The sequence below is a fragment of the Acinetobacter sp. YH12135 genome (genome assembly GCF_013418565.1).
Taxonomy (GTDB): domain Bacteria; phylum Pseudomonadota; class Gammaproteobacteria; order Pseudomonadales; family Moraxellaceae; genus Acinetobacter; species Acinetobacter towneri.
This window is the reverse complement of sequence record NZ_VPBU01000016.1, coordinates 1-57,671: the sequence shown is the minus strand read 5'-3', so window position 1 is coordinate 57,671 and position 57,671 is coordinate 1. Positions and strand designations below refer to the sequence as shown.

General features: G+C 40.5%; 46 protein-coding genes, 1 tRNA gene and 2 pseudogenes (1 of these 49 running past the window's edge). 26 read left to right on the top strand and 23 right to left on the bottom strand.

The genetic code is table 11. The annotated features are described in order from the left end of the window. Nucleotides 1–967: the 5' portion of a phospholipase D family protein gene (locus tag FTU70_RS10185; RefSeq protein WP_180060543.1), read on the bottom strand. The gene continues 497 nt to the left of window position 1, outside the view; only the first 967 of its 1,464 coding nucleotides appear in the window; the start codon lies at nucleotides 965–967; its stop codon lies off the left edge, out of view. Between the two features lie 105 nt (nucleotides 968–1,072). Further along, nucleotides 1,073–3,220, bottom strand: a complete 2,148-nt coding sequence (gene znuD / locus FTU70_RS10180) for a zinc piracy TonB-dependent receptor ZnuD (protein WP_180060542.1) — start codon at nucleotides 3,218–3,220, stop codon at nucleotides 1,073–1,075. A 148-nt stretch (nucleotides 3,221–3,368) separates the two neighbouring features. On the opposite strand from znuD, the gene FTU70_RS10175 reads away from it, so the two are divergent. From FTU70_RS10175 to FTU70_RS10150, 6 genes are all read left to right on the top strand, one after another. Next, on the top strand, nucleotides 3,369–4,118 hold the full coding sequence (locus tag FTU70_RS10175) for a DUF4184 family protein (protein WP_180060541.1): 750 nt from the start codon (nucleotides 3,369–3,371) through the stop codon (nucleotides 4,116–4,118). Nucleotides 4,119–4,327: 209 nt separating this feature from the next. Further along, nucleotides 4,328–6,112: an aspartate--tRNA ligase gene (aspS, locus tag FTU70_RS10170; RefSeq protein ID WP_004975017.1), complete on the top strand. Its 1,785-nt coding sequence runs from the start codon at nucleotides 4,328–4,330 to the stop codon at nucleotides 6,110–6,112. Nucleotides 6,113–6,409: 297 nt separating this feature from the next. Beyond that, nucleotides 6,410–7,279: a lysophospholipid acyltransferase family protein gene (locus FTU70_RS10165; protein ID WP_180060549.1), complete on the top strand. Its 870-nt coding sequence runs from the start codon at nucleotides 6,410–6,412 to the stop codon at nucleotides 7,277–7,279. Between the two features lie 123 nt (nucleotides 7,280–7,402). Next, nucleotides 7,403–7,621 carry a hypothetical protein gene (locus tag FTU70_RS10160; protein ID WP_104852495.1) on the top strand — a complete coding sequence of 73 codons (219 nt, stop codon included), beginning with the start codon at nucleotides 7,403–7,405 and terminating at the stop codon, nucleotides 7,619–7,621. Nucleotides 7,622–7,685: 64 nt separating this feature from the next. Further along, on the top strand, nucleotides 7,686–8,741 hold the full coding sequence (locus FTU70_RS10155; protein ID WP_180060548.1) for a glycosyltransferase: 1,056 nt from the start codon (nucleotides 7,686–7,688) through the stop codon (nucleotides 8,739–8,741). A 183-nt stretch (nucleotides 8,742–8,924) separates the two neighbouring features. Further along, nucleotides 8,925–10,211 carry a glycosyltransferase family 4 protein gene (locus FTU70_RS10150; RefSeq protein ID WP_104852497.1) on the top strand — a complete coding sequence of 429 codons (1,287 nt, stop codon included), beginning with the start codon at nucleotides 8,925–8,927 and terminating at the stop codon, nucleotides 10,209–10,211. A gap of 575 nt (nucleotides 10,212–10,786) precedes the next feature. On the opposite strand, the gene FTU70_RS10145 is transcribed toward FTU70_RS10150, so the two are convergent. The 6 genes from FTU70_RS10145 to FTU70_RS10120 are packed head-to-tail and all read right to left on the bottom strand — an operon-like array spanning nucleotide 10,787 to nucleotide 16,405. Further along, nucleotides 10,787–11,701 (bottom strand): glycosyltransferase family 2 protein, encoded by a 915-nt coding sequence (locus FTU70_RS10145; protein WP_180004582.1) that lies wholly within the window; start codon nucleotides 11,699–11,701, stop codon nucleotides 10,787–10,789. Nucleotide 11,702: 1 nt separating this feature from the next. Continuing rightward, nucleotides 11,703–12,272, bottom strand: coding sequence for an acyltransferase (locus FTU70_RS10140; protein ID WP_180060540.1), 570 nt, complete (start codon nucleotides 12,270–12,272; stop codon nucleotides 11,703–11,705). 1 nt (nucleotide 12,273) lies between these two features. Continuing rightward, nucleotides 12,274–13,374, bottom strand: a complete 1,101-nt coding sequence (locus tag FTU70_RS10135) for a DegT/DnrJ/EryC1/StrS aminotransferase family protein (protein WP_180060539.1) — start codon at nucleotides 13,372–13,374, stop codon at nucleotides 12,274–12,276. Further along, on the bottom strand, nucleotides 13,371–14,252 hold the full coding sequence (gene rfbA / locus FTU70_RS10130) for a glucose-1-phosphate thymidylyltransferase RfbA (protein WP_180060538.1): 882 nt from the start codon (nucleotides 14,250–14,252) through the stop codon (nucleotides 13,371–13,373). The genes FTU70_RS10135 and rfbA overlap by 4 nt, the downstream gene beginning before the upstream one ends. Further along, nucleotides 14,252–15,310: a dTDP-glucose 4,6-dehydratase gene (gene rfbB / locus FTU70_RS10125; RefSeq protein ID WP_180060537.1), complete on the bottom strand. Its 1,059-nt coding sequence runs from the start codon at nucleotides 15,308–15,310 to the stop codon at nucleotides 14,252–14,254. The genes rfbA and rfbB overlap by 1 nt, the downstream gene beginning before the upstream one ends. Nucleotides 15,311–15,340: 30 nt before the next feature. Continuing rightward, a complete protein-coding gene (locus FTU70_RS10120) occupies nucleotides 15,341–16,405 on the bottom strand; it encodes a glycosyltransferase family 4 protein (RefSeq protein WP_167846278.1) in 1,065 nt (354 codons plus the stop codon). 181 nt (nucleotides 16,406–16,586) lie between these two features. Between FTU70_RS10120 and FTU70_RS10115 the strand changes: the two genes are divergently transcribed. Next, nucleotides 16,587–17,555, top strand: coding sequence for an ELM1/GtrOC1 family putative glycosyltransferase (locus FTU70_RS10115; RefSeq protein ID WP_180060536.1), 969 nt, complete (start codon nucleotides 16,587–16,589; stop codon nucleotides 17,553–17,555). Nucleotide 17,556: 1 nt separating this feature from the next. Then, complete coding sequence (locus FTU70_RS10110; protein WP_136143930.1) at nucleotides 17,557–18,495, top strand: glycosyltransferase family 2 protein; 939 nt, start codon at nucleotides 17,557–17,559, stop codon at nucleotides 18,493–18,495. Here FTU70_RS10110 and FTU70_RS10105 read toward each other — a convergent pair. After that, nucleotides 18,492–19,298, bottom strand: coding sequence for a polysaccharide deacetylase family protein (locus FTU70_RS10105; protein WP_136143931.1), 807 nt, complete (start codon nucleotides 19,296–19,298; stop codon nucleotides 18,492–18,494). The two genes, FTU70_RS10110 and FTU70_RS10105, sit on opposite strands and share 4 nt — an antisense overlap. A 13-nt stretch (nucleotides 19,299–19,311) precedes the next feature. Continuing rightward, on the bottom strand, nucleotides 19,312–20,202 hold the full coding sequence (locus tag FTU70_RS10100) for a mitochondrial fission ELM1 family protein (protein ID WP_180060535.1): 891 nt from the start codon (nucleotides 20,200–20,202) through the stop codon (nucleotides 19,312–19,314). 400 nt (nucleotides 20,203–20,602) lie between these two features. On the opposite strand from FTU70_RS10100, the pseudogene FTU70_RS10095 reads away from it, so the two are divergent. Then, nucleotides 20,603–21,150 (top strand): annotated as a pseudogene (locus tag FTU70_RS10095) (IS66 family transposase); the annotation flags it as partial. Nucleotides 21,151–21,297: 147 nt separating this feature from the next. Here FTU70_RS10095 and ilvC read toward each other — a convergent pair. The 3 genes from ilvC to FTU70_RS10080 all read right to left on the bottom strand — a co-directional run bounded on the left by ilvC (nucleotide 21,298) and on the right by FTU70_RS10080 (nucleotide 24,657). Further along, a complete protein-coding gene (ilvC, locus tag FTU70_RS10090) occupies nucleotides 21,298–22,314 on the bottom strand; it encodes a ketol-acid reductoisomerase (RefSeq protein WP_004974988.1) in 1,017 nt (338 codons plus the stop codon). 127 nt (nucleotides 22,315–22,441) lie between these two features. After that, nucleotides 22,442–22,933: an acetolactate synthase small subunit gene (gene ilvN / locus FTU70_RS10085; RefSeq protein WP_004974986.1), complete on the bottom strand. Its 492-nt coding sequence runs from the start codon at nucleotides 22,931–22,933 to the stop codon at nucleotides 22,442–22,444. After that, entirely contained in the window at nucleotides 22,930–24,657 is a 1,728-nt protein-coding gene (locus FTU70_RS10080) for an acetolactate synthase 3 large subunit (RefSeq protein WP_096902629.1), read from the bottom strand. The genes ilvN and FTU70_RS10080 overlap by 4 nt, the downstream gene beginning before the upstream one ends. Before the next feature lie 729 nt (nucleotides 24,658–25,386). On the opposite strand from FTU70_RS10080, the pseudogene FTU70_RS10075 reads away from it, so the two are divergent. From FTU70_RS10075 to holA, 4 genes and pseudogenes are all read left to right on the top strand, one after another. After that, nucleotides 25,387–25,757 (top strand): annotated as a pseudogene (locus FTU70_RS10075) (DUF4124 domain-containing protein). A gap of 130 nt (nucleotides 25,758–25,887) precedes the next feature. Then, nucleotides 25,888–28,509 carry a leucine--tRNA ligase gene (gene leuS / locus FTU70_RS10070; RefSeq protein WP_179995043.1) on the top strand — a complete coding sequence of 874 codons (2,622 nt, stop codon included), beginning with the start codon at nucleotides 25,888–25,890 and terminating at the stop codon, nucleotides 28,507–28,509. 196 nt (nucleotides 28,510–28,705) lie between these two features. After that, nucleotides 28,706–29,236 carry an LPS assembly lipoprotein LptE gene (gene lptE, locus FTU70_RS10065; RefSeq protein ID WP_180043942.1) on the top strand — a complete coding sequence of 177 codons (531 nt, stop codon included), beginning with the start codon at nucleotides 28,706–28,708 and terminating at the stop codon, nucleotides 29,234–29,236. 21 nt (nucleotides 29,237–29,257) lie between these two features. Beyond that, nucleotides 29,258–30,256 (top strand): DNA polymerase III subunit delta, encoded by a 999-nt coding sequence (gene holA, locus FTU70_RS10060; RefSeq protein WP_179994377.1) that lies wholly within the window; start codon nucleotides 29,258–29,260, stop codon nucleotides 30,254–30,256. 50 nt (nucleotides 30,257–30,306) lie between these two features. On the opposite strand, the gene FTU70_RS10055 is transcribed toward holA, so the two are convergent. Then, the gene (locus FTU70_RS10055; RefSeq protein WP_004974971.1) at nucleotides 30,307–30,756 is read right to left on the bottom strand and encodes a bacteriohemerythrin; all 450 of its coding nucleotides are present in this window, start codon (nucleotides 30,754–30,756) and stop codon (nucleotides 30,307–30,309) included. A 414-nt stretch (nucleotides 30,757–31,170) separates the two neighbouring features. Here FTU70_RS10055 and FTU70_RS10050 point away from each other — a divergent pair, with 414 nt between their 5' ends. The 3 genes from FTU70_RS10050 to FTU70_RS10040 are packed head-to-tail and all read left to right on the top strand — an operon-like array spanning nucleotide 31,171 to nucleotide 35,939. After that, complete coding sequence (locus FTU70_RS10050; RefSeq protein ID WP_180060534.1) at nucleotides 31,171–32,505, top strand: efflux RND transporter periplasmic adaptor subunit; 1,335 nt, start codon at nucleotides 31,171–31,173, stop codon at nucleotides 32,503–32,505. A gap of 1 nt (nucleotide 32,506) precedes the next feature. After that, nucleotides 32,507–34,480, top strand: coding sequence for a MacB family efflux pump subunit (locus FTU70_RS10045; RefSeq protein ID WP_096902623.1), 1,974 nt, complete (start codon nucleotides 32,507–32,509; stop codon nucleotides 34,478–34,480). Nucleotides 34,481–34,502: 22 nt separating this feature from the next. Beyond that, nucleotides 34,503–35,939, top strand: coding sequence for an efflux transporter outer membrane subunit (locus FTU70_RS10040; protein WP_004974963.1), 1,437 nt, complete (start codon nucleotides 34,503–34,505; stop codon nucleotides 35,937–35,939). A 96-nt stretch (nucleotides 35,940–36,035) separates the two neighbouring features. Here FTU70_RS10040 and FTU70_RS10035 read toward each other — a convergent pair whose 3' ends face one another. Further along, complete coding sequence (locus FTU70_RS10035; RefSeq protein ID WP_004974961.1) at nucleotides 36,036–37,304, bottom strand: sensor histidine kinase KdpD; 1,269 nt, start codon at nucleotides 37,302–37,304, stop codon at nucleotides 36,036–36,038. Between the two features lie 815 nt (nucleotides 37,305–38,119). Here FTU70_RS10035 and FTU70_RS10030 point away from each other — a divergent pair. Further along, entirely contained in the window at nucleotides 38,120–40,354 is a 2,235-nt protein-coding gene (locus FTU70_RS10030) for an NADP-dependent isocitrate dehydrogenase (protein WP_178867555.1), read from the top strand. Between the two features lie 191 nt (nucleotides 40,355–40,545). Further along, the gene (locus tag FTU70_RS10025; RefSeq protein WP_167846288.1) at nucleotides 40,546–40,848 is read left to right on the top strand and encodes an HNH endonuclease; all 303 of its coding nucleotides are present in this window, start codon (nucleotides 40,546–40,548) and stop codon (nucleotides 40,846–40,848) included. A gap of 270 nt (nucleotides 40,849–41,118) precedes the next feature. Here FTU70_RS10025 and FTU70_RS10020 read toward each other — a convergent pair. Beyond that, nucleotides 41,119–41,205 (bottom strand) — tRNA-Leu (locus FTU70_RS10020). Nucleotides 41,206–41,382: 177 nt separating this feature from the next. Between FTU70_RS10020 and queA the strand changes: the two genes are divergently transcribed. Genes queA through FTU70_RS10005 form a run of 3 tightly spaced genes read left to right on the top strand, consistent with a single transcriptional unit; the run spans nucleotide 41,383 to nucleotide 44,063 of the window. Then, nucleotides 41,383–42,420: a tRNA preQ1(34) S-adenosylmethionine ribosyltransferase-isomerase QueA gene (gene queA, locus FTU70_RS10015; RefSeq protein ID WP_180060533.1), complete on the top strand. Its 1,038-nt coding sequence runs from the start codon at nucleotides 41,383–41,385 to the stop codon at nucleotides 42,418–42,420. Nucleotides 42,421–42,445: 25 nt separating this feature from the next. Beyond that, entirely contained in the window at nucleotides 42,446–43,474 is a 1,029-nt protein-coding gene (locus FTU70_RS10010) for a hypothetical protein (protein WP_178867885.1), read from the top strand. A gap of 22 nt (nucleotides 43,475–43,496) precedes the next feature. Then, the gene (locus tag FTU70_RS10005; RefSeq protein ID WP_104852521.1) at nucleotides 43,497–44,063 is read left to right on the top strand and encodes a LemA family protein; all 567 of its coding nucleotides are present in this window, start codon (nucleotides 43,497–43,499) and stop codon (nucleotides 44,061–44,063) included. Between the two features lie 80 nt (nucleotides 44,064–44,143). Here the strand turns inward: FTU70_RS10005 and FTU70_RS10000 are convergent, their stop codons facing one another. Continuing rightward, nucleotides 44,144–45,094 (bottom strand): sensor domain-containing diguanylate cyclase, encoded by a 951-nt coding sequence (locus tag FTU70_RS10000; protein ID WP_167846296.1) that lies wholly within the window; start codon nucleotides 45,092–45,094, stop codon nucleotides 44,144–44,146. 176 nt (nucleotides 45,095–45,270) lie between these two features. On the opposite strand from FTU70_RS10000, the gene FTU70_RS09995 reads away from it, so the two are divergent. The 5 genes from FTU70_RS09995 (at nucleotide 45,271) to secF (ending at nucleotide 50,744) form a co-directional block, all read left to right on the top strand. Then, nucleotides 45,271–46,098 carry a DUF4303 domain-containing protein gene (locus tag FTU70_RS09995; protein ID WP_180060532.1) on the top strand — a complete coding sequence of 276 codons (828 nt, stop codon included), beginning with the start codon at nucleotides 45,271–45,273 and terminating at the stop codon, nucleotides 46,096–46,098. A gap of 149 nt (nucleotides 46,099–46,247) precedes the next feature. Continuing rightward, nucleotides 46,248–47,378 carry a tRNA guanosine(34) transglycosylase Tgt gene (gene tgt, locus FTU70_RS09990; protein ID WP_004974942.1) on the top strand — a complete coding sequence of 377 codons (1,131 nt, stop codon included), beginning with the start codon at nucleotides 46,248–46,250 and terminating at the stop codon, nucleotides 47,376–47,378. Between the two features lie 103 nt (nucleotides 47,379–47,481). Next, nucleotides 47,482–47,811: a preprotein translocase subunit YajC gene (yajC, locus tag FTU70_RS09985; protein ID WP_004974939.1), complete on the top strand. Its 330-nt coding sequence runs from the start codon at nucleotides 47,482–47,484 to the stop codon at nucleotides 47,809–47,811. Nucleotides 47,812–47,862: 51 nt separating this feature from the next. Further along, complete coding sequence (gene secD, locus FTU70_RS09980) at nucleotides 47,863–49,758, top strand: protein translocase subunit SecD (RefSeq protein WP_180060531.1); 1,896 nt, start codon at nucleotides 47,863–47,865, stop codon at nucleotides 49,756–49,758. Nucleotides 49,759–49,766: 8 nt separating this feature from the next. Continuing rightward, the gene (secF, locus tag FTU70_RS09975; RefSeq protein ID WP_171525035.1) at nucleotides 49,767–50,744 is read left to right on the top strand and encodes a protein translocase subunit SecF; all 978 of its coding nucleotides are present in this window, start codon (nucleotides 49,767–49,769) and stop codon (nucleotides 50,742–50,744) included. 90 nt (nucleotides 50,745–50,834) lie between these two features. Here secF and FTU70_RS09965 read toward each other — a convergent pair whose 3' ends face one another. The 6 genes from FTU70_RS09965 to FTU70_RS09940 all read right to left on the bottom strand — a co-directional run. Next, nucleotides 50,835–51,488, bottom strand: a complete 654-nt coding sequence (locus tag FTU70_RS09965; RefSeq protein ID WP_096902676.1) for a 4'-phosphopantetheinyl transferase superfamily protein — start codon at nucleotides 51,486–51,488, stop codon at nucleotides 50,835–50,837. A gap of 75 nt (nucleotides 51,489–51,563) precedes the next feature. Continuing rightward, nucleotides 51,564–53,870 carry a bifunctional (p)ppGpp synthetase/guanosine-3',5'-bis(diphosphate) 3'-pyrophosphohydrolase gene (locus FTU70_RS09960; protein ID WP_004974935.1) on the bottom strand — a complete coding sequence of 769 codons (2,307 nt, stop codon included), beginning with the start codon at nucleotides 53,868–53,870 and terminating at the stop codon, nucleotides 51,564–51,566. 29 nt (nucleotides 53,871–53,899) lie between these two features. Beyond that, nucleotides 53,900–55,291, bottom strand: coding sequence for a 23S rRNA (uracil(1939)-C(5))-methyltransferase RlmD (gene rlmD / locus FTU70_RS09955; protein WP_104852528.1), 1,392 nt, complete (start codon nucleotides 55,289–55,291; stop codon nucleotides 53,900–53,902). Between the two features lie 6 nt (nucleotides 55,292–55,297). After that, entirely contained in the window at nucleotides 55,298–56,173 is an 876-nt protein-coding gene (locus tag FTU70_RS09950) for a 3'-5' exonuclease (protein WP_180060530.1), read from the bottom strand. A gap of 35 nt (nucleotides 56,174–56,208) precedes the next feature. After that, nucleotides 56,209–57,141: a cysteine synthase CysM gene (gene cysM, locus FTU70_RS09945; RefSeq protein WP_179988696.1), complete on the bottom strand. Its 933-nt coding sequence runs from the start codon at nucleotides 57,139–57,141 to the stop codon at nucleotides 56,209–56,211. Nucleotides 57,142–57,414: 273 nt separating this feature from the next. Further along, the coding region (locus FTU70_RS09940) for a zinc ribbon domain-containing protein (protein WP_180043925.1) at nucleotides 57,415–57,671 on the bottom strand (257 nt) is incomplete at its 5' end.

The window sequence follows — 57,671 nt, the reverse complement described above, 5'->3', positions numbered from 1 at the left end:
CCAGATGTTCTTGCGCTTTGGTCTGCCGAATCAGTGTCAAACTGGCCTCTAAAATGGCTTGTTCAGTGAGGACTTGCACTTGAGGATAGGACGAATCTGCCTCAAACTCTCCCACAATCACCCCAGACACATTGCCTTGCGACATACGTGCTACGGCTTGTTCAGTCTGCAAAATATCAACCGCTGTATTGCCTGTGACCACTAAGGCAATATTAGAATGACGCGAACTACCATCATGCGGATTCAATGAGGTCACCAACGCTTTCCAACCTTCGGTGGTATCAACCACCATGGTTTTACGATGATTGGCTTTAAAATTGAACAGACTAAAATAACTGCGCAAGGTAATTTTATCTTGCCCGAAAGGACTTGGTAGCCAACCTTTTTCTGCATTATTTGGAATACCCTGACAGCAGAGATACCAAAAACCTGACCACAATGGATTCGATGCCCGTAAAGGCGTTAAATCGGTTTCAATCACATCAATGCCTGCTTGACGCAATTGACGATAATGCTCAGGTGCAATACCGCCATATACTGAGTTAATTGGGTCTGTAATGACCTTAATTTCAATATTTGGCTGCAGCTGACGTTTATGAATTAAAGCATCGGTGAGTTGCTGTGTCAGTGGCTGATGCTGCTGTTTAGATGTTCCCACTTCAGGATTAAACAAGAACATATCCAATACAATGGTGCTTTGTGCTGCATCAACCAGCTCTAAAATTTCATTAAAAATTTGATGCTGTTGTTGCTGAACACCTTGCGCGTCGATATAGGTCTGATCGGCAATAAATTTAATAGGCGCATGACGTAATTTTCCAGTGTAATTCAGCCCTTCGGGTAATGGTTTTAAGCTGTGGTAGGTCGCAGACGCCAAATAACCTAAAGCCAGAAAACTTATAATAAGTCCCACATACGCCCGAGGCGACCAATTCAATTTTTGATGAATTCGCTGAAAGATACGCATAACAAAAAACCTAGTCCGATGCGCTCAGACTAGGTTTAATTGTTTGGATTTTCAAGAGGATTTCTGTGTTTTCACGCAGACATCCTGCTCAAAGCAAATTGAATTTTAGAAGCCAAATTCCACGCCTACTGTAAAGTTACGACCCACTTGTGGAATATTCGACAAGAATGAGGTATGTGAATACACTTCATCATCGAGCAAGTTGTTGGCTTTAAAATACACACGGTAATCTTGTTTGTTGGCATAGTTGCCTGCATAAGCCACACCAACATTGACCATATTATAGCCTGCTGTTTCTTGCTCTAAATAAGCAACCTTGTCTTGTTTGAAGACACGATAATATTCCGCCATACCCGACCAACCATCGGCAAAGTTGGCATCCACTTTAGTCCCCAAACGCCCTGCAGGTACACGTGATGCATTTTGATTGTCAATCTCACCACGGACATAATCACCAAATACACTGAGTTTATAATCTGGGCTGATCTGATAACCTAGCTTGGCTTCTGTGCCATAAAACTTGGCTTTGTCTTGTTGATAATCAATTAAACGGAAAGTTTCCTTATGGTCAGTAGTTGCACCATAAATATAATTATCAAACCAGTTATGATACACATGTAATGAATAATCGAGTTTGTCAGCTTCATAGTGCAAACCAAGTTCTAAATTATTCGACTTTTCCACATCTAAATTCGCATTCCCACGCTCATAGGTGTTGGTTGCAAAGTGGATTCCATTGGCATAAAGCTCTTGCGCCAATGGTAAACGCTGCTGATGTGAACCTGTAAGGGATAATTTATAGTTCGGTGCAAACTGCCAGTTGGCTGCGGCAGAAGCAGATACACCTGTATCTGAATAATCTTTTTTCTGAGCATCGACATCAATTTTTTGATGTTCAACCCGTGCACCGAGTTCAACATGTACATCACCAAATTGTTTATGCTCTAAACCAAATAAGCTGTATTTTTGTGTTTTCGTATCTGGCATAGGTACTGCTTCATGATAATGATCACCATGTTTTTCCTTCTGACCAGTCAAATCAATTTCATGCTGGCTAAACTGTGTACCAAACACACCTTCCCAACCTGCAAGGGGTTTGTGCACCAATTCTAAACGTGCATCATAGCCTTTGCTTTTAAAGTTACTGATGACTTTATTTTCTTCTAATTCATCATGCTCATAATCTGTAAAACTGGCATGCGCACGAAGTTTATCAAAGCCTGCAAAGGGCTGATCAAGTTCGGTACGCAAATCATAACGGTGTGATTCTAAGTCCACCCATGGGCCACCATGTGCATGTTCTTCAACAGTATTTGAATTAGGTGTCGGGCAACCATGAAAGTGATCATCGTGCAATACACAACCATGATATTCATGGCTATGCCCTGGCAACCCATATTTATCCTGACGATTACTATATGACACGCCCACAAAACCACGATCATGAATCCATGAGCCACCAATATTCACCGTTTGCCCTTCAGCAAAGGTATTCTCTACACGACGTGCTTTATCTAAATGTGTGCCTTCATCATCATGATCATGACCTGGATCATTATGTCCGTGATCATGGTCGTCATGTCCTGCTTCATCATTATGATGTTCTACCCAATAGTTTGGGGTAATGTAATCATTAGCCTTACGCTTAGAACCTTCTATACGCAGCGCAAACTGATCACCAATTGCTGCGGTCACACCTGCGCTGGCCAGTTTTTCATCACTGCCTGTGTTATAACGCAGACCGACTTGTCCTTCTAAACCATTATTTGGCATTTGCGTTGGAATTTTTTGGTCAGTGACATTGACCAAACCACCTACGGTACCCGCACTATAAAGTAAGGTTGATGGCCCACGAATAATTTCAACTTGCTTGGCTAAAATTGGATCTACCGTTACCGCATGGTCGGGTGAAAGTGTAGAAACATCTGCCGTTTCTGAAGCATGTTGCAGCACTTTAACACGTGGGCCATCTTGCCCACGAATGACAGGTCGGCTAGAGCCTGAACCATATTGGTTAGAATAAACACCTAGCTCATCTGCCATTGCATCACCTATAGTGGTGCTGCGCTCTGCCAACGTTTTCTGATCAAGCACATGATCTGCCACTGCAAAGTCTGCAGCAGTTTGCACCAAAGGATGTGCTTGTAACTGAATGGTTTCCAATTGTGTACTACTGCTTTCAGTATTGGCGAATGCTGCAGGTGCCAGCACTGAAAAAATGGAAAGTGTTATTAAATTTTTATGGAACGACATGACCCATGCTCAAATTAGCAAAAATAATTAATGTTATAATATAACATTTCATTAACATTGCAATAAAAAACATTGTTATTCTGTATTCTCAATTAAGCTATTCACCACAATTTATTTTGATTTTTTATATTCTTTACTTTGAATTGGTATGCCCTTTACGCTCTCACATGCGGTACTTGCCCCACCACTCGCCAAGCTTTCAGGACAACGTCTGCCCATCGCTGCACTCGCTATAGGTACGATGTTGCCAGATTTACACCGTCTGTTTACTTTGCGTCATGATCCCACTCCACATTTATGGTCAGCATTGCTGTATCCAAATTTATTATTGGGTCTTGTCTTTTGTGCGCTGTGGTATTTACTCTATCGCCCTGCATTGTATCGCTTTGTGGGCGTGCATCACCCGTTAAATCTAAACACGATAAAATCTGTACTTGGGTTTGTATGTGGCTTGATTCTGGCCTTACTGATTGGCAATGCCACCCATTTAATTTGGGATGGTTTAACCCATCACGACTTTCGTAGTTTTGCCTTTCAGGATTTTTTAGCGCAATCGGTACAATTAGGCACAGGTATTTATCCGATGCATCGCATACTGCAAATTGGCAGTTCTATTTTGGCGCTGCCTTTTTTGTTATGTATGAGCCTGCATTATTATCGCAAGCATCGACAGCTCAGTTCTGTAAGCACTAAAATTCGCGTTTATGCCATCGGCCTAATTATCTTGTCGATTGTATGTGGTGGTTTTTCACTTTGGGATTATGCGCGTTATATCCCCGATGCGACTTGGCAAGCCGAACTATATTATTTTACGGGACGCGCCATCAATGAGTTTAGCCAAGGGGCATTACTCATGTTCAGTTTAGGTTGTCTGTTATTTTTGTTTTTGGATCGGTAAGGGTAGATAAAATAAAGTCAAAGCTCATCACTTTATCCTGAATCTTGCTGCATTATCCTATTTCAGACACATTCCTTGTAAAAACCCACTGTTTTTGCAGCAGGTTCTTGTAGCCACATGCCCAAAGAGGCATAATCCTACCTTTGCTAAAGGCGGTGCGCTGTTTACGTATTCGCTTCCTTAACCCATATAGTTGGATTTTTAACGCTATGATGCGAACTCATTATTGCGGTTCTTTAACCGAAGCTCAAATTGATCAAACCGTGACCCTGTGTGGCTGGGTACACCGTCGTCGTGACCACGGTGGTGTAATTTTCCTAGACATGCGTGACCGTGATGGTCTTGTGCAAGTCGTAATTGACCCAGATACCCCAGAAGCATTTGCAACTGCAGATAAAGCACGTTCAGAATTTGTATTAAAAATCACAGGTCGTGTACGTCGTCGCTATGCAGGCACAGAAAATGCCAATATGGTCAGTGGACAAATTGAAGTTTTAGGCAAGGAAATTGAAGTTCTTGCAGCATCTGAAACGCCTCCGTTCCCATTGAACGATGAAAATACCAACATTTCAGAAGAAATTCGTTTGAAATACCGTTTCTTGGACATCCGTCGTCCAGAAATGTTAGATCGCTTACGTTTCCGTTCTAAAGTCACCAACCTAATTCGTAACTATTTAGACGATCATGGTTTCTTGGATGTTGAAACACCAATTTTAACACGTGCAACGCCTGAAGGTGCGCGTGACTATTTAGTACCAAGCCGTGTATCTAACGGTAGCTTCTATGCTCTGCCACAATCTCCACAATTATTTAAACAATTGTTGATGGTGGGTGGTATTGACCGTTATTACCAAATCGCTAAATGTTTCCGTGATGAAGATTTACGCGCAGACCGTCAGCCAGAATTTACTCAAATCGACATTGAAACATCGTTCATGAGTGACGATGACATTATGGATTTGATGGAAGGCATGACCGTGAAGATGTTCGATGAACTTCTAGGCGTGAAATTCGACAAATTCCAACGTATGCCGTATTCAGAAGCGATGCGTGATTATGCGTCTGATAAGCCAGACTTGCGTATCCCACTGAAATTGGTAGACGTTGCTGACTTGATGCAAGACGTTGAGTTCAAAGTATTTGCTGGCCCAGCGAAAGATCCGAAAGGTCGTATTGTTGCCCTTCGCGTTCCTGGCGCGGGTTCATTGCCACGTAGTGCGATTGATGAATACACTAAATTTGTAGGCATCTATGGTGCGAAAGGTTTGGCGTATATTAAAGTCAATGAACTTGAAAAAGGCATTGAAGGTTTACAATCTCCAATTGTGAAATTTATTGAGCCAATCGTGCTTGATTTATTAAAACGTGTAGGCGCTGAAAATGGCGACATCGTGTTCTTTGGTGCAGATAAAGCCAAAGTTGTAAACGATGCAATGGGTGCACTTCGTGTCAAAATCGGTCACGATTTGAACCTTGCAACCTGCGAGTGGGCGCCGCTTTGGGTGGTTGATTTCCCAATGTTTGAAGAAACTGATGATGGTAAATGGACCTCTGTGCATCACCCATTCACTTTACCAAAATCAAGCGTTGAAGATGTGAAGAGCAACCCAGGTGAAGCTTTATCTGTCGCGTATGACATGGTATTGAACGGTACTGAAATTGGTGGCGGCTCACTACGTATTTATACTTTAGAAATGCAAAAAGCGATTTTTGAAGCTTTAGGTATTGAAGAAGAAGAAGCCGAAGAGAAATTCAGTTTCTTATTGAATGCGTTGAAATACGGTGCGCCTCCGCACGGTGGTTTGGCATTTGGTTTAGACCGTTTGGTGATGTTGATGACAGGCGCTTCGTCTATTCGTGATGTGATTGCCTTCCCGAAAACCAAGACAGCTGAATGTCCATTGACTCAAGCACCTGCACCAGTTGAGGCGACTCAATTGCGTGATTTGGGTATTCGTTTACGTGAAAAACCAAAAGCAGAATCTCAAGAATAAGTTTTGAACGTTTCAGAAAAACCCTGCAAATTTGCAGGGTTTTTTATTAACTTCAATTTGGATAAATTCCAAGTTGAACAATAAAAATAATAATTACTTTACTTGGCTAATAGCAAAACGATTACACTGCACTATGCTAAACTGCCTAATTATGAATAACATTGAATAATTCAATTTCATACCTCATTTTATTTTGTTTTAAGGCTTCTGATCATTTTTCTTGTGGAACAAGCACGTTCGCGTTCACTGCAAAATTTATGCTTCATTTGTACCTTATATTTTGAGATCGGCTGTCTGATGTACTTAATTTTAAAAATAATATCTGTCTTTCCTTTACGCCTGCTGCAAGCAATTGCAATGATGGCTGCTGGTCTTATTTATTATTTTAATTTATCTATCAAACGCATCACTGCAATTAATATTAAACTGGCTTATCCAAAGCTTTCATCTGCCGAACAAGAACAGCTCATAAAAAAGAGTGTACAAAGTCAATGTCTCAGTTATCTAGAGTTTATTAAATGCTGGGGAATGCCACCAAATTACAGTTTGAATCTGCTAAAAAATGTTTATGGTGAAACGGTTTTAACTGACGCTCTTGCAAATAAAAAAGGAGTTATCGTGGTAGTTCCTCATTTTGGTTGCTGGGAGTTACTCAATGCATGGCTCAGTGTATATACAGCCCCCATGATTATGTATAAGCCCAATAAAAACAAAGGGATAAACCGATATTTACTAGAAGCTAGAGAAAAATTTAATGCCACTTTAGTACCCACCAATGAAACTGGTATTCGTTCTATTTTTAAACATTTGAAACACGGCGGTTTAACAGTCATTTTACCAGATCATTTACCCAAGCCATCTGGTGGTATATATTCTGCTTTTTTTGGGAAAAAGACTTTATCCATCACACTAGTTTCCAAGCTTGCAGCAAAAACACAGTGCAATATTATTGGTTTAAGCTGTATTCGAAGTCTAAATTTAAGATATTTCAATATTCACTGTCAAAAATTGCCAGATGCTATTCTGTCTCAAGATTTACAACACTCTGTAGACTGTCTAAACCTTTCAATGCAAAATATGATTGAACAAGCACCTGAGCAATATATTTGGTCATACAAGCGCTTTAGAAATTGCTTGGGCAATGTCAATATGTACCGTAAAGAGTAGATTTTTTTAAATACGTTTGCTCTTTTTGCACGTATAAAACCAAGATTTAGGTTATTCAATTGAGATCAATTTTCAACAATGGCATAATAGCGCTTCGTTTTGAGTTTTAAGTTGAGCGTTACTATGGCTATGCGTCCTGCAGTTCGTAATCGTGGCATTATGCTAATTGTATTTGCTGTCGCTCAATGGTTATTCATGCGTTATATTCTGGCCAATAACCTGTTTGCCTTAGACACCAATGACCGCATTTTGTACTTTAGCTTAAGTTCTATTGGCGGTGCGTTTGTGATTTTTGTGGGGCTGATTTATATGGTGTTGGCGGGGAATGCGGATAAAGAGTAAATTTTTTAAATGAAAAAAATTTTATTTATAGTAGATGATTTAGGTAAGGGGGGGGGCTGAAAAAATTACTCTCGCGCTTGCGCATACTCTAGCAAAAAGCAAGCATTTAGTAACTCTTGCTGTTTTAAACTCGAGTAGAAATACACTAATAGTTGACCCATCTATCGAATATATTGACTTAAATATTGATACAAAATTTGCATTTGGTAAGCTTTGGAAGTTTAAAGAACTTTCGACAAAAGAGCTGCAAAATTTTTCATCATTAATAAATAAGAGAAATTTTGATTTAATAATTATTGGTTTTCATAATGGATATTACCTAGGCAAATACTTAACCCAAAAAGAAAACATCTGGTATTGGATTCATGGAGATCTTTTAGAGATTAGAAGATTTAACAATCCTTTAAAACAAATCAAAGAGTATTTTCGTTTTTTTAGAAATAAAAGAAAGTTTTCTAAATTATTTAAGAATAAAAACCTAATTACAGTAAACCGTGACTTAGAATATAAAGCAAAGATTCATACACAACCAAATTCAACTATCACTATTGCAAATGGTGTAGAATTACCTAATGATCTTATAGGTCGATCTAAATTTACTAAAAAGAAATGGGATGTAATTTTTGTTGGGCGCTTAGTTCAAATTAAGCAAGTAGACCATGCCATTAAAGCATTTGCTATGAGTAATCTCACGGGAAGAATGGCCATTGTTGGAGATGGGCCTGAATGCCAGAAACTCAAAGACCTAGCAAAACAACTTAATATTTCCGATAGAATAGATTTTCTTGGATGGGTAGATGAACCACATCAACTAATGTTACAAAGCAAGAGTCTTGTTATGTGCTCTTTATACGAAGGTAGTCCAGTAACATTAGCCGAAGCAATTGCTCTTGGTATTCCTGTTATTAGTTATGACTCTTCAGCTGGTATTACAGATTTATTTACTCTTGATACTGCAAAATTTGGATTAGTTCCTAAACAAAATATTCAAGCTTTAAGTGATGCATTGGAAAAATGTGTAGCAGACCCTTATATATATAATAATGAATGTATAGAAAAAGTATGCATACAGAATATGGAAATACAAATTTTAAATTTAGTTTCCAAAGAAAATAAATGACCTTCATTTAAAGTTAAGATTAATGTGTCTATTAATTTCAGATAGCTAACTTTAATTCTGATTCAATAGTGCCAAAACAACACAACCAAACATTAAATTCTATTAAAAAATTAGATCAAAATATATGACAAATTAAAAATAAATATATATGATTAGTTATTAAATTTAAAAGAGTACACTTTTATGCTTATTAATTCCAATGAAAAAAAATTAAATAGTAATACTCAAATTTCAAAATCAGACAAATTTAATCTATTAATCATTGACGATACATTCCCCTCTCCTAAAAGTGGATTTAGATATATAGAGTTCACCACATACTTACAGGAATTTAAAAAATCTGTAATAATAACTTCTGGAAAAAATATTGAGTCACTTGATAAAAAATCAGCAGCTATTATTGTACAAGAATATAAGGAAAAATTTCCAAATCTTAGTCATAAAGTAATACTTGAAAGCAAAAAAATACATATTAAGAGCACTGATCTGGTCTATCTCACTTTTTTAAATAACACATTCGCAATTTTACCTAAAATTGAGTCCGCTAAAGCTCCATTTGTATTTACTCTTTATCCAGGTGGAGGATTTTTACTAAACGATCCTATATGTGACCATAAGCTCAAACGAATCTTTAGTTCCCCTTGTTTTAAAAAAGTAATAGTAACCCAGCAAGTAACTTATGATTATATTTTAAATAAAGGAATGTGTTCTAAAGAAAAAATTCAAATGATCTTTGGAGTTGTAATGCCTGAGATATCCAAAACAGATTTATTTACTAAAAAACATTATTGGGGATTTGATAAGAATCGCATGGATATCTGTTTTATGGCGCACAGATATACTCCGTATGGAAAAGATAAAGGATATGATATTTTTATAGATGTTGCCACTATACTGCATCAACGATATAAGAATATCTACTTTCATGTTATAGGGTCTTTTGATTCTAAAATTATTAATGTTGATACATTAGGTGACCATATCAAATTTCATGGTTCATTAGATCCAGAAGATTTTGACAATTTATTCAAAACTATTGATATAATTTTATCCCCCAATATTAGTGGTCAAATTTCTCCAGGATCATTTGATGGCTTCCCCACTGCTAGTTGTATTGAAGCTGCTTTACGCGGTAGTGCTATCTTTGCTCACGATGAATTTAACTCCGCAGAAAACTATTTTACTAACGAGAAAGATATTGTATTAATTAAATATGACACCAATGATATTATTGATAAAATTATTTTTTATTATAACCACCCCGCTGCCCTAAAAGAAATAGGAAAAAATGGCGCACACCGCGTCAAAGAACTGTACAGCTTAGAAACGCAAATGGATCCACGAGTTAACTTATTACACAAATTAGCGTACACTGAAGAACCATTAAAAAATATATTTTTTAAAATTTTTAAACTAAATATTCAATGGAAATTACATTCAATTCTAAATATCTTTAAAAAGCACATATAAAACTAATGCCTGTTGGTATTTTGGTGTATAAAAATAGTAAACTCAATTATTAAATCAAAATCACTACCATCGGTGCTTCCTACAATGCTGAATGAACAATTCTAGTCTAATTTAATCGAATTTATTATTTCAGATAAAGCAGCTCATGATAGTAAAGTTACTCATATTTTAGACAAGCAATTGGATTTAGATGAAACAGATAAAAACTATGATTCCTGAGCATTAAGTGTAAAAAAGGATTAAATCCAACAAACCAAAGAAATCAAATACGAAATCTATCAATAATCATATGACCTAGTTTTTATATACAATCAGATATTTAGCTGATAATATAGTTTCCGTTTGAAGTCATTTAGCTGAGTTCTTCACGGATTAATAAACTAAAGTAAAATTTTAAAATCACAGTTGCCTTTATAAAAATTCAGCATACACTAACTAACAACAGTCATCTATAACATAAACTTCATTTTAAACAATAAAAATTTAAAGCTATAAACCTCATAAAGTTTACCTTATACTTTAGACATCCTAGTTATCATCAATAACACTGAATCAATACACAAATAGTTTAAAAATCACCGTAATTTCCAAATAATAATTTTTGGTAAAAAAACAAGTAAGTAAAAAAATATTTGACGCATAGTAAATATTTTTAGCGAAACTGATTTCTTAATCAACAAACAATAAATATTATAATCACTTCCAGTTTTATAAAAATATCTTGCATAACGAAAAGTATATTTCGCATACACTGCATTCAACCTTTTTCTCTCCTCACAACTCAACTCTTCAGAGAGCTTTTTATCATATGCCCTCATTATACCCAGAGGCAAAATTGGGTTTATTTTTTTACCAATATTACTAATCCCAACATCTACACGATATGCACCCAACTCTTCATCCAAGTGATAAATAAACCCTTTTCTAGCCTGCTCAATATGAATTTCAATATCTAATGCTTTAGGATGCAAACTATCAAAATAATCAAATATAAAATCATTGCGAAACATTTTTGATGAATGTGCAAAAAAAGGTAAATTTAGATATAAATAATCTAAATTAAATTTGCCTTTTTGATGAGTCCATTCTCGCACCTTATTTCCTTTGGCATCTATATACCGCATATCATGAGTACAGATAACACTATCTGGGTTGGATTCCATAACATCAAATTGACGTTGCAATTTACCTGGTAGAGCTAAATCATCTCCATCAAGGTGATATATATATTTGCCTTTAGCCTTTTTATATACAGATTTAATATTTTCTATTGGGCCTATATTTACTTTATGAAATATAGGAACAACAATATTAGGATATTTTATTAAAAATCCTTCTATTATTTTTCTAGTTGAATCAGTAGAGCAATCATCCCCAACAATCACTTCATACTGAAAATTTGTATTTTGATTTAGAATACTTTGTAAAGTCTGCTCTAGAAATTTTTCTTGATTATAGGTAACAATACAGACTGAAACCAATATATTCATACTAAATCGATCTCTCTTTTTTTAGTTCTATTTCCAGCATAAGTAAATCTCTTTTTCTATCTTTAATTTTTTTTGCTGGTGTACCCATATAAACACCAAACTCTTTACAATTTTTATTTACTAAACTTAATGCACCAATAGCAACACCTGTTTCTAAAGTAACACCAGGCAAAATCACACATCCAGATCCAACAATTACATGCTTTCCGATTATAACATCTGAACTTGTCACATTTGTATATTTACTAGGCACTGTAGGATTCGTCATAAACTGACCACTGTAATCATCATTACTACTATAAATAGCTACTTTTGATGAAATATTACAGAAATCCTTTAACACTATTTTACCTGCTCCTATGAGTGAGCTATATACTGCAATATGAATATGGCTTCCTATCTCAATTCCACCTATACCAGCTGATAGTACACAAAAATCATCAATTCTTACGTTATTACCAATTTTTATATTATTACAATTATAATAAGAAGCTTTATCTGATAATAAACAGTTTTTGCCTACACTAAGAAAACCCATTGCTTTAATTTGTTCTTCTGTTAAAAAAGCCATCTTAATTATCCTTGATTAAATCAATAATTTTCTGTACTGAATCTAGACCAAGATTTGGATATAGCGGTAAGCAAAGTACTCGCTCTGATAAATATTTCGCTTCAGGGGTGTCTGATTGATATTCCTGATAGATTGATAAATCTGTCATTATCGGATAAAAATATTTTCTTGCAAAAATCCCATTAAGCTTTAGTTTTTCAAACAATTCATCACGTCTAAGCGGATACGGCTTAGAAATAACGATTGGGAAATAAGAGTAATTATCTTTTTCTAAACTTGGACGTTTAATACAGTGAATTCCAGATATACCTGTAAGTCCATGACGATACATGTCATCTATTTTTTGACGTGCTAATAGTGTGCGATCAATAGATTTCAATTGTAGCAAACCTAGTGCAGCATGCACTTCACTCAATTTACCATTTAAAGAAATCTCATCTATTGTATTCTCATTCACAATACCAAAATTCTTTAAACGATCAATACGTTGCTTCATTTCAGCACTATGGCAAACAATAGCCCCCCCCTCAAAAGTATTAAATACTTTTGTAGCATGAAAGCTCATTACACTTAAATCACCATAATTGAGTAAGCTTTTTCCATGATGTTTTACACCAAAGGCATGTGCCGCATCATAGATTAATTTTAAATTATGCTTAGTAGCAATATTTTGTAGTACTTCCACATCACAAGGGATGCCATAACAATGTACTGGTAAAATCGCGACCGTCTTATCAGTTATGGCTTGCTCAACTTTTACTGGGTCAATATTAGATGTTTGCGGATCAATATCAACAAAGACTGGAGTGAGTTTATTCCAAACTATCGAGTGAGCCGTAGCAACAAAAGTATATGGCGTCGTAATCACTTCACCTTGCTCAAGCCCTAGCGCCTGTAGTGCTGTTACTAACGCAATTGTTCCATTATTAAATAATGAAATATAATCAACGCCCAAATACTCACAAAGCTCTTTTTCCAACTGCTGATGTAATGGTCCACAGTTGGTTAAAATTTTATTTTTCCAAATTTGTTCTAAATAAGGAATAAATTCTGCAAGCTCAGGTAAAACAGGTTGAGTGACATAAATTGACTCTTGACTCATATCTCATTCACCAAAGAAATTAGATATTGCCCATAATCATTTTTACTCATGCTTTGACCAATTTCTAAAACTTGTTCTTTGCTCAGCCAACCATTATTCAAGGCAATTTCTTCCAAACACGCCACTTTATAACCCTGACGTTTTTCAATGGTTTCTACAAACTGTGCTGCCTCCAGTAAACTTGAATGTGTACCTGTATCTAACCATGCAAAACCACGTCCGAGCAATTCCACATTTAGATCACCGCGCTCTAAATACATCTGATTAACTATGGTAATTTCTAATTCTCCACGTTCAGAAGGCTTCACTTGTTTCGCAATTTGAATCACATCATTGTCATAAAAATATAGACCTGTGACCGCAAAGTGGGATTTAGGTTGTTTAGGTTTTTCTTCTAAAGAAATTGCTCGTTTCTGCTCATCAAATTCAACCACACCAAAACGCTCAGGGTCTTTCACCTGATAGCCAAATACCGTTGCACCTTTTTGACGTGCAACGGCTTGACGTAGCATTGGGGTAAAACCTTGACCATAAAAAATGTTGTCGCCAAGCACTAAACAAACATTACTATTTCCAATAAAGCTTTCACCAATAATAAAAGCCTGTGCTAAACCATCTGGACTAGGTTGGACGGCATATTCAAGCTGAATACCAAATTGAGCACCATCACCCAATAAACGCTTAAAACCATCAATATCTTCAGGGGTACTAATAATGAGTACGTCACGAATACCCGCAAGCATCAGCACCGAAAGCGGGTAATACACCATGGGTTTATCATAAATAGGCAATAACTGCTTAGATACCCCTTTGGTAATTGGATATAAACGTGTACCTGAACCGCCCGCTAAAATAATACCTTTTGTTGTATTTGACATTATGAATTTACACCTAATCTTTCGCGTTGGTAACTGCCATCTTGCACTCGATGACACCAGTCCAAATTATTTAAATACCATTGCACCGTTTTACTGATTCCAGTTTCAAATGTTTCCGTTGGTGACCAGCCCAATTCATTTTGAATTTTTGTGGCATCAATTGCATAACGTAAGTCATGCCCAGGGCGGTCTTTTACAAATGTAATCAGTGATTCATACGCTTGACCATTTGCCTGTGGTTTTAACTCATCCAAAATCTTACAAATAGTTTTGACCACTTCTATATTCTGTTTTTCATTATGACCACCAATATTATAGGTTTCACCCACTACACCCTCAGTCACCACTTTATATAAAGCGCGTGCATGATCTTCTACAAACAACCAATCCCGAATTTGTTGACCATTACCATATACAGGCAAAGGTTTAGCATCCAGTGCATTTAAGATCACCAATGGAATTAATTTTTCTGGAAAATGGTAAGGCCCATAATTATTTGAGCAATTGGTCACAATGACAGGTAAACCATAAGTTCTGTACCAAGCACGTACCAGATGATCCGAACTGGCTTTAGAGGCAGAATATGGAGAGCTTGGTGCGTATGAAGTTGTTTCTGTAAACAAATCTGTCGTGCCTTCTAAGTCACCATAAACCTCATCAGTTGAAATATGATGAAAGCGAAAGTTTTGTTGAGCTTCAGCGTCAAGCCCCATCCAATACTTTCGAGCGGCTTCTAATAAAGTATAAGTTCCCACAATATTGGTTTGAATAAATGCTGCTGGGCCATCAATTGAGCGGTCTACATGCGACTCTGCAGCTAAATGCATAATTGCATTAGGTTGAAATGCATCTATTGCAGCTGTAATTTGTTCTGTATCACAAATATCGATTTGTTTGAACTCATAGTTCGGATATTGATCGATTTCTTTTAACGATTCTAAATTACCTGCATAAGTCAACTTATCGATATTTAGAACGTGGTTGTTGGTATTTTGAATAATATGGCGGATGACAGCTGAACCAATAAATCCTGCACCGCCTGTAACTAAAATTTTCATAACCAACCCAAATAAACCATAATGACATTATTAAATATATGTAGAATCAAGAAAATCGATCAGCTTATCCGCAACTTTGCAAAATTGATATTCATTTTCAGCATCTTGGTGTCCAACCTGTGCCATTCTACTAATTTGCTCAGGGGATTCAATCAGAATAATTAGATTATTAACTAGATCTTGAACATCTCCGCATTTTGTCATCAAACCATTTTCACCTTGTCGAACAATTTGCTGGACACTAATATGATCACTCGCAACAACAGGTTTCCCCCAAGCAAAAGCATCTAATATAGCCAATGGTTGGGTATCATTCATTGTAGGAACGAGAGCAATATCAATATCTTTATAAAACTTTCTTTTTTGTTCTCCGCTAATCCAGCCTAAAAACTCTACTTCACCTTCCAAATTCAAATCTTTAACTTGCTGAAATAAAAACTCTTTCTGTTCACCATCCCCTGCAATCAACAACTTGACCATGTATCCTTTTTGCTTTAACTGCTCCACAGCAGAAATTGCTATGTGTGTACCCTTATATTCAACCAAGCGCGTCATAATCCCCAAGACCACAGGTTCCCCAAGTTTTTTAGCAAAAGAAGGTTCATCTTCTGGCAAATGTATTAAATTTGGAATAACTGCTTGTGGTTTTTTTCTCAAATCCACACCCTTCTTTTTTGCAGCATCAGCAACACACTGGGCTACATAAGGAGTAATATGAATAAATCCATCTGCGCGTAATGTCCTTTTCACATTATGACTATGATTCATCGCAATAACAGGGCATTTGATTTGTGAAAAAAACATCGCATTTTTAAATAAGTAAACAGCACGTCCACTATGGGCGATTACAAGATCAGGCCGATAAGAGCGTAACCATAAAGCTAGTTTTACTGCTGCAATCAGATCATAAAACCCTGAACTATTGAGTACAAACTTTGGATAACTCTCAGATTTTAACTTTTTATTTTCATCACCATATACCAAAAAACCTTCATGCCCCTTGCTTTCTAATGCATCAAAAGTGTTCAGCATTGCTTGCCAACGCCCACCTGAAGCATCCCCATAAACTGTGTGAACTATTTTTAATTTTTTCAAGAAAAGCCTTTTTCAAATTGCGCTAACTACTGATTAGAAAACATTTTATTATTATTAATCTAAATAGGCCACCACCTAATTTAAAATAACACTCTGAATCTTGCCTTACTTCAAGGTTGCTCTGACAACAGAATAGATTTTTGCTACTATACAAAATTGATATGTCAAACTTTCAAATCTTATGAAAAGCAAACCTAGCCTTGCTGTTCTTATTATTCATGACCAACGTGCTGGGCATTTAAACCCTAGCTTAGGAGTTTACGACAATCTAGAAACCGCTTATTCAACAACTTTATATAAAATAGTTACACCCACCTTAAAAAAGTGGCAAATCAGCCTCTTAAAAAAAATTAGTTGGTATCCGCGTTTATTCGACTTATTTGCTGCTTTGTTTTTTAGAAATTTTATTTTAAATCATGATATTAACTGCATTATTTGCTCTGGAATGCCCAACCTAATCTATGGCATTTTTGTAAGCCGTAATTTAAAAGTTCCTCTATTTTATGCAGGTGACTTACGTAAGGTAAACAGCAAACTAGTCAGCTGCACAATTACTGCACTCCCACAAAATACGCAGTCAGATCAAGTTGTACTAACAACACCACCTGTTAAAAAAGAGTTTTTTAACATGCAACATGATCAACTCGATCAAACAACAGCTTTACTCGTTTTAGGAGGGGCTACAGATGAACACCCTTTTACTTATACAGATTTTGAAAAAATCATAAGTAACTTCATTCTATTTTGTAGAAACAATCAACTTAAAGGCTTAATTACCAACTCACGTCGCACACCAAATCTAAGTGCATTTTTGAATAAAACTGATATTCCAAAAAATATCCAATTACATTTTATTCATACTGAAAAAGCTTTGTCACTAATTCAACTAATTCAACAAGCTACTTATATTTTCGTCACAGAAGACAGTACTTCCATGCTTGCCGAAACTATCCAAAGTGGACGTTTTGTCAGCTCAATATATGGCCCCAAGTCTATTTTAGAACCTTTAAATGAGAAATATCTTCAAGCTCAACTCATGCAGAGACAAATGCTCGAAGATATTTTTCAGTATCCAAATGTCAGAAATACCCAAGATTTAAACTCATCAAGCCCAATTACCCAAGCTTTTAAACGTAATTTAGGATATTAAAATGATTTCAGTCATCCTCACTCATTACAATAAAGGCCAATTACTGAATAGAACCATTGAATCACTACAACCTCAAGATGAAAATTTGCACGAAATTATTGTGGTAGATGACTGCTCTACAGACCCAGAATGGTCTAAAAACAGTAAATATCTAATAGAAACTTACCCAAAAATCAAAATCATTCAAAATGCAGACAATAAAGGCCCAGCTGTTCGTTTAAATCAAGGTGCATTTTCTGCAACTGGTAATTATCTATTTTTCATGGATGCTGATGATGTTTTAGCACCTAATCGTCTCAATATGTTTTTAGCAGAAATGCAAAAGCAAAATGCCGATTTATGTTATGCAGAAAAGGTTAAAATTCACGATCTGAATGAAATTCAGAAGCACACTATTGCAACATGGCAATCTAGCACAACACCTTTAAATTACGTACTTGAAAATAATATTATGCAGATGTGCGTTATGTGTACACGTGACTTATTTATAAAATCCAAAGGCTGCAATGAAAACATATTTATTCAAGATGAATCATTAGCTTTAAACTTATCCAAATATTCAAAAAAAATAATCTCTAGCGACTTACATAGTGTTTTTGTTATTTTAGATGAGACTGAAACAAAATCTATTCGTGGGGAAAACCGCCTATCCCGCCATCTAGAACAACAACACCATGATATGTTCTTCACAATTGATGATTTTATCCGAGACTATCCAGATATTGCTGAACAAAATAAAAAACTACTGATCAAAAAAGCAATTTCAACCTATTGGAAAAGTATACGCCATACACCCCAGCGAAAATTTACAGACTTCATCATTTACTTAACAAGTCGTCTTCATCCAATTCAAACATGGAACAAACATCGGATGAAACTCACAACTTACTTCAACCAATTAGATCATGTAAGAAAAATTAATAGTAGAGAAAGCAACTAAGCTCTTTTCCCCAATTTCATTCGCAATTTAAAAGCAAATAATGAGTCTTTACCACTCACTTTAATACGTTGCAATTGCATAAAATCAGGCATTTTCCCATCTATGCCTTCTTGCGTTGTTACTGCATTGGTATATCCTGCCTGCTGTGCCAAACTTACATCACGCGCGGCATAAATACCAAATGGATATGCAAAACTATTTACAGAGCGATGAATCAAATCTTCAAGTGATTGCTTGGATTGAGTTAACTCATCTAAGCATTCAATATCATCCAACTTTGCAAGATTCGCATGGGTCATTGTATGTGAACCAATTTCTATCAAACCGGAATTTGATAACAATTTGACTTGTTCATCATTTAATTTAGGCTCACGGGCAAGTTCACCACTATTATGATGTGCTTTTTTGTAGGTTGACCAATCTCGATCATGTCGGTCTATCACTACATAAATCGTCGCTTTGGCTTGATATTTTTCTAAAATTGGAAAAGCATTTTCCAAGTTATCTAAATAACCATCATCAAAAGTGATTGCAACAGTTTTTGCAGGATGCCTCCCCCAATGATCTTGTAATTCCTGCATAGTTACAAAGTTAAAACCTTCTGCTTTTAGCCATGCTATTTGCTTTTCAAACTCAGTGGGCCTAACTCGTAATTTATTAAATTTTGCACCATCAATGTGCTCACGTACCATGTGATACATTAAAATTCGTGGTCTATTCCAATCTACTGCTGGCTTCCACCATGCGTACTTATAACTGAATGCGAACAACAAGATAAATAAAACAATCAGAATATAAATCACGATTAAATCACAGCTACTTGATTAAAAGATATGTTGCCACACGCTCTGCTTCTTTAAAAGCAGTCGTAGAATATAATTCAGCAATTTGTCTAGCATTCGATACAAGTTTTTGATCAATCAAATGCTGCACGGAACGCGTAATCCGATCCTCTTTCACTCGATCTATCTGAATAAGCCCTACTTTACAACCTGCGGTGAGTGCTTCGTATATCATAGACACACTATCTTCAGTCACCCATACTGCTTCCGCTTTTTGCATCTCTTCAAAAATCCAACCCTGCGGCGTTTCTTCAACTGGGAAAATTTGCAATTGTGAAGCAAAACTTTGCTGGGCCACTGCAGGTAAAAAATCAGCAGGTGTACGCCTAGAACTCGTCAAAATAATGTCACACTGCATGTTCTGCTGCACAATCTGCTGAATCGCAGACATCACCTTATCTGCATTCCAAATATGCCGTTTAGATGAACCACCTAACGCAATCAAAATACGGTTTGCTATGTGTCGCTGCTCATTTTCAATGGGATTCAACGCACCTTGTGTAACAATCACATTTTCCCGCTCTAGCACACCATCATGTTCAGGAATAACCACATGATCAAACCAAGATAATGGAAAATTGGGTTTCATTAAAATGACAGTTTTCGCACATGAAAAAACTTTGCCCATCAATAAAACACGTAATTGCGTATGACTACCTACTCCAAAAATATAATCAGGTGGCTGCGATACTGCAGCATGTTTTTGTTTTTTATATGCGGCCAATAAACTCAACAGTGGTAAATGATCAATTGAAATTTCTTCAAAAGTCAGATCAATATTTGTTTGCTTTTGCATTGCCTTAAAAAGACCCAATGCTTGAGAGCGATGACCTGCCTTACCATCGCTCACATATAAAATATGCATATTCACCCACCAGATCTAAAGCACGAATAGCATCATTTTACTAGATCAAAGCATTTAAAGTAAGCAAAGCTACATATCCTCAATGACTCGAAATATAAACTTCATTGAACTGTCACAGGGCTTAAATCCGCCTTTTCAGATTCAATGAGTAATTGAACCGCTCTTTCTCTAATTTCGGGGGTATAGTTTGGTTTTTTCATCGGAATAGTCTCTCAGAATATTGAGTCTCCGACAAACCCGGTACGGTTCAAATTGCCTTAATAGATTGACCTTGTTGATGAAGTATTTGGATTGTCACTGCTTGCTCCAAAGTTAACATGTTGAGCAGTCCAAAAAGACCACTATATTAACCAAGGGGGTCAATTTTCAAATGCTGTTGGGGGGTCATTTTTACATTGCCGCTAACAGTAAATTCCATGAACTGCATGTGACCGGGAAAAGTCAGGTCGCTGAACAGGCATTAGTGCTGATTCAGAAACTGTATGCCATAGAAGCAGAACTCAGGAAAAAGACGGATGGTACAGCGGAAGACCGCCGCGAATACCGACAACAGCATAGCCAACCGGTGATGCAACAACTATATGAATGGCTCAACCAACATCATCTGACGGTGCCATCGAGTTCTCCCACCGCCAAGGCTATCAATTACACTCTGAAGCGTTGGCCAGCTTTAATCCGCTATTTGGATGATGGCAATCTACCGATTTGCAATAATTGGGTAGAGAATCAAATGCGACCTTGGGCCTTAGGGCGCAAGAACTGGCTGTTTGCTGGCTCGCTGCGCAGCGGCCAGCGAGCGGCGAATATCATGACTTTAATCCAGTCAGCAAAGCTGAATGGCTTGGATCCGTATGCCTATTTAAGTGATGTGCTGAAAAGGCTGCCGACGCATAAAGCGACCCAAATAGAAGAATTACGCCACATCGCTGGAAATCCAACTCAAATTAAAAAATAGGCATGGGGTTCAGCGGACGCTTACAGCGCAAGGAGTGAAAACACAGTTCTGAGCGAAGCGCAAGACACGTAACATCCTTTACTTCACTCATAAAAAAACCCTTATATACAATAAGGGTTTTTTAAAGATTAAACTAAAACTTAGTTTTTCTCTTTGTCTACGATTTTGTTTGCTTGGATCCAAGGCATCATCGCACGTAACTTGTTACCCGTTACTTCAATACCGTGAGCCGCGTTTTGACGACGACGAGCAGTCATTGATGGGTAGTTCAACGCACCTTCTTGGATGAACATTTTCGCATATTCACCAGATTGAATACGTTTAAGTGCATTGCGCATTGCTTCACGTGATTGTTCGTTAATCACTTCAGTACCAGTTACATACTCGCCATATTCAGCGTTGTTAGATACTGAATAGTTCATGTCAGCGATACCGCCTTCGAACATCAAGTCAACGATCAATTTAAGCTCGTGTAAGCATTCGAAGTAAGCCATTTCTGGTGCATAACCAGCTTCAACAAGAGTTTCGAAGCCCATTTTAACCAATTCAACAGCACCACCACAAAGAACTGCTTGCTCGCCAAATAAGTCAGTTTCAGTTTCTTCACGGAAAGAAGTTTCGATGATACCTGTACGACCACCACCTACACCTGAAGCGTAAGAAAGTGCAACGTTACGTGCATTACCAGAAGCATCTTGATGAATCGCGATAAGATCAGGAACACCTGAACCACGTTGGAATTCAGAACGTACAGTGTGACCAGGTGCTTTAGGTGCAACCATGATTACATCTAAGTCTGCACGTGGAACAACTTGGTTATAAAGTACAGAGAAGCCGTGAGCAAATGCTAAAGTTGCGCCTTGCTTGATGTTTGGCTCAATCACGTCACGATAAAGTTGTGATTGGAACTCATCTGGAGTCAAAATCATAACTAAGTCAGCTTGAGCAACAGCAGCAGGAACTTCAGAAACTTTAAGACCCGAATTTTCAGCTTTTTTCCAAGAAGCAGAACCAGCACGTAAACCTACAGTTACGTCTACGCCAGAATCTTTAAGGTTAAGCGCGTGCGCGTGACCTTGTGAACCGTAACCAATGATCGCTACTTTCTTAGATTGAATGATAGATAAGTCGCAGTCTTTATCGTAAAAAATTTGCATTGCTGTCTCCGCTAAAATGCTTTGGATTCCTATCTTACTCAAGTACTTGTCTATTCAGTACTTGAGTAAGCTCTCCATCCTTTGAGATGGAATGAATTCGATGAGTAAAATTAACTATGAAATTTAGTTAAATGGTTAAAACTTTTTCGCCGCGTGCGATACCTGACACACCTGAACGCACAACTTCTAAAATGGTGTTTTCAGCAATCGCGTCAATAAAACCATCTAGTTTTTCAGTTGTACCCGCAAGCTGCACCGTATAAGTCGTTGGTGTGACATCCACAATTTGACCACGGAAGATGTCTGCAGTACGTTTAATTTCAGCACGTGCAGCACCCGATGCTTTGACTTTAATCAGCATCAATTCGCGTTCAATATGCGGGCCTTCTGACAGGTCGACCACTTTAACCACTTCAACCAATTTATTCAGTTGTTTGGTGATTTGCTCAATTTTATGATCATCACCATAAGTTGTAAGCGTTAAACGTGAAAGTGTTGGGTCTTCGGTTGGCGCAACGTTTAAAGTCTCAATGTTATAACCACGTTGAGAGAATAAACCCACTAAACGAGAAAGCGCACCTGATTCGTTTTCAACGAGAACGGAAATAATGTGTCTCATTCTGTGCGCTCCCCTTTACCTAACCACATATCTTTCATGGATTGACCCGCAATTTGCATCGGATAAACGTGCTCTGTACGGTCAACCATTACGTTAATGAATACGCATTTGTCATTAATCGCCATCGCTTCTGCAAGCTTAGACTCAAGCTCATCGGCATGGTTAATTTGAATACCAACGTGACCATAAGCTTCCATCAATTTAGGGAAGTCAGGCAATGAGTCAACATAAGAACTTGAGTGACGACCTTCATAATTCATATCTTGCCATTGTTTAACCATACCTAAAGCTTGGTTATTCAAGCATAAGATCTTAACGTTTAAACCATATTGCTTACAGGTAGAAAGCTCTTGGATACACATCTGAATCGATGCTTCACCCGTGATACATACAACCTGTTGATCTGGATAAGCCAGTTTAGCCGCCATAGCATACGGTAAACCTACACCCATAGTACCTAGACCACCAGAGTTCAACCATTGACGTGGACGCTTGTACTTATAGTAGTTCGCGCCAAACATTTGGTGCTGACCTACGTCAGAAGTAATGATCGCATCACCATTGGTCACTTTGTCTAAAGCTTCAACTACTTGTTGCGGCTTCATCGTGCCATCGGTTGGCTTGTCATATTTCAAACCATGAACTTTACGCCACTCATTAATCTGATTCCACCATGCAGCAATCGCTTCAGGGTTTGGCTTAGACACATTTAATTGCTTCAATTGAACCAACATTTCCTGAAGTACAGGTTCAACCGCACCTACAATTGGAATGTGCGCCATGATAGTTTTTGAAATGGTCGCAGGGTCAATGTCAATATGAATGACTTTAGCATTTGGACAGAATTTTGCAGGGTTATTGGTTACACGGTCATCAAAACGCGCACCAATACACAAAATCACATCGGCATTGTGCATGGTCATGTTGGCTTCATACGTACCATGCATGCCCAACATACCAATAAATTGTGGATCATTACCCGGGAACGCGCCCAAGCCCATTAATGTATTGGTTACAGGGAAGCCCAAGATGTGTGCAAGTTCAGTCAATTGCTCAGAAGCATTGCCTTGTACAACACCACCGCCTGAATAAATCACAGGACGTTTGGCATTTAATAGCTCATCAATTGCTTTGCGAATTTGACCTGAGTGACCACGATGCGGTGGTTGATACGAACGCATCTTCACTTTTTCTGGGTATTCGTAAGCAAATTTTTCTGCTGGGTTGGTTGCATCCTTAGGAATATCAACCACCACAGGACCAGGACGACCTGAAGATGCAATATAGAATGCCTTCTTAATCACTGAAGGAATTTCGCTTGCATGACGCACTTGGAAACTGTGTTTTACAATCGGACGTGAAATACCCACCATATCGGTTTCTTGGAAGGCATCTTCACCAATTAAGTGTGTTGCAACCTGACCTGACAAAATCACCATTGGGATTGAGTCCATATAAGCCGTTGCAATTGGAGTTACCGTGTTGGTTGCACCAGGACCTGAAGTCACCAGCACCACACCAGTTTTACCTGTTACGCGCGAGTAGGCATCTGCCATATGACCAGCAGCTTGCTCATGGCGCACAAGGTAATGATTAATTTTGTCTTGTTGAAAGAACGCATCGTAAATATGAAGTACTGCGCCGCCTGGGTATCCAAAAACATGTTCAACGCCTTCGTCCGCCAATGCGCGAACGAGCATTTCACCACCAGATAAAAGTTCCAACGTGATTCACCCTAGTCTTGTCACTGCAAAATGGGAGACACCTGCAGTGTTTTGTTCATTAATTCCTGCACTGTTATAGCACACATATTTCATAGTTTTCATGGCAATAGGAAAAATTTCTGATCTGATTACCGTATAAGCAATATGAGATCTAAAATGTGTTGGGGTAAACACATTTTATAAGCTTTGTTCAGCTTCTCGGCTAGAGAAGTTGCCCATTGCATGACATGACACTTATTCGAAGGGTGATCGATCTAAGGCACATAAAACTAAAGTGTGCATTTTTGTAGTTTACCCGACTAAAGTCAAGTTTAAAAATCGGCTTTTTCTGCTTTATTGATAAACTGGGCATTTTTTACGCTTTTGTCATCCATCACAATTTAATCCAAAGTCCAATATTTCCATATAAAACAAATAACTTTCAGATGTTTGCTGAATTTTTTATAATTTTTTCATATCACATACATAAAAATAAAGAATGAATTAAAAAATATATAAATCGCTTGGTTATGATTCACCAACGCATTTCAGCTTATTTTAACTTGCAAATAGACAAGTCAATGCTCCAATTTTAAATAGGCGATATTGCAGATAAAAATCATCGAAAAATTGTCAATAAATCCTAGCTTCATGGGGAATTATTGCTAAAATTTAGCCAACATGATTTTTTGTAATTGGTTTTCTGCCATTTACCCTTTTTGCTCAGGACTTCCAAACATGAAAACGCCAATGATCCGCTTGAGTTGTCTTTCTGCAAGCTTGATTTTAATTTTTGCCACTAGCTCAGTTTCTGCAAAACAATATTACAAGTGGGTCGATGCAAATGGTTCAACCCATTACACCACGACACCGCCGCCAAAAACTGCCAAGAAAAGGGCAAAGTCGACACCTATGGCTGGAGAAATTCAGCACCAACCGTTGCCATTCCTGCAAATCCTGCTGACAACCCTGCACCTACTGCTGCAAATACAACAAACCAACATGCGACACCTACCACAAATCATCCTGCAGGAAATCCAGCTATGGATCAGCAACAACGTGAAGCCAATGCAGCTTTAAATCAGGCACAACAAGAACGTGCCAACCCACAAGTTTTTTAAGTTTTAAGCCATAAAGTACGACTCGCTTAAATTTTCCTGCACAATCCAACGCGCAAAATTCAATTTAGCTGCATTTTGCGCTATGCTGTGTGACACACTTTTTTTAACCGTTTATTCCTGATTTAACCTTATGACTACTCACATTGACCCTGAATATCAAGCCAGTGCGATTGAACCCCAAGTCCAAAGCGACTGGGAATCTCGCAAAGCCTTTAAAGTTGCCGACACAGTCGAAGGTCCACATCGTTATATCCTCTCGATGTTCCCTTACCCAAGCGGCAAACTGCACATGGGTCACGTGCGTAACTACACCATTGGTGATGTGATTAGTCGTTTCCACCGTTTAAAAGGTGAAACCGTCTTACAACCTATGGGTTGGGATGCTTTTGGTTTACCTGCAGAAAACGCAGCGATTGCGCATCAGGTTGCCCCAGCTAAATGGACTTTTGAAAATATCGCCTACATGCGCGACCAATTGAAAAAACTAGGTTTGGCAATAGATTGGGATCGTGAATTTGCCACTTGTACTCCAGAGTATTACCACTGGGAACAATGGTTATTCGTGCAACTGTATAAAAAAGGGTTAATTTATCGCAAACTCTCGACAGTCAACTGGGATCCTGTCGATCAAACAGTTTTGGCCAATGAACAGGTCGAAAATGGCCGTGGTTGGCGTTCAGGTGCATTGGTAGAAAAACGCGATATTCCAATGTACTACTTCCGCATTACCGATTATGCCCAAGAATTATTAGACGATTTAGAAACTTTAAAAGATGGTTGGCCACAGCAAGTCTTGACCATGCAGCGCAACTGGATTGGGCGTTCGCAAGGGATGGAAATCACATTCCCATCGGCAAATCCTGAAATTTATGCAGATGGTCTGACTGTATTTACAACGCGTGCTGACACGTTAATGGGTGCAACTTATGTGGCTGTTGCTGCAGAACATCCTATGGCGTTAAAAGCAGCAGAAAACAATGCACAATTAAAAGCCTTTATTGAAGAATGCCGCATGGGTTCTGTGGCAGAAGCTGACCTTGCCACTGCCGAGAAAAAAGGCATGGCGACTGGCTTATTTGTGAAGCATCCAGTAACAGGTAAAGAATTACCTGTGTGGATTGCCAACTATGTGTTGATGTCTTACGGTTCTGGCGCAGTGATGGCTGTACCTTCACACGATGAGCGTGATTTTGAGTTTGCCAATAAATTCCAATTGCCAATTATTCAGGTGATTGATGCCAAAGGTGCAGACGATGCGGACTTTGACACAACCCAATGGCAAGAGTGGTACGGTTCTAAAGAAGGTAAACTGGTCAACTCAGGCGAATTTGATGGTTTAGATTTCCAAGCGGCTTTTGATGCACTTTTAGCGAAATTAGAGCCACAAGGTTTAGCCAACGTAAAAGTACAATTCCGTTTACGTGACTGGGGTGTTTCACGCCAACGTTACTGGGGTTGCCCAATTCCAATGATCAACTGTGAAAAATGTGGACAAGTTCCAGTTCCAGAAGATCAGCTTCCTGTCATTTTACCTACCGATGTTGTGCCAGATGGCTCAGGCAACCCGTTAAATAAAATGCCTGAATTCTATCAAACCACTTGCCCATGCTGTGGTGGCGAAGCACGTCGTGAAACCGATACCTTAGATACTTTTGTAGAGTCATCTTGGTATTACGCACGTTACGCATCTCCAGACTTTACAGGTGGCATGGTCAAGCCTGAAGCTGCGCAAACTTGGTTGCCAGTTAATCAATATATTGGTGGTGTAGAACACGCCATCTTGCACTTATTGTACGCGCGTTTCTTCCACAAACTTATGCGTGATGAAGGCGTGGTACAAGGCAATGAGCCATTTACCAACTTACTGACTCAAGGCATGGTCTTGGCTGACACCTTCTACCGCGAAGCAGAAAGCGGCAAGAAAACTTGGTTTAACCCTGCCGATATCGAGCTTGAAAAAGACGAAAAAGGTCGTGTTCTTTCTGCAAAATACATGGGCGATGGTCAAGCTGTGATTGTTGGCGGTCAGGAAAAAATGTCGAAATCGAAAAATAACGGTATCGACCCGCAAGCCATTATTGACCAATACGGCGCAGATACTGCACGTGTATTTATGATGTTCGCTGCACCACCTGATCAGTCTTTAGAATGGTCAGATGCAGGTGTTGAAGGTGCGAACCGCTTCTTAAAACGTGTTTGGCGTTTGGCGGCAGGTTTCCTTGAAAAAGGCAGCAATGCAACTGCAATAGACAGCAGCAAACTTGCTACAGCAGCACAAGACTTACGTCGCAAAACCCATGAAACCATTCAAAAAGTGGGCGATGATATTGAGCGTCGTCATGCGTTCAACACTGCAATTGCAGCATTGATGGAACTCTTGAATGCTTGCAACAAGTTTGAAGCGCAGAACGAACAAGACCTTGCGGTTGAACGTGAAGCAATTGTGACTTTATTGACCTTGCTTGCGCCATTTGCACCACACTTGAGCCAAACCTTATTGGTAGAGTTCGGAATTGAATTAACCTCTACCCTATTCCCTGTGGTCGATGAGTCTGCATTAACCCGCAATACTCAAACGATTGTGGTGCAGGTAAATGGTAAATTACGCGGCAAGCTTGATGTAGCGGTAGATGCATCTAAAGAAGACATTCTTGCACTTGCCAAAGCGTTACCAGAAGTACAACCATTCTTGACTGGGCCAACCAAGAAAGAAATTGTGGTACCGAATAAGCTAGTGAATTTGGTGGTTTAAGTGCTTTTAAACCTCCCTTTTTTAAAGGGAGGTTTGGAGGGATTTTATAAAACAATCCCCCTAAACCCTCCTACAAAAAAGGAATTAAAACAATTTCCAAACAAAGCCCGTTGTCAGTCAACGAGCTTTGCACCTACAATCAAGATATTCTCAACTTCCGCTTTTAAACTTTCAAGAATATTACAGAGGACAGCACATGCACTTTAGCCAACGTCTAGCAGTCATTGTTTTAACTTGTGGACTCAGTGCTAGCTTAGTCGGCTGCGGTTTTCATCTTAAAGGCACCAATCCAAGCATTGCACCTGTGGCTTATTCAAAAATGAGTCTGGCTTTACCGAGCAATGCTGAAGAATTAGAAGAAAAACTTTCCATTCACATGGGTACAGCGGGCGTACAACTCAGCAATGACCCTAATGCCTATGTACTGCGTGTACTTGACTATACGCCACGTCGCTTGGAATTGAATGGCAAACTGGTAGAAACCTTATTGCGTTTGAGTGTGACTTTCCGTATTGAAGATGCGCAAGGCAACCCGATCACCGAACCTCGTACCGTCATGGCAACGCGCAGTTATCAATACGATGTCGCAACTGTGAATACCGATGATCAGGAACAAAAATTCTTAAAAGAAGTCATTATTGATGATGTAGCACAGCAAATTGTGCGTCAAATTTCATCTAATCGTTTACCTTTGGTCAACCCACCTGTGTATTCAAACCCTAAATAAGTTTTCGAGTGCGAATTTTTTATGAAACTTGACTATCTACAAGCCCTCAAACGTGTCGATGAAGCACGTGGCGTATGGATTTTGCATGGTCAAGAACCCTTACTCGAACAAAACTTGCTGGATGCTTTTCGTGCCAGTTGGCAAAAACAGGATATTGAACGTCAGCGTTATGATTTAAATAGCGTTAGCGATTGGAAAAATGTATTCAATGCCTTAAACAGTCTGTCACTGTTTTCGAGTCAATTGGCGGTTGAAGTACACGGCAATATCAAGCCCGATGCCAGCACACTAAAACAACTGAAAAGTTATATTCAGCACAATGAACAAAACTTGCTGTTGGTAGTGATGCCAAAACAGGACAGCAATAGCCTGAAATCCAGTTTTTTTCAATTGATTGATGCCAATGGGGTCAATGTTGCACTCACGGCGAATTATCCTAAAGATCGGCAGCAGATTTTAGGTTTGGAAGCAGAAAAGCTTGGCATCCAATTGGGACATGATGCGTGGCAATGGTTGGAACAACACCATGAACACAACCTTTTGGCTGCCAAAAACAGCTTGATGCGGGTCAGTGACACCTTTCCTGAAATTCAGCAGATTCAGATTGAACATTTACATGCCTGTTTACAAGATCAATCCCGTTATAGCACTTACGATTTAAATGATGCTTTACTGGCGGGAAATCTAGCGCAAGCCATGAAAATTTTTCAATACCTCATGGCTTCGGGTGAAGCCATGAGTTTAATTTTGTGGAGCATCAGCAAAGAAATGCGCCTGCTGATGCAATTATTTGAACAACCACAAAATGCTTTGCAACTGGGTATCTGGAAAAACAAAGTCAGTGTTTATCAGCAAGCTTTGCGACGTTTAAATCCAAATAGTTTCTTGCAATGGCCCGCCCTATTATTGCGTATTGATGCCGCCATCAAAGGGATGTCCAAGGAAAACCCTGAACATTTGGTGCTACAAGCCATTACAGAACTCTGTGGTAAAACGCTGTTTGCTTCTCACTCGGCTTAATTAAGCAGACTTCATCAAATAATTTTTAAAATCATCTGCTTTTCAGAGGATTAGCTAAAGAAACGTGCAAACCAACTTTTGCCTTTTTTCTGTTCCTGTGAACGCAAATAATGCAGCATATTGTCGCGTACCGCATCGACATAATCCTGATCATCATGCTGAATATGGTTAATCAACCATTTAGACAACAAACGATACAAATCATGTTCTACCGATTCGCCATTGGCAAAACGCTGACGGCAATCATTCAAACGCTTCACAAAGAGTTCGTGAATACCACGATGTGATGGTAAGTATTGATAATTGACCTGTGACAACAAGTTTTCTTCAAAGCTAAAATGCGATTGCGTATAGTCAATCAAGTCATCCAAGACTTCTTTGATTTGCTCCCGCGCACCTGTCGCCCGAATTTTTTCCAGCGCATTAATATAGTCCAGAATTTGTCGATGTTGATTGTCAATCACATCAATTCCGATATTAAATTTCTCACTCCACTCCATGATTTACCCCTCAGATTTTTTGCTTAAAGTCATGTTTTATTGCATCGTCCCGATGCCGTATTATCCTAATGATTAAATCCATAATTATTTTATGGAATTTGATACTAGCTGCTTTTAATTCTTAAATCCATATAGAAAATAAGGTTTTTTAAGCAACTTAGACCATAGTTGTATTTTTCAGCATTTATCATAAAAATTCATAAAATTATCATAGAGATGAAACAAACTACCCCCACCTCGTTAACAGATGCTATTTTCACTTTTTTTATGGATGTAATACCGTACTCAGACTGTATTAAATCTAGCTCAAACCACTAATAAATAATTCTCATTTGCAGTTTCTTCAAAAAATTCACGATTTATCCTTATTTCACTTCTATAATCCTTTTAATTTCTTTTTCTGTTTTTTGACTCATGCCAAAAATAAAATCGACCAAACTTATTGCGGGAATTATCATTGCGCTGATGCTGGCATTTGCCGCTTGGTATTTTTTAAAACCCAAAGAACAACAACCGCAATACATTACTGCCGAAGTGAGCCGTGGAGATATTGAAAGTGCGGTGTTGGCAACAGGCGTACTTGAAGCCACCAAAATGGTCAGCGTTGGTGCGCAAGTTTCAGGTCAAGTCAAAAAAATGTATGTTCAGTTAGGCGATCAAGTCAAACAAGGACAGTTGATTGCCCAAATTGACTCTGTACGACAGGAAAACGAGTTTAAAACAGCACAAGCCAGCATTAAAAACCAACAGGCACAATTGGCGGTTCGACAAGCCAATCTCGCCAAAGTCGCAGCAGAATATCAGCGTCAACAAGCCATGTATGCGCAAGATGCGACCTCACGTGCCGAACTTGAAACTGCCTTAGCCAACTATAAAACTTCGCAAGCAGAAATTGCTGCCATTAACGCTCAAATTGAACAGTCACGCCTAACTTTAGACACGTCTAAAGAAAATTTAGGTTATACCCGTATTCTTGCCCCAATGGATGGCACTATCGTCGCAATTGTGACCGAAGAAGGTCAAACCGTGAACGCCAATCAAAGTGCGCCCACGATTGTTAAATTAGCCAAACTTGACACCATGACTGTAAAAGCAGAAATTTCTGAAGCGGATGTAATGAAGGTCGAAGAGGGACAAACGGTCTATTTCACCACCTTGGGCAACAGTGAGAAAAAACATTACGCTACTTTACGTCAGGTAGAACCTGCACCCAAATCCATCAATACCGAAAGCAATAACAATACGTCATCATCTTCAAGTTCTGCCGTGTACTACAACGCTTTATTTGACGTACCAAATGAAGACGGCAAGCTACGCATCAATATGACCGCACAAGTGTCCATTGTTTTGGCAGAGGCACGCAATGTGCTGACCATTCCTGCTGCTGCGGTACAAGGTGCAAACCGTTCACGCAGTCGTGGCAACAGCAATAATTCAGACAGCAACGTACGTGCTGAGCGCGACAATACCAATGCCAGCTCTGCCAAACGCCCTGCCCGCTTGGAGTTGACTGCCAATGAAAAAGCCTTGGTTGATCAAGGTAAAGCCTCTTTAGGTATGGTACGTGTACTGCAAGCTGATGGTTCAGCTCGTCCACAATCGGTATTGCTTGGCTTAAATAACCGTGCAACGGTACAAGTCATTCGTGGCCTAAAACTGGGCGATCAAGTCATTATTGCCGATGGTTCCGATACCTCAAATGATGCGGCGAAGCGTGGTGGTCGTGTTGGTCCATCAGTGAGAATGTAAGATGAGTCAGTCACAACCTCTGTTAGAGGTCACCAATCTGACCCGTGAATTCCCTGCGGGCGAATCTACAGTGCAGATTCTCAAAGGTATTGATCTGAAGATTTACCCAGGTGAATTGGTTGCAATTGTGGGTCAGTCAGGTTCAGGAAAATCCACCCTCATGAATATTTTGGGCTGTCTGGATCAACCCACTACTGGCAGCTATAAAGTCAAAGGACGCGAAACTCGACAACTTGAAGCCGATGAATTGGCACAACTACGTCGTGAATATTTTGGTTTTATTTTCCAGCGCTATCACTTATTGGGTGATTTAAGCGCTGCGGGCAACGTCGAAGTGCCTGCAATTTATGCAGGTGCCGATGTTGAAGAACGACAAGCACGCGCGACTGCGCTGCTCAGTGACTTAGGTCTAGCCGATAAAACCCAAAACCGCCCAAGTCAGCTTTCAGGTGGACAACAACAACGTGTATCCATTGCACGTGCCTTGATGAATGGTGGCGATGTGATTCTTGCCGATGAACCCACAGGTGCACTCGACAAGAATAGCGGTATTGAAGTGATGCGGATTTTGCGTGAGCTGAATGCCAAAGGTCACACCATCATCTTGGTCACACATGACCATAATGTCGCTAAAAATGCCACACGGATTATTGAAATCAGTGATGGGCTTATTATTTCTGATCAGCCCAACACACCTGCCGATCAGGATGATATTACTCAACAAACCTTGCAACATCCGCCACAAAAAAGAACTTCAGCTTGGCGCTCTGTATTTGATCGTTTAGGTGAAGCCTTCCGCATGGCGCTACTGGCGATGAATGCACATCGCATGCGCACCTTTTTAACCATGCTCGGGATTATTATCGGGATCGCTTCGGTTGTATCTGTTGTGGCACTGGGCAATGGTTCACAGAAACAAATTTTAGAAAACATCAGCAGTTTAGGCACCAATACCATCACCGTGTTTCAAGGGCGTGGTTTTGGTGATACCTCGCGCTCATCTCAGCTTAAAACCCTAATTCCTGCCGATGCCGATGCTTTGGCAGAACAACCTTATGTGGATGGGGTCAGCCCATCGGTCAATAGCAACGTCACAGTACGTTTTAAAGACACCGAGGCTTCTGCCACAGTCAATGGTGTGAGCGAAGACTTTTTCTATGTGCGCGGCATGAACTTCCAGTCGGGTCAGCCTTTTGACAAACACAGCGTGCTGGAACAAGCGCAAGATGTGGTGATTGATCACAACACCAAAAATACATTTTTTAGTGATGGCAGCAACCCTGTCGGGCAAGTAATTTTATTGGGCAGCGTACCCAGCCGTATTATTGGCGTGGTCGAAGAACAAAAAAGCATGATGGGCAATGCCGACAGCTTAAATGTGTATTTGCCCTACTCTACGGTAATGAGCCGCATGCTTGGCCAAAGCCATGTGCGCAGCATTATTGTACGAGTCAAAGATGAATATCCAAGTGCTGCAGCAGAAAATGCCATCCTAAGTCTGTTGGTACAGCGTCATGGTGCGCAGGATGTATTTACTCAAAATGCCGACAGTATCCGTGAAACCATCCAACAAACTACCGCCACCATGACCTTACTGGTTTCTGCTATTGCAGTGATTTCACTGGTGGTCGGTGGAATTGGCGTAATGAACATCATGTTGGTCTCTGTCACAGAACGCACCCAAGAAATTGGGGTACGCATGGCAGTCGGCGCACGACAAAGCGATATTTTGCAGCAATTTTTAATTGAAGCCATTTTAGTGTGTATTTTAGGCGGTGTACTTGGCGTCTTGCTCGCACTCGGAATTGGGCAATTGATTAATCATGTGGCAGGTGGAACCTTTCAAATGGCGTACTCCACCACCTCGATTGTAGCCGCTTTTGTCTGTTCAAGCCTGATTGGAATTGTGTTCGGTTTTATTCCTGCACGTAATGCTGCCCAACTGAACCCTGTCGATGCGCTATCTAGAGAATAAGGAATTAGAGTAAGGAATGATGATGCGATTTAACCAGAAGTCACGACAATTCAGCCAACTCGTCACTGCGCTTTTTCTTGGCAGCAGCTTAGTGGGTTGTGCAGCCGTAGTCAAAACACCTTATCAGGCACCTGCTGTAAATATTCCTCAACAGTTTGAGCAGCAGCAAAAAAGCCAGCAAGTCCTTGCACAACTAAATACAGACCGTTGGTGGACACTCTTTCACGATGCTGCTTTAAATCAATTGGTTGAACAAGTCTTGGCGCGTAACAGTGACCTCGCGGTTGCAGGACTGAATTTACAACAAGCCAGATTACAAGCCAAACAAAGCCAAAGTCAGCAAGGTGTCCGGATTGGCAATGCAGGTATTTCTACAGGGCATCAATTTAGTTTAGAGGGCAATGGTGATACAGCGCGTGGGATTTCGCTGAATTATCCCGGACTGAGCTATGAATTGGACTTATTCGGTAAACTTGCCAATCAGACTGAAGCTGCACGTTGGGAAGCCTTAGCCACCGAACAAGACTTACAAGCCACCGCACAAAGCCTGATTGCAACCACTGCCAATTTATATTGGCAATTGGGTTATTTAAATGAACGCTATGTTGTCGCACAACAAAACCTTGCCAGTACGCAAAAAACGTATCAATTGGTCAGTGCGCAATATCGCGCGGGTGCAGTTTCAGGATTGGATTTAAACCAAGCCGAACAAGCCCTGCAAAGTCAAAAATCAACCTTGAGCCAAATTGCACAGCAAAAAGTTGAAACACGCACCGCCTTGGCAGTTTTACTGCATCAACCTGTGCAAATGTTGAATATCAATGAACCACAGAGTTTAGCCGCTGTTCGTTTACCGAATATTACTGCTGGCTTACCTGCAGAACTGCTGTCACGTCGTCCCGACTTACGTGCAGCCGAATTACGTTTACGTAAAGCCTTGGCCAATAAAGATGCCAATCGAGCCAGTTATTACCCATCCATCAGTCTTACAGGCACACTCAGTACAGGTGTCGGTACGGGCGCGCATACCTCTTTAAGCGATGCCCTAAAAAACCCAATTGCCACTTTAGGTGCAGGTTTAACCCTGCCATTTTTGCAATGGAATGATATGCAGCGCGATCTAAAAGTGAATGCTTTGGAATATGAAAAAGCCATTGTGCAATATCGACAAACTTTATATAAAGCCTTTGCCGATGTCGAAAATGCACTGTCAGCACGAACCGCGCTGAATCAACAAGTCGCGCTCCAAAGCCGCAATTTAGCACTGGCAGAGAAAACTGAACGCTTAACTGAGGTGCGTTATCGGCATGGTGCGATTGCCTTAAAAAACCTGCTAGATGCACAAGAAACCACCCGCAATGCACGTTTAAGTTTATTGCAGACCAAGCAAAACCAATACAACGCCTATGTGACTTTATTGCAAGCGTTGGGTGGTAGTCCGATTCAAAACATTCAATAATGCAAGAGTTGATCTAAATTGATCACGATAAAAAAAGCCTGTGGATGATTTTAAACATCCACAGGCTTTTGCTTGCTTTGTATATAAACTTTGAAATTAAGTTTTCTCAGATAATAACGCTTCTTTACTTAATACTTGATGGCTACTGGTCGCAATTGGCAAACTGACTTTAAAAGTCGTTCCCACACCTTCTTTCGATTCCACCACAATTTGCCCGTGGTTCAAATCGACAAAACGCTTACACAACACCAAACCTAAACCAATACCCTTTTCACCTGCAGTGCCTTTAAAACTAACAGTAAGTTTAGGCTCGAACAGCGTTTCGAGTTGTTGTGCAGTCATGCCCAAACCCGTATCTTGAATATAAATATCCACACTGGTTTCTGTTTGCTCTGCACGTAAAATGACTTTGCCTGTGCCATCGGTAAAGGTAAATTTCAGCGCATTCGACACCAAATTTTGAATCACCGAGGTAATCATATTGATGTCGGCATAAACTTTAATGCCTTCTTCAACTTGATCAATCAGTTCAATATTTTTCTTGATTGCCAAACTTTTCAACACATCGCAAACAATTTTGGTCGATTGCTTTAACTCAAAATTAATTGGGTGATACACAAAGCGTCCACCCTCTGCCATCGCCCAATTCAATAAACTTTCTAGCAAGTTATAGGTCGATTGTGCTGTGTCGAATAAATAGTCGGCAATATTTTGAATACTAGAATCATCCAAAGTTTCGCGCTCTTGCGCTAAAACTTCCGAAAACCCCAATAAGCCATGAAATGGCGCGCGCAAATCATGCGCAATAATTTGGAAAAATTTGGTTTTACTAAAATTCAATGCAGACTGCTGTTCATACAGTTCTTTTAAGCTTGCATAATCAACTTTTAATTCAATATAACGCACCAAACCTGCAGCAAACTCCGCCACTGTCGGCAAAGCACCTAAACTAAACGCTTCTTCACGATGATCAAATAACAACAACTGCCCAATCGACTCGCCATCGGTTTTGAGTAAATCCAGTGCGATTAGGCGCGCGGCTTCTATCCCCAAACTTGCGATGTGCTGCACAAAATTTGCATATTGAGGATGTTGAGGTTCAATCAGTTGCTGACCTTGAAAGAAAGCGTCTAACCGTGCGTTTGGGTTGGCACGAAAGGCTTTAAAAACTTGATTGGTGGAATACCAGATGTACGGCTCATTTTTAAAAGTCAAAATGGCATGATCTACTTGCAGCATTTGACGGGCAAACTTCAAAAAACCATCAATTTGGTTACTTGGCGTATGTACACCCAATAATAACGAGAGTGTGCAAGCACTGAGTTGCTCCGTTTCAGGACCAATTTCCAGCAACTGTATTTTCATTTTTGCCTCGTTAATTAAAGTGTGCCGCGCCTATGAATTATTTTGTCTACAAAACTCATCCACTGAATTCAGAGTTAACCTACAAACTTTAACACAAAACACAAGCTTTCAAACTAATTTAAAAAACTGCGTAACAACTCGGCATTTCTTCTTTACTACTTGATTTTTCATCTATGGATTAACAAGGGTTTAGCTCACGCTTGATTATGATTTTTGATGGATCAAACGGTGCTACAAACCCGCTAAAAAATACGCTTATTTTTGTAAAATTTGGACCATAAAAATAGATCTAAACTTTTAAAATATAAATCAGGCTTTTTATCTGTAGATTTCCCTCCGTTTTTGAAGAAAATCTCAACTTCTATACAAGAGTTTACATTGCATCACACTGTAAAAAATAGAAGCAACATATTGATAAACATATAAAATAAATAGAATAAATATATCCACCTATCATTTTCATCGGTTATTTATCAAACATTCGACTTAAGTCGAACCCTCAACTGGTTAATTTATAATAAAATATACATATATTTTTGATGTCATATCTTCATCATACGATTTGATTAGTATTTCAACACTAAATACTCAAGGCGATTTTTAGGTTTAAATAGGCTCATTTTTACATTAAGCCGTGTCTTGACTCGCACAAATGCGACACATCATTTCGTAGCGAAATGGCGTCATCACTGTAATTACGTTGACTGAAATGCATTGAGAGTCGATACTCTCAAGGTTAAATTAGGCAAATCGGTTCGCAGGGGCTGAGTCATCATCTCGCTCCTAAAAAACTCAATCAAAGCAAGGGGCTATATATGGCTGGTGGAAAGTCAAAAATCATTTACACACTGACCGATGAGGCGCCATTGTTGGCGACCTACTCTCTACTGCCGATCATTGAGACCTTTACTAAGCCTGCTGGCATCGAGATTGTCAAGAGTGATATCTCTGTAGCAGCACGCGTACTCTCTGAATTCTCGGAATACCTAAGCGAAGAACAGAAGGTAGCCGACAACCTCGCAGAGCTTGGACGTCTCACGCAAGATCCAGATACCAATATCATCAAACTTCCAAACATCAGTGCTTCAGTTGCTCAGTTAGTTGCATGTATCAAGGAATTACAAGCAAAAGGCTATGCAATTCCTGACTATCCTGAAAATGAAAATACTGCAGAAGATAAAGCTTTACGCGCTCGTTTTGGCAAATGCTTAGGCTCAGCAGTAAACCCTGTATTACGTGAAGGTAACTCTGACCGTCGTGCACCTGCTGCAGTGAAAAACTATGCGAAAAAACACCCGCACTCTATGGGTGAATGGAAGCAATGGTCACAAACTCACGTTTCACACATGGATGAAGGCGACTTCTACCATGGCGAAAAATCGATGACGCTTGACCGCGCACGTAACGTAAAAATGGAACTCATCACTCAATCTGGTGAAACCATTGTACTGAAAGAAAAAGTAGCGTTACTTGACGGCGAAATCATCGATTCTATGTTCATGAGCAAGAAAGCGCTTTGCGACTTCTATGAAAAAGAATTGGATGATTGTAAAGAAGCAGGCATTTTGTTCTCTTTACACGTAAAAGCGACCATGATGAAAGTTTCACACCCGATTGTATTCGGTCACTGTGTGAAAATTTACTATAAAGAAGCGTTTGAAAAACACGGTAAATTGTTTGAAGAACTTGGCATTAACGTCAACAACGGTATGGCAGGTCTTTATGAAAAGATCGAAACCTTACCAACTTCTTTACGTGAAGAAATCATCGAAGATTTACACGCATGCCAAGAACACCGCCCTGCACTTGCAATGGTGGATTCTGCAAAAGGCATCACCAACTTCCACTCTCCAAACGACGTAATTGTAGATGCTTCTATGCCTGCAATGATTCGTGGTGGCGGTAAAATGTGGGGTGCTGACGGTAAACCTTACGACTGTAAAGCAGTAATGCCTGAATCTACTTTCGCGCGTATTTACCAAGAAATGATCAATTTCTGTAAGTGGAATGGTAACTTCGACCCACGTACGATGGGTACTGTGCCAAACGTAGGTTTGATGGCGCAAAAAGCTGAAGAATACGGCTCACACGACAAGACTTTTGAAGTTCCTGCTGCAGGTGTTGCAAACATCACTGATATTGACACTGGTGAAGTGTTGATGACTCAAAACGTAGAAGAAGGCGACATCTGGCGTATGTGTCAGGTGAAAGATGCACCTATTCGCGACTGGGTTAAACTTGCAGTAACACGTGCACGTAACTCTGGTATGCCAGCAATTTTCTGGTTAGACCCGTACCGTCCACACGAAAACGAAGTGATCAAGAAAGTTCAAAAATACTTAAAAGATCACGACACGACTGGTTTAGATATTCAAATCATGTCACAAGTTCGTGCGATGCGTTATACACTTGAGCGTGTTGCGCGTGGTTTAGACACCATTTCTGTAACAGGTAACATCTTACGTGACTACCTCACTGACTTGTTCCCAATTATGGAGCTTGGTACTTCTGCGAAAATGTTATCTATCGTTCCGTTAATGGCGGGTGGTGGTATGTACGAAACTGGTGCGGGTGGTTCTGCGCCTAAACACGTACAACAACTTGTTGAAGAAAACCACTTACGTTGGGATTCATTAGGTGAGTTCCTTGCGCTTGCTGCTTCTTTAGAAGAAATGGGTATTAAAGAAGATAATACTCGTGCGAAATTACTTGCATCAACTCTTGATCAAGCGACCAGCAAATTACTTGATAACGACAAGTCTCCATCACGTCGTACTGGCGAACTGGACAACCGTGGCAGCCACTTCTACTTGGCAAAATTCTGGGCAGAAGCACTTGCTGCTCAAGACGAAGATGCTGAGTTGAAAGCGAAGTTTGCACCACTTGCACAAGCTTTAGCTGCAAACGAAGACAAAATTGTTGCTGAACTTGCGGAAGTACAAGGTAAATCGGTTGATATCGGTGGTTACTACGCAGTAGATCAAGCTAAAGTGAATGCAGTAATGCGTCCAAGCGCAACATTCAATGCTGCTCTTGATGCAGCTCAATAAGATGATGCAAAACTAACCTAAGTTAGTGATGTAAAAAACCAGCGCTTCGGCGCTGGTTTTTTTACACCCTCATTTATATAGTGTTATGACAACTATTTCATTTTATGCTTAGATCTAAATTTTATGAATGTGAGTTATCAAAGGTTAGGATTTTTCATTCAACTAGAGCCATAAAATAAGGAAAACCTAAAATGGCAAATTCGTGGGGAATACCAAAGCACATAGAAGATGCGGTCTCGGAGCGAGACCTGTGCTGTGTATATTGCGGCAAAAAGTTTGGCACTGAAAGAGCTAATAAGAAGTCTTGGGAACACATTATCAACGATATAAGAATTACAACCTTATCCAATATTGCATTGTGCTGTATTGGCTGCAATGCATCTAAAGGCAATAAAGACTTAGCAACTTGGCTCCATTCTGAGAATGCTCGAAAAAGAGGCGTCACCACTGAGACAATTGCAGATGTCATCAAAGTAGCTTTAGATAGTGAATAAAGCTTTTAAGTACTACAAGCCCTATAAGACACCCGATCAATCACATTTGATTATTGTATTGATCTAATAATTTAAGCTTAGCATCTGATTCCACCATGAGTACCAATGAAAAATCAGGTACTCATTTGGGTACTCATTTTCCAAAGTGACCACCTGAATTGTGGCTAATGGAATCATTAAGACTGGAGCTAAAAAATGGCACAACCCATTAATATACAGACAATAAAAAAGCCCCCAAGTCTTAATATGCTTGAGGGCTTTTCCTTTATATGGTCCCGAGGGTCGGACTCGAACCGACACGTCATCTCTGACAGCGGATTTTGAGTCCGCCGCGTCTACCAATTTCACCACCTCGGGTAGGTGTTGATGGGTATAATAAACTTTTTTGACAGCTTGTCAACGCAAGTTTTTTGCAATTGTTTAAAATTAAATCAGCTGTCATTTTTTTGATTTATAATCGACCAATTTCATCCATAAAACCTAAAAAAGCATATACTAGGCGCAGTTTTCCCAGTGTTCTAACTTGTTTTTATCATGCAGCTTTCTGACTTTAATTTTAATCTCCCCGATGAACTCATTGCTCGTTACCCACTAGCAAGTCGTAGCGCCTCTCGTCTGCTGCATCTTGATGCTCAAGGTCAGTATCATGACCATCAATTTACCGACCTACTGAATTTACTCGAAGCGGGCGATTTACTGGTACTTAACGATACCAAAGTCATGAAAGCGCGTCTTAAAGGTAAACGTGCCACAGGCGGTGCAGTGGAAGTCTTGGTAGAACGTCTGCAAGATCAATTTATTGCCCATTGCCATATTAAAGCCAGCAACTCACCAAAAGCAGGTGCAGAACTGTTTATTGGGCCTGATGCTGTAAAAGTGACCGTACAAGGTCGCCATGAAAACTTATTTATTGTCGAGTTTTCGCAGCCTATTTTAGAGGTATTGGATGCCTACGGTCAGTTGCCGATTCCACCCTACTTTAACCGCGAAGCAGAAGCGATTGATACCGAGCGTTATCAAACCGTATTTAACGACCCAACAAAACTCGCTAGTGTTGCCGCACCCACTGCCAGCTTGCACTTTGATGAAGCCTTACTGCAACAGCTAGCAGATAAAGGCATTCAAAAAACCTTTGTGACCTTGCACGTGGGCGCAGGTACATTCCTGCCTGTACGTACCGATGATATTGCCAATCACATCATGCACAGTGAATGGTGTGAAGTTTCTGAAGCTGCCGTAGCGCTGATTCGTGAAACCAAAGCACGAGGCAACAAAGTTATTTCAGTGGGCACAACTGCCACCCGTGCCGTGGAAAGTGCTGCCCAAGCCCATGCAGGCAAACTTGCAGCGTGGTCGGGTGATACGCAAATTTTTATTTACCCAGGTTATCAGTTTAAAGTGGTGGATCGTCTAATCACCAATTTCCACTTGCCTGAATCCACCTTATTAATGTTGGTATCTGCGCTTTCAAGCCGTGAAAATGTCATGCAGGCGTATCAACATGCTGTGGCGGAACGCTATCGTTTCTTTAGCTATGGCGATGCCATGCTGATTGATCAAGCTCAGACTTAATTTTCAAACTGTAAAAGAAACCGCCATGCCGCTCGATACCGTGCAACACTCCATTCATATTCGACGCAAGAAGAATCAACGGGTATTTCGTAATATCGCGCGGTTATGGGATATTGGAAAAAAAGCACAAAGCCATCAAGATATTTTAGATGGCTTACACCCTTGGCAAGATGACATCACCCTCAAGTTTGAAAATGTTTTGCCTGTCCTGCTTGGCATTATAGGTGTGTTGTTCTGTTTATTGCTCTTGATTCAACCGAGTAATATTTGGCTGCAATTCTGCTTGCTGATTGGGTTAGGCTGTATCTTCTGGGCATTTATTACCTATGAACAAGACGACCCCATTGAAGAAGTCATCACTTTTTTAGAACAAGAAAGCATTGCTCAACGCTATCAACTGGCATGGCAGCAACCACCGCAACATCTTGCCCGAACCCTACAACCCGTTTATTTGATTGCCCATTTAAAAAGTCTGTTCCCTTTATTTAATTTGGGGAATCTGTCCAATGAAATTCGCCGCTACGCCAGTACAGTTTGGCAAGATCAACAAGGCAAGCAGCATCAGGTTTTGGTATTTGAATATCGCTATGTCAGTGAAACCCGCATTAAAGATCAAAATGGCAATGACTACAAAGTACGTGAAGTGGTGCGACATTTATCGGGCGTATTTGTCTTTGATGTGCAGCTACAAGGTTTAGCCGTTACCTCAAACAATAAAACCTTTGGTGCGCCTTATCATGTGCCGTGGCATACCAGTGACATTCGCCTGAATCAAAAACTCAACTTTTTTGGCAGTGATGCAATTCAACTGGCGCGTACGCTCAGCCCTGCAATGGTGTTAAAACTGGATGATTTTTTTCAGCATCAGCAAGGTGATTTGTTATTTCACCCTGAGCGGAACACGCTCTGTTTTTTAGGTAATCGCAACTTGTTTGAAATTTCCAGTAAAGCAAAAAATATTCAAGATATTTCCGCATTGCGTGGACACTTACGCACTTTTAAATTACCTTATTTAGAACAATTACAGACAGATTTGATTGATTTTCTGGACTAAGAAAATCGTCTTGGGGCAAAACATGGGTATCGCAATTTTTCTTTTGGTTGTCATCGTCTTGGTGATGCTGGGCATCATGATTCGTAACAACATCATACGCCACCACAACGCCACCATCCGCGCTTGGGCAGATGTGACCAGTTTTGAACGACAGAAGTTAAAAACGCTTGAAGAACTTGCGCCAGTGGTCGAACAATATGCAGGTATGGAAAAAGGCACTTTAGAAAAAGTGACTGAACTGCGCCAAAATATTATGAACCTAAACATCAACAATGCCGATGTCAGCCAATTACAACGTGTTGAAGCCTTGAGCAAAGAATTGATGCGCAGCTTAAATGTGGTGGTCGAAAATTACCCTGAACTCAAAGCCGACCAACTGTATTTAAAAATGATGCATGAAATTGATGAGCAGAACGAAAATGTCGGTGCTGCGATTACTATTTATAACCGCAATGTCGAGTTATTTAATAACTATATTCAGGTCTTTCCTAACAACATGATTAACACTGCAACCACAGCGAAAAAACCTGTGCGCGCCTTTCGGGACAACAGTGCAGCACAAAGTTTTGATTATCGTCCAAACTTTTAAGCCATTTAATTCTAAGCCGCTCCTTTGAAATTATTTATAAAAACAGCAAGCACGAAGCTTGCTGTTTTTTCAGATTTCGACTAAACACAAGACTGTGTCAGATACTGCACCTGATTACGTCCTTTGTTTTTTGCCAAATACAACAATTCATCGGCTGAATGCAGAAAATCGACCACATTGTGATACTGCTGATTTTGGTGATAGCTATTTACACCAATACTCACAGTAACTTGGGTCGTCTCCCCTGTCTTGGTATGTGGAATTTCCAGCGCATATACTGCCTGTCTAAAGTTTTCAGCAAGTTGTACAGCATCTGCCAATGGTGTTTCAGGCAACAGCACCACAAACTCTTCGCCACCAAAGCGAGCCACAAAGTCAGATGCACGAGCAAAGTGTTGTTTAAGCAACTGCGCCACACTAATCAAACAATGATCACCCTGTAAATGTCCATAATTGTCGTTATAAGGCTTGAAATGGTCGATGTCGATAAACAAGAGAGACAATGCATGTTGATGACGCACAGCACGTTTAAATTCGTTTTCTATACGCTCACTGAGCGCCTTTCGATTGGCAACCAAGGTCAGCGGGTCTTGTAAGCTCAAAGCCAGATTTTTGCGACTCAACGCTTCGAGTTCCAACTCCATTTGTTTACGCGCAGAAATATCAAACATAAACCCAATAATCGCCACAGTTTCGTTATTTTCACGAATCACATGCACCACATCACGAATCCAGACATAATCTCCTGTAGCGGTTAAGGCACGATAATCCGCTTCGTGGTCTGTGCCTTGATCGGACAGACTCACACACATATTCACGGTCTTGTCCCGATCTTCAGGATGCATCCGATCAATCCAATCTTGTGCAGTTTTCCAGCTGTCTTGCGTCCAACCCAGTAAAGACTCAATTTGTGGGCCAATATAGCTAAAAGCTTTGGTTTTCCAGTTAATCTGCCACGGAATTGCATTCGTGGTTTCCAAAAGTGTTTTATAGAATTGGTCTTCTTTTAGTGCACTGTTTAATTCACTCATAGCCCACCTCTATGAATTGATTTTAATTACAATTTAACAACTTAAGTGAGCTTTGACTACAATTTGTTTTGTCTTATTGACATTTTTCTCAGCTTTGACACAATCATGAGGTTGAGCAAAATATAAACAACAATTGCTCAAAACATAAATCCCAAAATAAAAAGTAAGCCGATAAAATGTTAGAACATATTCAGAACCTGAAAAACACCCTCATTCAAGAGTTTTTCCAACTCTATGAGCAATATGAACAAGACCAAATTTATGCCTGTGTACTGGTCTTTAATGAATATCTTGGGGTCGATTATTTAGCTGTTTCAAGCCAACGCAACCTGTTTAATGAACAGGAAGATGAAGCACAATATTTATCTGAAGTAAATAAATGGAATATAGAAAAATGGCGTTATCGCACTCAAGCCAACAATTCTAGCGGTCTGCATCAATTTAAAAATATTTTTGCAGATTATTTTAAACAGCGACATATCTATGGCAATCCTCTGCTGAATTCCAATGACACGCTGCAATACAGCCATCTTGAACTTTTACTGGATATATTTCAGCAGGCTAAACAATCTTTATCGGGCGCTTATGGCTTAGATTTAAGCCAAATTCTGTTTTTTATTCATGTGCCCAAACAGGTCGATGTAGAAATCCACTCAGCGCAATTTCTAAACGCTCCAAGTGCTTTGCTCGATGAATTCCTGCACAACAAAGCGCCTCAAACCACGATGGAACAATCCACCGCACAACCCAAGCTCAAACTACAACAAGTGGATAAAGACTTGCTGATTGATCTGGCACAACTTTTAGAAGTGGAACCGTATGATTATTTGAGCATTGCACATGAAGCCTATTTGCTCACATTAGAACCGAGTTTTATTGACAGTAATTTATATATTCAGCGTTTAATTCAGCACGTTGCTGCAATGGACAACCATGAACAAGGGGAGTTTGCCTTACATAAAGAAGAAATTACCCAACGTATTCAGCAATTTTACGCCATGTAAACGCAGTGGATTTAAACAAAATATTTACTCGCAATTTTTACCAAGGAAAACGTATCTCAACTGGCAATTCCGTGCAGAATCTAGGAAAATATTGCACTTTTAGCATGAACAATCAGCGAACTGTTTTTTCGCCTTGATTTGGAACATATATGAAGTTTGAGAAATTAGGTCAGTCGGGGCGCGCCCGTCGTGGTCGTTTAACACTTGCTCATGGTGTGGTAGAAACCCCTGTGTTTATGCCTGTGGGGACGTATGGCACAGTCAAAGGCATGCTGCCACGCGATATTGAAGAAATTCAGGCACAGGTTATTTTAGGCAATACCTTTCATTTATATTTGCGTCCAGGGCTAGAAGTGATTCAGCAACACGGCGGTCTACATGAATTCATCAAATGGGATAAGCCTATTTTGACTGACTCTGGTGGCTTTCAGGTGTTTAGCTTAGGCGCAATGCGTAAAATTAAAGAAGAAGGTGTGACCTTCCGTTCGCCTATTGATGGCTCAAAGGTTTTTCTTTCGCCAGAAATCTCGATGGAAATTCAAAAAACCTTGAACTCTGACATCGTGATGATTTTTGACGAATGTACGCCTTATCCTGCAACACATGAAGAAGCGCAAAAATCTTTGCAATTGTCTTTACGCTGGGCAAAACGCTGTAAAACCCATCACCATGATGAACTACAAAACAGCAACGCGCTGTTCGGGATTATTCAAGGCGGTATGTACGAAGATTTACGTGTTGAATCTTTAAACGGCTTACTTGAAATTGGTTTTGATGGTTATGCCATTGGCGGTCTTTCGGTGGGTGAACCGAAAGAAGAAATGATCAAAGTACTGGATTATTTGCCAGCTAAAATGCCAGAAGATAAACCACGTTATTTGATGGGCGTCGGCAAGCCAGAAGATATTGTGGAAGCAATTCGTCGTGGCGTCGATATGTTCGACTGCGTGATGCCAACCCGTAATGCGCGCAATGGTCATTACTTTGTAACCGATGGCTTGGTGCGTATTCGTAACAGTAAGTATCGTCATGACCAAAGCCCGCTCGATCCGCATTGTGATTGCTATACTTGCAAGAACTTTACCCGCGCTTATTTGTTTCATTTAGAAAAATGTGGCGAAATGTTGGGGTCAATGTTGGGCACTATTCATAACTTACGTTATTACCAACGCTTTACCCAAGATATTCGCAATGCCTTAGATAACGGCACTTTCGATGAATTTGTACAGGACTTTTATGCCCGTCGTGGCCTAGAAGTACCGCCTTGTCCTGAAGATTAGTCTTTTCAGTATTTGCGCTGAGTAAAAAGACAAGGTAAATTGCAGAACAAACCCAATTTATTATCAGATCACTGATCGCCAGTTTTTAGTTTAGGAAAATGAAATGAGCCTTTTTATTTCGACCGCTCACGCAGCAGGTGAAGCTGCACAACAACCAAGCCTTGTGGCTAACCTTTTAATGATTGCAGTCTTCATTGCAATTTTCTACTTCCTGATTTGGCGTCCACAATCAAAGCGTGCCAAAGAGCATCGTACACTGATTGAAAGCTTGGGCGTAGGCAGTGAAGTGGTATTCGCAGGTGGTCTTATGGGTAAAATCACGAAAATTGAAGGTGATTTTGCAGTGGTAGAGCTGAACCGTGGTGTAGAAGTAAAAGTACAACGCGCGAGTGTCATTTCAGTTCTTCCTGAAGGCACATTAAACAACCTCTAATCAAAAAGAGTCGTGCTCACGCACGACTTTTTCATTTTAAGAAGAAAATAAATGCGTTACCCAGCATGGAAATATCTGCTCATCCTCGTTGTTCTTGTGGTGAGTACATTATATGCCCTGCCTAGCTTGTATCCAGATGAACCTGCTGTTCAAATTTCAGGTGCCAAAGCTGGTACCCAAATTGATCAAAGCATCATACAAAAAGCAGAGCAAATTTTACAATCAGAAAATATTGCCAGTCATGACAACAGCTTTACCAACAATGCTGCATTGTTGCGTTTAGACACCTCAGAAGCCCAACTCAAAGCCAAAGAAGCTTTACGTCGCGGTTTAGGTGATGACTATGTCGTGGCACTGAACCTTGCGTCAACCACACCAGAATGGCTACAAAAAATTGGTGCAAAACCAATGAAACTCGGTCTGGACTTACGTGGTGGTGTGCACTTCTTATTAGAAGTGGATATGGACAAGGCCATCAGCCAGCGTATGGAAACTTCAGCCACCGATTTACGCCGTCAATTGCGTGACAACAAGCTGAAATTTAATAGCCTTTCGCTGAATAACAACACCATCACCCTACAGTTTGCCAATAATGCAGACCGTGATGCAGTGATGGATTTCTTGCGTCGTAACGGCAATGAATACACACAGCAAGCTGTAGCCACCACAGAAGGTTCTAGCTTACGTCTGAACTATACCGATGTCCGTAAACAGGAAATTCAGTCGTATGCGGTCAATCAGAACTTAACTACTTTACGTAACCGTATTAACGAGTTAGGTGTGGCTGAAGCTTTGGTACAAACTCAAGGTAGCAACCGTATTGTAGTGGAATTGCCAGGCGTACAAGATACGGCTGAAGCGAAGCGTGTACTCGGTCGTACTGCGAACCTCGAATTCCGTTTGGTGTCTGACTTAAATGATCAATATATTGATCCGTACACAGGTCAGGCGACAGGTACAGTACCACCTGGCACAGAAGCGTTTGCCTTTGAATCTTTGGACAGTGGTCGCCAATTATTATTGAACCGCAGCCGTATTTTAACGGGTGAGCGTGTTCAAAATGCGTCGAGTGGTTTTAGCCAAGATACAGGCGGTGCAGAAGTTAACATTACCCTAGATGCTGCGGGCGGTAAGCTCATGGCAGATGCGACGCGTAACGCTGTGGGTAAACGTATGGCGGTATTGTTTATTGAAAACAAACAACGTATTAGCTATGTGACCGATGAAAATGGCACACAAACTGAAGTACGTACGCCATACACCGAATCTGTCGTTATTAATGCTGCAACCATTCAGGCAGTATTGGGTTCGCAGTTCCGTATTACAGGTCTAGATTCTCCACAAGAAGCCTCTGAATTGGCCTTAATGCTTCGTGCTGGTGCTTTGGCAGCGCCAATGTACTTTGTCGAAGAACGTGTGATTGGCCCAAGCTTGGGTCAAGAAAACATTGATAAAGGCGTATTGTCGACTCAGATTGGCTTCATTTTGGTCGCAATCTGGATGGTGGTGTTCTTCCGTCTGTTTGGTCTGATTGCCAACTTCGCTTTAGTGTTTAACTTAGCCATGATTTTAACTGTCATGTCTTGGATTGGTGCATCACTTACCTTGCCGGGTATTGCGGGTATCGTAATTACCATTGGTATGGCAGTGGATGCCAACGTCTTGATTTGTGAGCGAATACGAGAAGAAATTAAGTGGGGTGCCTCGCCAAAACAAGCCATTGTGGCAGGTTATGACCGAGCGTATAACACAATTTTCGACTCGAACTTAACCACATTCTTGGTGGCATTCATTCTGTTTGCGATTGGTACAGGCCCAATCAAAGGCTTTGCTGTGACGCTCATGATTGGTATTGTCTGCTCGATGTTTACTGCGATTACAGTGACCCGTGCAATTGTACAAATCATCTACGGCAAAAAACGTAACTTGAAAAAGTTGAGCATTTAAGGAGATCACTGATGACTGAGAATACTCAACTGCCTTCAAAAAAATATGGCCGCCCTGATGATGAGCGCGTGATTCCGTTTATGAAGATTGCTTTGCCTGCGGCATTGCTTTCTATTCTATTAACGGTTGCCAGTATATTCTTCATTGCCACCAAAGGTTTAAACTTAGGTTTGGACTTTACTGGGGGTATTGCTGCAGAACTCAACTATAGCAATCCAGTAAAAGCCACCGATGTTTCTAACGCATTGGTCAAAGCAGGCTTTAACGACCCTGTGGTACAAACGCTTGGTTCAGACCGCGACCTAATGGTACGTATGCCTGTGCAAGAAGATGTTGAAGCAGAAGACTTAACCAAAGCAATTACTGCTGCGGTACAACTACCAAATAACACGGCAACTGTGCCAAAGGTAGATGTGGTTGGTGGTCAAGTCGGTAATGAGCTGTACGTACGTTCTGCGGGCGCTGTAGCTTTAGCGCTGTTATTGATGTTGGTATACGTCACCATTCGCTTTGAATTCAAACTGGCAATGGGTGCGGTACTGTCATTGTTCCACGATATTGTGGTGACACTGGGTATTTTTGCCATGATGCAATGGCCATTTGACCTGACTGTATTGGCAGCGTTATTGGCGATTATTGGCTTCTCACTCAACGATAACATTGTTGTATCTGACCGTATTCGTGAAAACTTCCGTAAAATCCGTGGTGCAACACCACTTGAAGTGGTAAACATTGCGCTGACAGAAACTTTACGTCGTACCATTCACACCTCTATGACCCTATTATTGGTTGTAGTCGCGATGATGCTCATGGGTGGTGATGGTCTGAAATGGTTCTCGATTGCGATGTTTGTGGGTGTCTTTGTCGGAACATATTCATCTATTTACATTGGTACAGCCTTTGCCTTATGGCGCGGTTTGAACCGTCAGGACTTCATTGTTCAAGTCAAACCTGAATTTGAAGGTGAAGAGCAAGAAATTCCTTAATGCATTTCTGCTGACACCAACATTCAAGCCTATCTTCGGATAGGCTTTTTTGTGCCTTAGCATTGCGATATTTACGCTGACGTTGCGATGTTAATGCTGAATAATATGAATCTGTGGAAACTGAAAGCCTACGCAAGATGGCGCTGCTCGCCATGCTACGGTCAACATACAATCTGATAAACGAAAGTTTTGATAGGCAAAATGCCCAATCTGTGGATGATGACAAATGCCGCCCTGTGCATTGGGATGCATACGAGTATCCAACTCATTCAGGCTTAAACGAATCCCTAAACCTGATGCTTTCAGCACTGCTTCTTTAGTTGTCCAGACACGAAACCAATAATCAGCGTCGTGTTCCAAATCTTGCCAGTATTGGAGTTCATTGGGATGAAACGCATGTTGTGCCAAGGCATCGAAACGCACCTTACGGTCTAAGTCCTCGACATCTACGCCAACATCGAGCAATTCAAAACTGCTTACCAAAGCATAATGCTGACGGCTATGACTATGGTTAAACTGCAATTGAGGGAATGCTGTCAAAAATGGCTTGCCATGTGGGTTACGCTCAATATCGCTGTTTTGAATATCGTGTTCTAAGTATCCAGAAAGCAATTGATTCCGATGCCGATAAATAGCCTGTTTTTGCTGTTGAATCTGTTCACTGCGTACAGCACTTGGATCGGGACTAAAAATCTGCTGAATGCGGCTAACATTCACACAAATTTTTTTAGGTGTTTTATTCATCCGCCCTTCTCCATTTTGGCTGAAATACGATAGAAAAAAACCAGCAAACATGCTGGTTTTTTAAAGCGTGCTCGCTTAGCTGCCTTGCACCAAACGACGTGCGCTGATAATCCCTGGTTGCTGCTCTAAACGTGCCAACAAACGAGAAAGTTGCGCCAAGCCTTTAACCTCAATTAACAATTTCATATTGGCGATACCATCACTTTCAGAAATAGTATTCACCTGACGAATGTTAATTTGATCGGCAAAAATCACTTGGGTTAAGTCTTTGAGCAAACCACGGCGGTCATAGGCTTCCACCACAATTTGCACGCTTTGACCACGGGTTGGCTGCATTTCCCAATCGGCTTCTACCGCACGTTCAGGTTCGTTGCCAATCATACGCACATAGTCCGAACACGCCACTTTGTGAATACTCACACCACGGTTCAGGGTAATATACCCCGCAATCGCTTCACCATGCACAGGCTGACAGCATTGTGCGATATGCAGTTCAACGTTATCCAAACCATCAATCAAAATGCCATGTGCCGATAAGGTATGGCTGGCACGTGGGTTCAAGGTTGGCTTCAACACCAGTTCAGGTTCATCCTGATCTAAGTGCATGTGACGATTGACCTGATTAATTAAGGCATGCAGGCTAATATCACCATTCACCAAACCAATCAGAATGTCTTCACCTGTTTTGACGTTAAAGTGATTGCAATAATCATTTAAATCAATACTTTTTGGATGAATCGCCAAACGTGACAATTCTTTATTGAGCACTTCACGCCCAACTTCCAGATTTTTACTGCGGTCTTGCTGTCTAAACCAATGACGCAGCTTATCGCGCGCACGTGCTGTCTTAATATAACCTAAAGAATTCACCAACCAATCACGGTTCGGTTCACGGTCTTTTTTGGTCAAAATCTCGACCTGCTCGCCTGTTTTTAAAGTATAGGTGAGCGGCACATAGCGCTGATTGACCCGTGCGGCATAGCATTTATTGCCGACTTCGGTATGCACATGATAAGCAAAGTCCAGCACCGTTGAGCCACGTGGCAATTCTTTAATATCACCATCACGGCTGAACACATAAATTTTCTCAAAATCTTCAAACTCTTGGATTTGTTCAAAGTTTTCAGAATCATCATCTTCTTTATGTGCGCTGGCATCGTTACGTTCCTGATAATGCTCCAAAACAGAACGCAAAGAATGTAAACGATGATTAAACGAATGGTCTGTGGCTTTAGAACCTTCTTTATAATTAAAGTGTGAACATACCCCAAGCTCGGCTTCTTCGTGCATATCTAGGGTACGAATTTGCACTTCAAGCGACTTGTTTTCTGCAATTACGGCAGTATGCAATGAGCGATAACCATTGGCTTTTGGATTGGTAATGTAATCATCAAACTGGTGCGGAATATGCCGCCACAATTGATGTACGATGCCCAAAGAGTGGTAACACTCTGGAATGGTTTTCACCAAAACACGTACAGCACGAATGTCATAGAGCTGATCGAAGCTGAGGTTTTTACTCTTCATTTTTCGATAAATCGAATAAATGTGTTTCACCCGCCCGCTAATTTCGGCATGAATACCATTATTGCCCAGCTCTGTACGCAATTGCTCAATTACGTTTTGAATGTAGTTTTCACGCTCCAAACGCTTTTCATTCAGTAACGTCGCAATTTCTTTATAACGGTCTGGCGCCAAATAACGGAAGGCTAAATCTTCGAGTTCCCATTTCAGTTGGGCAATGCCTAAACGGTGTGCCAATGGCGAGTAAATGGTTAAAATTTCTCGCGCCACACGCTCCTGACGTTCTTTGGAAGCGGTTGCCAACTCACGTAATGAATAGGTACGTTCTGCCAGTTTAATTAGCACCACGCGCACATCTTCCGTCATGGAAATCAACATTTTATAAATGCCTGTTAAATGTTCACGCTGGTTATTATTAAAATGGTCTTCTAAACGCTTATTTTTCTCAATCAGTTCAGACAACTTACCCATCGACAAGGTGCCTTTGATCAAGCCATAAACTGCTTCACCAAATTCTTCACGCACTTCATCTAACTGCATGACATTTTCACGCACGCTACGATAGAGCATGGCTGCAGACAAAGTGTCTTCATCGACATGCAAGTGCGCTAAAATATTCGCCATCTCAATACCTGTATATAAGGTATGCGATGGATGACTGACGTCTGTTTCCAGCTCTTTTTTCAGGGTGTAATTGGCAACGCGTTCTAATTGTTCAAGTGCCGCCCCATCGTAAATCCCGCGTACTCGGTCTAGCCATTCTGCTAAATCCTGTCGGGCTTGCTCGGCATGTTCTACAGTCGTTTCCTCAGACAGTTCATTTAAACGTCCAGGAAGTTGTTCACGTACTGTGACCATACCCTTCTCCTACCTCTATGTACTTCATATTATAAATCGTTTATTTGCTTTTCTTTCTCAAACAAGGCAATGGATTCAACATGCCCCGTATGCGGAAACATATCCATCACGCCTGCTTTTTTCAATTGATAGCCCTGCTTGACCAATACACCTGCATCCCTTGCGAGTGTGGCTGGATTACAAGACACATAAACGATTCTATCTGCGCCAAATTTGGGCACATAATACATCACTTCCTCTGCGCCTGAACGCGGAGGGTCAATTAATAATGCCTCAAATCCTTGATTTGCCCAAGAATGATGCGAAAAATCTTTTGTTAAATCTTGTGAATAAAACTTAACATTGTCTAAATCATTACGTTGTGCATTCTCTGCACCACGCTGCACCATTTGCTCTGAACCCTCTACAGCAACCACCTTTCCTGTTGCACCTACACAACGTGCAAGCGGCAATGAAAAGTTGCCTAATCCACAAAACAGATCAAGCACCCGATCACCTGATTTTAAGTTAAGCAAATCACATGCCAGCTTAACCATTTGTGGATTAATTGTAGAATTGACTTGGGTAAAGTCTTGGGGATGAAAGCCAAAATTCACATCAAAATCATCTAAACGATAATGCAAACGCATTGCTGCATGCGGATCATCAACCCGATGCAAACTGTCTGGACCTTCAGGCTGCAAATACAATTGCCAGTGTTTCTGTAACGCAAACTGCTGTAACTGGTTGATATCGGCTGCAGATAGTTGTTCTGTATGCCGCACCACCAAAGCAATCTCTTGATCTCCCATCGCCAATTCTATATGACCAATATGGGCCTTGCCTGTTAGACTTTGGAGTAGCTGCTTGATTCGTGTTAACGAACCAAATGCCTGATCCAACACCATACAGCGGTCAATTGAGGTCAGTTTATTGCTATTGCGCTCACGAAAACCGACCACCAATTTGTCTTGACTGGCAATATAACGCACCCCAACACGGGCTTTGCGGCGATAATCTTCACGCTGTGAACGCAAAGGCGCTAACCATTCTTCAGGCTGAATTTGCGCAAAATGTTGCAGATGCGACTGCAACACCTGTTGTTTGAGATGAATCTGCTCATCCAACTGAATATGCTGCATGCTACAACCACCGCAACGCTGATAATGTGGACATTGTGGCGTAACCCGTAATGTCGAAGGCTCACCCAGCACTTCTAGACACTCGGCTTCTTCTAAGCGTTTGTTACTATGCGTAATTTTGGCGCGTACTGTTTCACCAGGCAATGCGCCCTCTATAAAAACTGTTTTCCCCTGCTTCTCGGCTGGATGACCCGACTGAGCTGTGTAGTGTGCAATCCCGCGCCCTTCATGTGACAACGATTCCACCTGAAAGCAATATTCAGCCTGCTGCGTGGTACGGTTTTTACTGCGATGTTTCATATCAGTCTAAATATCGGAAGATGGGGAAGATTGAAAAGGCATCACGGATTCATTTGAAGGCGTGGTGACACTTTGTTCAGGAAAATCTGTACGGGTAAATTCAGTTTGCTGCGAACTGTGCTGCCACACGCTTAAAAAGTCTGCATGCTGCGGCTGAGTATGCAAATATTGAATGGTATGCTGTACCCATAAAGTATGCTCTTCAAGCAGCAATTGCCCTTTGAGCAGCAGCCAACGCAAATAAATCAACCAAGTATTTAAGACATCGCCTTCACAATAACGCGTCAGCCTTGACCATTCGCCGCTTTGCATAAATGCAGGAACATGATAGCCCGCATCTACACGTTTACCCGGAAAACCTAGCAAATACGCAATGTCATCCAACTTTTGAAAATGACGACCATTAAACATTGCCATCACATCCATTAAATCGACATGACGCTGATGGTAACGGTTTTGATAATTGTTATAGCGCTTTTGCTGATCAATCTCGCCCTGATCAAATAAACTTGGTGCAGACAGCCCGTGATACATGGCGCGGAATAAAATCACTGGCAAGTCAAACTGCGAACCGTTCCAACTGACCAAAGTCGGATGACGCTTATCAAAAATAGACAAAAACTTTTTCAGCATTGTCGCTTCGCTGTCGTGTTCACGGCTAAAGGAAAACAGCTTCATGCCGTGTTCATCAATCCACAAGCCTGAAATACACACAATTTCATGCAAAGGCAAACGCTGAAAATCGGTTCCTGCCTCTTGGCGACGCAACTTCATTAATGCTTGTTCAAGCTCTGCTTCGGGTAAATCGAGTTGATATAAATGCGCGCCTGACTTCAAATCGGTAACGGTTTCTATATCGAAAATCAGCACAGGTAAATGCATAAAATCTTACTCAATGGGTGATAGAAAAATGAATATCACAATTCAGTATCTTGAACAGAGAACAAACCTGTCGATAAATAACGATCACCACGGTCACAAACAATACAAACAATCACTGCATCTGGATTTTCTTCGGCAATTTTTAAAGCTGCCCATACCGCACCGCCCGATGATGTGCCTGCGCTGATGCCTTCTTTTTGCGCCAGTTTACGCATGGTTTTTTCCGCTTCAATTTGCGGAATATCAATAATACGATCAACACGACTACGGTCAAAAATGGTTGGTAAATATGCTTCAGGCCAACGGCGAATCCCTGCAATACTTGAACCATCTGAAGGTTGTAAACCAATAATTTGAATCTCTGGATTTTGTTCTTTTAAGTATTTAGACACCCCCATAATGGTGCCTGTTGTGCCCATAGAGCTGACAAAGTGGGTAATTTTACCGCCCGTTTGCTGCCAAATTTCAGGCCCTGTGGTCAGGTAATGTGCTTCAACATTATCTGGGTTACCAAATTGGTTCAGCACCAAGCCTTTGCCTTCGCGTTGCATTTGCAAAGCCAAATCGCGCGCGCCTTCCATGCCTTGTGCTTTAGTCACTTCAATCAATTCTGCACCATAGGCACGCATGGCATCTTTACGTTCTTGGCTCATATTGTCAGGCATGATCAGCTGCATTTTATAGCCACGCATAGCTGCAACCATCGCCAAAGCAATGCCAGTATTGCCACTGGTTGCCTCAATTAAAGTATCGCCCGGTTGAATTTCACCGCGTTTTTCTGCCTGCATAATCATGTTGTAGGCAGGACGATCTTTAACAGAACCCGCAGGGTTATTGCCTTCCAGTTTTGCCAAAACCGTTGCCTGCGTATGACTTGCCAAACGCTGCAAACGCACCAATGGGGTTTTGCCCACATAATGATCTAACAAAAATTCATCACTTTGGAAATCTGATTGGGTATCAAGCATGGTCTGCACCAATATCAAGGTGGGCTTATTGTATGAAAATTTGCACCTTCCTGCACGTTTTTCACAGGCTTTTTATCAAAACAGCAATACTCTGCCGACAATTTATGCATCACTCACTGCCTACACAATTCTAGGCAAGATGAACACAATTTCAGATTGTCTTTTGCGGGATGGATGCAAAAAAATGCACACCGATTGATTGCGAGATGCAGCTGAACCACTCGCACCAAACAGATGAAAACACAGTCAGGAGAATTGACATCCTCCCCCCCCTTAAAAGAGGGTGATTCCTACAGCTAGACGCTTATGCCCAAGCGCAAGAATGTTTAGAGCTGAGTTTATATCTCGATCATGAACTGTACCACAGCTCATGTACTCCCATTCTCTTATTCCAAGATCTGTCCTACCTTTGGGACTACTTGAGGTGATCTCACCGCAGCACGAACAGATTTGGGTGGTATAGGCTTCTTGGACTTCTTCAAACAATACGCCTGCGTTCTCGCATTTATACTTGAGCATTGTTTTTAGTG

What these genes read in the sequence shown, in the direction of transcription:
- znuD (WP_180060542.1), bottom strand. Translation starts at nt 3,220, where the DNA reads ATGTCGTTCCATAAAAATTTAATAACACTTTCCATTTTTTCAGTGCTG.
- FTU70_RS10175 (WP_180060541.1), top strand. Translation starts at nt 3,369, where the DNA reads ATGCCCTTTACGCTCTCACATGCGGTACTTGCCCCACCACTCGCCAAG.
- aspS (WP_004975017.1), top strand. Translation starts at nt 4,328, where the DNA reads ATGATGCGAACTCATTATTGCGGTTCTTTAACCGAAGCTCAAATTGAT.
- FTU70_RS10165 (WP_180060549.1), top strand. Translation starts at nt 6,410, where the DNA reads ATGTACTTAATTTTAAAAATAATATCTGTCTTTCCTTTACGCCTGCTG.
- FTU70_RS10160 (WP_104852495.1), top strand. Translation starts at nt 7,403, where the DNA reads ATGGCTATGCGTCCTGCAGTTCGTAATCGTGGCATTATGCTAATTGTA.
- FTU70_RS10150 (WP_104852497.1), top strand. Translation starts at nt 8,925, where the DNA reads ATGCTTATTAATTCCAATGAAAAAAAATTAAATAGTAATACTCAAATT.
- FTU70_RS10145 (WP_180004582.1), bottom strand. Translation starts at nt 11,701, where the DNA reads ATGAATATATTGGTTTCAGTCTGTATTGTTACCTATAATCAAGAAAAA.
- FTU70_RS10140 (WP_180060540.1), bottom strand. Translation starts at nt 12,272, where the DNA reads ATGGCTTTTTTAACAGAAGAACAAATTAAAGCAATGGGTTTTCTTAGT.
- FTU70_RS10135 (WP_180060539.1), bottom strand. Translation starts at nt 13,374, where the DNA reads ATGAGTCAAGAGTCAATTTATGTCACTCAACCTGTTTTACCTGAGCTT.
- rfbA (WP_180060538.1), bottom strand. Translation starts at nt 14,252, where the DNA reads ATGTCAAATACAACAAAAGGTATTATTTTAGCGGGCGGTTCAGGTACA.
- rfbB (WP_180060537.1), bottom strand. Translation starts at nt 15,310, where the DNA reads ATGAAAATTTTAGTTACAGGCGGTGCAGGATTTATTGGTTCAGCTGTC.
- FTU70_RS10115 (WP_180060536.1), top strand. Translation starts at nt 16,587, where the DNA reads ATGAAAAGCAAACCTAGCCTTGCTGTTCTTATTATTCATGACCAACGT.
- FTU70_RS10110 (WP_136143930.1), top strand. Translation starts at nt 17,557, where the DNA reads ATGATTTCAGTCATCCTCACTCATTACAATAAAGGCCAATTACTGAAT.
- FTU70_RS10100 (WP_180060535.1), bottom strand. Translation starts at nt 20,202, where the DNA reads ATGCATATTTTATATGTGAGCGATGGTAAGGCAGGTCATCGCTCTCAA.
- ilvC (WP_004974988.1), bottom strand. Translation starts at nt 22,314, where the DNA reads ATGCAAATTTTTTACGATAAAGACTGCGACTTATCTATCATTCAATCT.
- ilvN (WP_004974986.1), bottom strand. Translation starts at nt 22,933, where the DNA reads ATGAGACACATTATTTCCGTTCTCGTTGAAAACGAATCAGGTGCGCTT.
- leuS (WP_179995043.1), top strand. Translation starts at nt 25,888, where the DNA reads ATGACTACTCACATTGACCCTGAATATCAAGCCAGTGCGATTGAACCC.
- lptE (WP_180043942.1), top strand. Translation starts at nt 28,706, where the DNA reads ATGCACTTTAGCCAACGTCTAGCAGTCATTGTTTTAACTTGTGGACTC.
- holA (WP_179994377.1), top strand. Translation starts at nt 29,258, where the DNA reads ATGAAACTTGACTATCTACAAGCCCTCAAACGTGTCGATGAAGCACGT.
- FTU70_RS10055 (WP_004974971.1), bottom strand. Translation starts at nt 30,756, where the DNA reads ATGGAGTGGAGTGAGAAATTTAATATCGGAATTGATGTGATTGACAAT.
- FTU70_RS10050 (WP_180060534.1), top strand. Translation starts at nt 31,171, where the DNA reads ATGCCAAAAATAAAATCGACCAAACTTATTGCGGGAATTATCATTGCG.
- FTU70_RS10045 (WP_096902623.1), top strand. Translation starts at nt 32,507, where the DNA reads ATGAGTCAGTCACAACCTCTGTTAGAGGTCACCAATCTGACCCGTGAA.
- FTU70_RS10040 (WP_004974963.1), top strand. Translation starts at nt 34,503, where the DNA reads ATGCGATTTAACCAGAAGTCACGACAATTCAGCCAACTCGTCACTGCG.
- FTU70_RS10035 (WP_004974961.1), bottom strand. Translation starts at nt 37,304, where the DNA reads ATGAAAATACAGTTGCTGGAAATTGGTCCTGAAACGGAGCAACTCAGT.
- FTU70_RS10030 (WP_178867555.1), top strand. Translation starts at nt 38,120, where the DNA reads ATGGCTGGTGGAAAGTCAAAAATCATTTACACACTGACCGATGAGGCG.
- FTU70_RS10025 (WP_167846288.1), top strand. Translation starts at nt 40,546, where the DNA reads ATGGCAAATTCGTGGGGAATACCAAAGCACATAGAAGATGCGGTCTCG.
- queA (WP_180060533.1), top strand. Translation starts at nt 41,383, where the DNA reads ATGCAGCTTTCTGACTTTAATTTTAATCTCCCCGATGAACTCATTGCT.
- FTU70_RS10010 (WP_178867885.1), top strand. Translation starts at nt 42,446, where the DNA reads ATGCCGCTCGATACCGTGCAACACTCCATTCATATTCGACGCAAGAAG.
- FTU70_RS10005 (WP_104852521.1), top strand. Translation starts at nt 43,497, where the DNA reads ATGGGTATCGCAATTTTTCTTTTGGTTGTCATCGTCTTGGTGATGCTG.
- FTU70_RS10000 (WP_167846296.1), bottom strand. Translation starts at nt 45,094, where the DNA reads ATGAGTGAATTAAACAGTGCACTAAAAGAAGACCAATTCTATAAAACA.
- FTU70_RS09995 (WP_180060532.1), top strand. Translation starts at nt 45,271, where the DNA reads ATGTTAGAACATATTCAGAACCTGAAAAACACCCTCATTCAAGAGTTT.
- tgt (WP_004974942.1), top strand. Translation starts at nt 46,248, where the DNA reads ATGAAGTTTGAGAAATTAGGTCAGTCGGGGCGCGCCCGTCGTGGTCGT.
- yajC (WP_004974939.1), top strand. Translation starts at nt 47,482, where the DNA reads ATGAGCCTTTTTATTTCGACCGCTCACGCAGCAGGTGAAGCTGCACAA.
- secD (WP_180060531.1), top strand. Translation starts at nt 47,863, where the DNA reads ATGCGTTACCCAGCATGGAAATATCTGCTCATCCTCGTTGTTCTTGTG.
- FTU70_RS09965 (WP_096902676.1), bottom strand. Translation starts at nt 51,488, where the DNA reads ATGAATAAAACACCTAAAAAAATTTGTGTGAATGTTAGCCGCATTCAG.
- FTU70_RS09960 (WP_004974935.1), bottom strand. Translation starts at nt 53,870, where the DNA reads ATGGTCACAGTACGTGAACAACTTCCTGGACGTTTAAATGAACTGTCT.
- rlmD (WP_104852528.1), bottom strand. Translation starts at nt 55,291, where the DNA reads ATGAAACATCGCAGTAAAAACCGTACCACGCAGCAGGCTGAATATTGC.
- FTU70_RS09950 (WP_180060530.1), bottom strand. Translation starts at nt 56,173, where the DNA reads ATGCATTTACCTGTGCTGATTTTCGATATAGAAACCGTTACCGATTTG.
- cysM (WP_179988696.1), bottom strand. Translation starts at nt 57,141, where the DNA reads ATGCTTGATACCCAATCAGATTTCCAAAGTGATGAATTTTTGTTAGAT.